Below are 57671 nucleotides of genomic sequence, written 5' to 3'. Positions count from 1 at the left end.
CTATCAAGCGAATAGATATTCAAAAAAAACAGAGTGGCAATGTCGATAGAGCAATCGAAGACGTTAGAAGGAAGGTGGTTTCTTCGGCGAGCCAACCGAGCCAAATGGGTGATGCGGAATCGAACGCGAAGATGAACACGTATTACACCTTAATCTGGTCTCGGATCAAAGGGAAATGGGCACTTCCGCAGGGCATATTACCGAGGGAAAACATTGATGCGATTATCCATGTGAGAATCTTGAGGAATGGAACTGTGGTAGACATGAGTTTTGAAAAAAAATCAGGTAATCGATATTTTGATGAGTCCGCAATCAAGGCTATCAAAAAGGCAAGCCCTTTTTCTCCTCTGCCTGAATGGATTAAAGATAACAGTATCGAGTTGGGTATCAGGTTCCATTCATCGGAATTAAGATAAAAAGTGGAAGAATTGTGAATGCAGGGTTTGTTATGACGATGATTAGTGATGAAACAATGAGAAGGAGATGCTTATTAAAATTATTTGTGTGCTTGGCGGGTATGTTACTTATTTTATGCGAGGCCCATAGTGCCGTAGGCAAAGTGTATATAGACATCGACTCACCCGCATTTCAAAAATTTCCCATTGCAATTACGGATTTTAAAAAAATGAGCGTGGAAAATTATCAGGGAGACCTCTCAAGCTGGTTTTCCGATACGCTGGCAAAATATCTTGGGATGACAGGGTTCTTTACCATAATCAGTAAAAAGGCTTTTCTCGAAGATCAAGCGCAGACAGGTTTGACGGCTGAAAGTATCAGGTTTGCCGACTGGACTGCCATCGGTGCAGAATATTTGGTAAAGGGGACTTTCCTTTACAACGGCAACGGCAGGGATCTGGTTACAGAATGTTATCTTTTCGACGTTATAAAGGGAGAAGTTATTACCGCCAAGCGATACACGGGAAAAATTGAGGATAGGAACGAGATGGTGCGGACGTTTGCCGGTGAAATTCTCTCTGCCCTGACAGGGGATGAAGGTGTATTTAGTACAAAGATCGCGTTTGTACTGAAAAAGGGTCAAAATTCAGATATCTATACAATAAACTTCGATGGAACCGATCTTACCAGAATTACCAACTACAAGTCCTTAGCTCTTTCGCCCCGCTGGTCACCTGACAGAAAATATATTTCATTTACATCTTATAAAGATGGGAATCCCGATCTCTATATAAAAGCCATAAACGGTACCGCAACGGCTGAAAAAATCTCAAATTACGAAGGGATCAATCTGGCTGGCTCCTGGTCGCGGGATGGCAAGAAACTGTTGCTAACCCTGAGCAAGGACGGCTATGAAAATCTTTATATGATGGATCTCGATTACAGACATCTTAAACGTCTAACGAATAATTTTGCTATTGACGTTTCCCCTGCCTGGTCACCTGATAATCGAAAAATTGCCTTCGTTTCAAATCGTTCAGGTTCGCCACAAATATATTTAATGGATACCGACGGAAACAATATGAGAAGAATTACTTATAACGGAAATTATAATACATCTCCATCATGGTCGCCGAAGGGAAATAGAATCGCGTATGAAGGGTTGGTAAACGGCCGTTTCCAGATATTTTCTATCGATGAGGACGGCAGCAATCCCTTGCAGCTTACCTTTGATAATGTAGATCATGAATCCCCTTCCTGGTCTCCAGAGGGTAGATATTTAGTTTTTAGTTCAAAGGGAAACGGCAAGAGTAGAATTTGCATAATGAATACGAATGGCTTAAATATAAGAATATTGTATGAAAATGTCAACGGTTGTATCAGTCCCTCTTGGTCTCCTCGAATAAAATGACCCTTACTGTAAAAAATGTCGCCGGAAATGCGTTAAGGGGCTATCATCCTGAAAATTATTAACTTTTTATTGGAGATATCCTTTCTTTAATTACGAGAGTTTCTAATATGACTGATATACAGCAATGTAACCAATCGTTCTGAAGTTATAATCGTGAATTTTAGAATTTTTATGGTTGACCTTTAAAGTGGATTGTGCTTTAGAAGGTCTCGGATTATATAAATAACCCAATTTAACCCAATAAAAAGAGGAGGGAACATAATGAGGAAGAATTTCGCAATAATAGGGATGGTCGGGTTGGTCCTGTGTTTTTCGATTATGGTTATGACTGGGTGCGCAAAAAAGTCGGTAGTAAAGGGGCAGGCGGTTACGACTGAAGAAAAAGCTGCAGTGAAGACAGCCGGCAAAGATGTTGTGAAAAAGGAAGAAACTGCTTCAAAGGAGGTTAAGGCAGTTACTGTAAAAGAAGCAGAAGAAAAGGCAGCTTTTGAGGGAGAGGCCACAAGAGAAAAGGCCACTGTAGCAAAAGAAGAAGGTGCATTTAAAGATATTACATTTGATTTTGATAAATTCAATCTCATACCCGAAGCCAGGGAAACTCTTAAACAGCATGCGGATAAACTCACCCAAAATAAAAATTATAATGTGCTCATTGAAGGGCACTGTGATGAAAGGGGGACAACCGAATATAACCTTGCCCTCGGGGAAAGACGTGCTAAGGAGGCCATGAAATATTTTGTTGAACTCGGGATTGATGGGAAAAGGATAAAAACGATAAGTTATGGTAAGGAGAGGCCCTTGGATCCAGGACACGGGAGGTGCAGCGATTGAAAAAAAGTATACCCTTGCTTTTACTTGTCTGTTTCACATTCACACTAGGGTGTGCGACGACAAAGGACCTGCATCGGGTTCAGGGAGACCTTGATCGGAAGATTCTGACTTTAAAAGAGGATGATGCCGGTATCCGGAAGGATATTGACAAGCTCAACGAAGCGATAAAGGCTTTACGAAAAAGTCAGGCAGAAGTTAATGCAGACATCACTGAAATGAGAGACAGTATCCAGAATCTGAAAGGGGTTAATGAAGGATTACGAAAAGACATCTCAGCACTGAAGGAAATAAAAGAAAAGCTCGACAGTGTATCGTTCAAGATAAATTTTATAGAAAATTTCCTTGGCATTGGAAAGAGGGAAAACCACTCGGAGGGTGAAAAAACAGGGAGAGTCGCCGCGAAAAATGCCATAAAAGGGAAAGGGGACAAGGAATCGGTATATGCTTCAGCGTATGAAACTTTTAAGGAAGGAAAGTATGAAAATGCTAGGGGGGAGTTTCAAAATTTCCTGAAGCAGTATCCTAACTCAGAATATTCCGATAATGCCCAATTCTGGACCGGGGAAACGTATTATTTTGAGAATAAATATGAAAAGGCTATCCTTGAATATGAAAAAGTGGTCAAAAACTATCCCAATGGGAACAAGGTTCCATACGCTTTGCTGAAACAGGGTCTTTCCTTTTTGAATCTCGGTGACAAATCAAGTGCAAGACTGATTCTTCAGCAAATAATAAAAGATTATCCCAACACCAATCAAGCAAGAATAGCAAGGGCAAAATTAGTCGAAATTAAGTAATAGAGTAAACTGAGATTTAATTCCCCATTACCCACCAATTTATTGTATCAGTCCATAGAAATAGGCCTGATGCCGGGAGGGGGTTGAAGATCGAATTGCGCCGTATCAATTCCTGTTGCCGTCTGAACATCAGAATACCGGATAATGATGTTTTGTTTATCATCACCTCCGGATGCAATTATAACCCTCTGCGGCATAGTCACGTTTCCTACACTGTAGTGTCCTGTGAACTTGGCACTGTACAGTCGAGAGTTATTACCATCAAATAGATCGACCCTGACGAGGTAGTATTTCTCCGTATCTATCCAGAGAGACTGAATTCTTCTGTTTTCAGACACAATGTCAATGCGGTAGATGTCCCCTTCGAAAGAACCATTCAAGGTAACCGATTTTTCTTTTATTTTAGGATGTGTGCCGAGTAGGATCGATGTTATGTCTTCTACTTTAAGTCCCGTGGTAAAAAAAGGAAAAAAATGTATTAAATTTTTTGTCGTTGCCTGCCCGATGTAGAATTCTCCCTTGTGTGGCAAAAAAACTTTCAGGATATTTTCATGAACGGACAAGAGGAGATCCGGTGGACCAAAAACCGGGATTGACTCTACTCTGAATGAAGACGGCTGTTTTAACATTACGGCAACTTTCAGGGGGTACCTCTTCTCAGAAACATTCAGTTCAATATGTGCAATAGCATTCAATGTTTCTTTGAAATGATCATCCCGGTCAAGTTTTTCCAGAACATCCTGGGGAGAGGGAAAATTATTTTTTAATACGCGGTCTGAGAGCGGCGGTTTTTTAACGCTGCATCCCGGAAAAATAAAAAAAAGTGACAGGATGAAAAGCAGTGGCGGTAAAATTCTTTTGATCATCAGGGCATTTTTGCTTTAATGAGTTCATCGATCTTTTTTTGCAGGTCATTATTGCCGGGATTCAATCTCAATGCCTGTCTGTACATTTCGATGGCCTCGCTGACCTTGCCGGCCTTTGTGTAGGCATCACCCAAGTGTTCGGCAATAGTTGCATCATTAGGCACGGCATTCAATGCCTCTTTCAGGTATTTTATTGCCAGATCCAGCCTGCTTTGTTTGAAATATACCCATCCGAGACTGTCAATCATATAGCCATTTCCAGGTTTTAAGGTAAGAGCTTTATTGATCATTTTCTCTGCTTCGGCAAGACGTATACCCCTGTCGGCGAATGTATAACCCATGAAATTAAGAGCCTCCGCGTTATCCGGATCAAGTTTCAAAACTGACTCCATTTCATGAATACTCTCCTGAAAGCGGTTTGTCTTTTCATAAAGGACACCGAGACTATAATGAAGGTCTACACTCTGTGGCAATACTAAAAGACCTTCTTTTAAGGTTTCCTCAGCAGGTAATAGTTTTTTATTGTCCTCATAAAGGGTGGCAAGATAAGCATAAAGTCCAGATATTTGTCTGTTGCTATTTATTGCTCTTTTCATTACGGCTATAGCCTCATCAATCTTGCCACCCTTTTTCAGGATCATTCCGATTTGAATCTGTGCGTTTCCGTAAAGTTCTGAATCTACCGGGATCATTTTAAATTCTTCGATGGCCTGATTATGAACCTTCTTTTCTTCATACGTTGAGGCCAGTAAATATCTCGCCCTGTGGTCATGAGGATTTCCTTTTAGTAAAAGTAAAAACGCATCAATAGCCTGTTCATACTGGTTTTTTTCAAGGTAAACATAACCGAGATTCAATCTCGCCTCTCTGTTGTTGTTATCAATAGTCAATATTTCTTTAAATTCTCTTTCTGCTTCGCTTAATTTGTGCTCTCTGAGAAAAATTTCTCCCAGTTTTATCCTCACATTTATCCCGGTTGGATGGATATCAATATAACTTTTATAAATTTCAATTGCCCGGTCGGTCTTTTTTTGCTTTTCATAAAGAAGTCCCAAATCTATCAATGCAGGTTCAAAGAGTGGTTTTATGGCCAGAGTCTTTTTGAAACTTTCTTCTGCTTCTTCGTAGCGTTTCATTTCGGTTAATATCTTTGCAAGATAATAGTTACCTGTCAGATGGTCTGGATGGATGTTGATGAGATTCTTGAAAATCTCGAAGGCCTTTTCGTAGTTCTTATTTTCTGCGTAGATAGTTCCAAGGTATAGATAGGGAACTGAGTTTGAAGGATCCAGCTCAATTACTTTTTCATATTCTCCAATTGCATTCTTATAATCTTTCATGTTCAGGTACAGCCCACCGAGAAGGAGACGGGCATTTATATTACCCGGGTTGTCAATCAGAGTATTTTTACAAAGGAGAATGGCTTTTGGAATTTCTCCTTTTTCAATATAAAGGGAGATAAGTTCATTTGTGAGGAATGGGGATTGAGGATCAAAACTCAGGGCTTCCTCATATTCCTTTATGGCTTCGTTAAGATTTTCATCAAGGATATGCAGCACGCCAAGAGAGTAATGATAGGTCGAGTTGAATGATGGTCTCTCTTTCCCCGTGGCAATGGCCGCATCTTTCCCTTTAAACGAAGAAAATGCGCACCCTGTCACACACCATAAAATAATGATAAGTAAACATTTCTTGTTAAATGTATTTCGCATATTAATCTGTTTGGTTCTTTTCCCAATTAGATGCAAAAAGGACTTGAGGATTCAAGGATTTAAGGATTCAAGTGTCTGTTTTCCGACGATTTTATAAGTGCCTTGAGTATCCTTTCCACGTCTCCTTTATCTTCGTGTACATTCTTCAATTACGCGGATTTAGTATAACCAAGATGTCCCGTAAATAATGTTTGGTTCTCTAACTAATAGTTTAAACATTCACTTGAATCCTAAAGATGGCGACAATTTTTTCGGAGATTAACCTGAAATTATTATGAATCCCGCCCCCACCTCATTTTTGCCCCATACCGGTTTCGAGCTTCCACCGGGCTATGCTGCAACTCAGTTTTTCAAGTTTTTTTTCATAATATCCAAGCCTTTGATGATATCTATGGCACTTTTTAACTGATTATCCTGTATTGAAATGTCCTGTTCTTTTTTTATAGATTCGTCAATATTTGCACCATTTTCCCTTTTTGGCTTTATATGGTTCTTGAGATCCCGTTCCCTGATGAAATCGTCTGTTGATTCCCTGTCCTCAGAGGGCCTGGAGTATTTTACAATGACATCTGGTTTTATTCCCTCTGCCTGGATTGATTTGCCATTTGGTGTGTAATATTTTGCCGTGGTAAGTTTCAATGCGGATCCGTCTTCGAGCGGGATTACGGTTTGTACGGACCCCTTTCCGAAAGTTTGGGTACCGATTACCAAAGCTCTCCCGTTATCTTGAAGCGCTCCTGCTACAATCTCAGCAGCGCTGGCAGTACCTTCATTTACCAGGGCAACGATGAAACACGTAGGCTCATCACCATCGTCTTTCGCTAACGACTTCGTTTCCATGCTTTTTGTCCTGCCCATGGTTGAAACAATGATTCCCGACTTGAGAAAGACATCGGCTACTCCTACTGCCTGATTTAATAGGCCTCCGGGATTATTTCTAAAATCCAAGATAAGTCCTTTAAGCACGCCCGCTTTCGCATTGATATCCTTTATTTCTTTCCTTAAATCATCAGCTGTTCTTTCCTGGAACGAAGAAACACGGACATACCCGATATGGTCATCGTAGATCTTTGATTTAATGCTTTTTATCTTGATAATGTTCCGGGTTATCACGAAATCTTTTGGCTTGGGCATGTTTTCCCGCATAATGGTTATCGTAACCTTTGAATCTTTTGGCCCTCGCAGTTTTTTGACTGCTTCCATTATCGTAATATCTTTTGTGGATTTCCCGTCAATCTGTATAATTTGATCGCCTGCTTTAACCCCGGCATTGAATGCCGGAGTATCCTCAATAGGTGAAACAACAGTTAGTACATCTTTCTTCATAGTGATTTCAATACCGATACCGCCAAAGATCCCTCGTGTTTCCACCTCGAGTTCTTTGTACATTTCTTTAGTCATATAAGTACTGTGGGGATCCAGAGATTTCATCATTCCGTTAATGGCGCCCTCTATAAGTTTTTTTGATGCTATTTCCTCAACATAGTTTTTCTGCACCATATCGAGTACTTCATTGAAGGTCTTTAGATTCTTGTAGATACTTTTGTCCAGCGCAGCCGATACTTGAGAATCTCCCTGAAGGCCAAGCAGTATTAAACAGGTTAGTAAGCACAGAATTGAAAACACTTTCTCATGCATAATTTTTTTCATTCAAACCTCCATTACGACCCTTTGTGAAAGGTTTCTCTTTAAAGGGGTTTCTCTTCTAACTCCCCCTTGATTTTCTTTGAAAAGTGCGTTATCGTATGCTGTTGGCGGGAGAAAACAGAAAATAATTAATCAAAATAATATCGTATTCTCTGCCGAACGCAGGAGACTCATTCATCATTGATGGATGAGTCTCGGTTATTATCAATAAGTACTGTTGATCATGATAGCACTATTTACGATCAAATTTCCATAAATTTTTAAACTGCAGGAATGAAAATGGCGATTTGGCGAACCTGTTGAAGATTACTGATTGAGAAGGCGTTTGACTAAGAAAAACATAAAATTATGAAGATGTCGTTACTAAACTGTGGCCTAAGAAAAACAGATTATGCAATTATGTTGGGTTGTTGTGTGGACTTTCTGCCGATATGAATGTAACACTTCCATTTATTATTCCCCCTTCATCAATGACTAATTTATAGCATCTGATCTGACCTCTTACGTCGGCTGACTTTAAAAGTGCAAGTGTATCTGTGACGATAATGTCTCCTTCAAAAAATCCGGCAATGGTTAGAGAAGTTACATTCACCTTTGCGGTTACACGGCTTTCTTTTTCTGTGAAAACAGTTTCAGCCAGTAGTGTACCTTCTATAATTCCTTCAACGATAAGATGTCCTTTAAAATGCAGAACTCCTTCAATTTTACTATTTTTGTTTATTATGGAAATATTGTCTTCAGTGCCTTTCACCAATTATTGTTCCTTTTTTCGTTAACCCTTCACGTTGAAAGTTTCTTTTAATACAAGCTTGCCGTCATTGGAAAATACAAAGATCGCAGCAGAATCATAAAAATAGTGTGTGGATATGTCTCTTGTGATGACTTTTTGTTTAGAGATGGAAAAGGGTTCTCCATCTCTAAAATTTTGTGGAGCTCCATTTACAAGAACAGTTTGAGGATAAGCAAGCCAATGTTCAGATCCCAAACTTTCTGATTTCAGAATAATAAATATATATCCCGATACCGTTGAATATGTTGAGGTTCTGTTTTTCAATAAAAAGGAATAGCGGAATATTTTTTTTGAAAGGTCAAAGCGTGCCGTAAAATTTTCTATAGACAAGGTGTAGGATTGTATGACGGAATTGCCTGTCGTAGTAGTAACTTGTGTTTCATTGTTTCTTGTATCGGGGGGGGGATTTCGAGATTCAATCTTGGCCGTAAGTTCCTCTTTATTTAAACTTTCGTTTCGATTGTGAAGCAGAACTGCAATGAGGGTAATAACGCTTATTCCAATAATTGTTAAGAGACAGATTGTTAAAAAGCTCATTGGAAACTTAAAGGAACACAATCGCCTCTCGTCCTCTATTATAATAATGGTGAATTTTTTTTGTTTTTTGTTTATGAGCATTGAAAAACGGTTTCACGAAGAAATTATTCTGAATGTGCCTGTTTACATTACAACTTTCTGTTTAGGATATCTTACTTCTTGTGGTAAAAATAAAAGGTCTCTACCACTGAAGAATATAACAGTAATATAAATCTCATCATATTATTTGATATATTCATGATATATCTTTATAATCACTTATATATGTTGTCAAGGTTAAAGAGAGAAACTTTTGGGGAATCGAATATTTCATCATCAGACATTTTCACTGAAGCAATCTTATCATTATGTCACACTGCCGAACAAGAAAAGGCATTGATAACAACGGGGATATTCTGTATGAACGTATTGTTGATACCGCAGTTACGATCAAGAATCGGTTGAAAAGCATACAACGAAGGAAAAACTCCAGAGGCGAGGAACGCAGATTCGAAGAATAAGCCTTCGCTCCGAAAAGCGAATGCCGAGGAATGAGGTATGCATTGATTTACGCTGCAATAGTGAGAGATGATGTATAACGCAGCAGCGGCATGTCTTTGCGCAGAAAGGGGAACTATTTTTTACAATGTCGTTAATAGTGAGAAATTTCTTTTAGGATGCAATCATGGATATAAGATCACGGATAAAAAAAACAATTATTTTCTGTGGCAGAATGATACCTATGTCTCTTACTGTTTATGCAGTTTTTTCCATGAGTGATGTAGTGCACAATATTGGTAGTTATGAAACCGTTTCATTGTCTGTCAATAATGTGTTTGCGCAGCAACAGGCAACTGAAGCAGTACCTCTAAAAGATGAAACGAAAAGTCCTTCGACTCACGATAGTAGTCTCATGAATAACTTGTTGGAAAAACAGAAACAGCTTGATAATCGAGAGAAGATACTAAAGGAAGAAGAGAGGAAAATCGAGGCGCTGAGAAAGGATCTTGTGGAAAAAATGGAGGCGCTTAGGGCTATGGAGGAAAAAATGACGCCTTCACTCGAAGTTCAAAAGGCGGAGAAGGATAAAAAATACCAGGCCCTGGCAAAGATGTATGAAGCAACTCCTGCCGAGAAGGCATCAACAATATTCGAAAAGATGGACAGAAAAATGGCGGCTGAAATTATGCTGCGCATGAATAGCAAAAAGGCCGGTGCTGTTTGGGCGAATATCAATCGTGACATAGGGGTGGAGATTGTCAGGGAAATAACCGCAACACACAGTATTGACGCCGCCAGTGCCAAAAGAATTGCTCAAGAAATAACCGGGACGGGAGTGATTAAACCGGAAACTAAACAGAGTGTGGTTGCAGAGAGCACCCCGAAAGCAGTACCGAAAATTGCCGCATCGAAGAGGGACAAACCTAAAAATATCCGGTCTGAGGCATTCAAACCATACGCTATACAGATCAAGGCGGTTCGGGATATTCAGGTAGCAAAGGAGTATACGAAAATACTCAAGGAAGAAGGCAATGATGCTTATTGGTCTCGGATGAATGTGAAAGATGGCGGAACGTTATATAGAATTTTCGTCGGTCATTTTGCCAGCCGCGAGGAGGCACTTACGTACATGAAAAAAAAGGATATCGTAAGCAACTACCCTGGCAGTTACATTCAGAAGAACGAACAGGTACTGCCTGAAAAAAAGAAAAAGCGAAAATAACTGTTTTATGAAAGTCCAAAAGCTTAAGGTACGTTTCATCTCTCGTTATGTTAGCGTGTATGAATCTACGCCTCACCGGGAAGTCACCGCCCATGGGCGGGGAGCTAGCTTTAAAATTTTCTGATTGGGTTATGGTATGCTTAAATTTATGCAGATTCGCCTGCTGATGCGAATGAGAGAAAGGTGGGTTGAGTTGGTGCTTGGTGAGGAATGCAACTGTTCAAATTCAATTTTAGACCGCTCAATTTCTCTGTAGAAAGAGAATATTTTGAAGTCATATAGGTACGATATTATATAATTTTTATAAAGTAATTTACAATCTCTTCGTCGAACTGACGGTTGATGTTTCTTCTTAACTCACAAACAGCTTCTTCTCTCTCCATTGCCTTTCGGTATGGGCGGTTATTCGTCATAGCATCGAAAGAATCGGCAACGGTTAAAATCCTGGATAGAAAGGGAATATCAGAACCCTGGAGTCCGTCTGGATAGCCTTTGCCATCCCAACGCTCGTGATGATGGCGGATTATTAACCTTTCAGTATCTAAAATTGGAAGCGGCTTCAGAATGCTTTCTCCAATCACGGAGTGATTCTTGATAACATCAAATTCTTCATCGGTAAGCCTGGCGGGTTTAAGCAGTATATTATCCGGTATCGCGATTTTTCCCACATCGTGTAGAGTTGCCGCTATTCTCAGTGATTCTAATTCGTTGGGGGAGCAGTTCATGGCTTCTGCGGTTTTAACGGCAAGATACTTTGCCCTCATTGAGTGCTCTTCTGTATAATAATCACGGGCCTGAATTGACGTGACAAGAGATTCAAAGGTACTCAAGAGATTCGTATACAGGCTTTCGTACAAAAGCCTGTTTTCAATATTAAGAGACGCCCTGTTAGCAATGCTCTGGATATAATAAAGGTCTCTTTCTGTATAGACATGCTCATTTCTCTTTCCTGAAAGAACAATGACGCCAAAGACCTGGTTCCTCATTTTTAAAGGAGCGCAGATGACAGATGAATATGCAGTATTCTCGATAAGATTTTGAAGTAAAGGGTCTTTTCTGCGGACGGTTTCTTTGAGGATAGGATTCAGCGATGGGATGGTTATGCTTTTGAAAAATGCTTTTGATACCCCCTCTACAACAATGGCATCAAATTCCTGATAATCTTTATCATATAAGAGGATGGAACAAGCCTCCCCACCGATGACCTTCAGGGCCAGATTAACCATTTCTTGAAATATTTCGTCATTGTTTCTCGCGTGTTCAATCTTGTCATATATATAACTTCGTGTAGATAAGTCGCTTATTTTATTGTTTAACGTTGTGGATGATGTTTGGTCGCCGTATTCGCCCAACATGGTTTTTGCCCTTAAATAGACATCAACTTTATAGAGGAGGTCATCAATATCGAAGGGTTTTGCGAGGAAATCTACTGCACCGGTCTTCATTGCTGAGACGGTAAGGTCGATAGTCGGGTATGCCGTAATAAGAATCACATGCGTGGTCGGATTAATTTCCCTGATCCTGTCCAGGAGCTCCATACCATTCATGCCAGGCATCATGACGTCGCATATTACCAGGTCAAAACGTTTTTTCTCCAGCTCTTCCAAGCCTTCAACGCCATCACACGCTTCAATTATTGTATAATTTCCGGATTGACTAATCGCATCGACGACAAGCGATCTGGTGGCGATATCGTCATCGACGACCAGTATAGATTGCTTTTCCACACTGATACCATTCAACCTGAACAGACATAATTGATCGTGCGTGTTTTCTGCGGAAATGGGCACAGGATTTGGCTCTCAGAATTTATTGTTTGTTAGATTTCAGAAGAATATCCATCAAGCTGTATGAGATTTTATCATAAACAGCTGTTTTATCTGCGGAGTCTAGGGTAACCACATCGACATACTTGTCTCCCTTGCTATTATCTGCCGGCAGCATTGAACCAGCTTTGACCTTGTTCTGTTTACTGTATGCCTTAAGAATATTATCAATCTGGTATGATGAAATTGTCATCGTTCAACTCTACTCCGTATATTGAAATCCTTCGTCTATTTTATCGGAAAATAATCTTAAAAACTTTAACTATTTTTTCAAATAAAGTATTAGTGTCATAAAAACTCAATTATAAATGGTTATTGTATTAATATTCTGTTTGACTATTAGCGTGTTTTTTGTTCATATTCATTTCGTTTGACCGTGGTTGATGAACGTGGAATAAATCAAAATTTTAGCGGAAAATGGGCGGCTTGGTAAAAGCTCTATGGGCAAAGTGAGTGAGTCTCGAGCAATGAGGCATAAAAAGACTTACGCTGTATATAGCTTTTCTCGTGCCAGGTATGGGGCAAGGATAGGGAACAACGTAGCATAAGCTTGCTCCTACACAGAAAGGGGACCTTTTTACAATGCCGCCAAGTTGTTTTTCATATCGTCATAAGTTAGAATTATCTTGAAGAATATTTTATGAAAAAAGGTAAGATATTAATAGCTGAGGACCACGAACTCAGCAGGGAGAATCTTTCTGAATTACTGAGAAATTGCGGTTATGAGGTAACGGCCGTCGAAGATGGCCGACTGGCCAGGGATGCCTTTATTGAAGATAAGTATGACCTTGTCATTACCGATTTAAAGATGCCAAATGTGGATGGTCTTCGGCTTTTAGAATTTATCCAAGAAATTAATCCTGAAAATATCGTCATTATCATTACCGGTCATGGCACCATTAGTACAGCCGTAGAAGCAATGAAACTCGGCGCGTTTGACTACATCACAAAACCGCTGAAGGATGATCTCGTGACATTGACGATTGAAAGAGCGTTATCCTACGCGAAACTCAGGGAAGAAAATATTACGCTCAAGAAAAATTTAAAAAAAAGATATGATTTCGACAAGATGATCGGATACAGCGATGAGATGAAAAAGGTCTTTGATACAATTGAAAAGGTAGCTTCTTCGGACAGCACGATCATGATATACGGTGAAAGTGGCACAGGTAAAGAATTGGTTGCCAGGGCTATACATTTCAACAGTGAGAGAATCAACTCCCCCCTTGTTGCCGTGAATTGTGGGGCTATTCCTGAAGAACTTCTTGAAAGCGAGTTGTTCGGTCATGAGAAGGGTGCTTTTACAGGAGCCATACGAACGAGAATCGGTAGATTTGAATTGGCGAATGGAGGGACAATATTTCTTGATGAGATCGGGGATATGAGTCCTGCCCTGCAAGTGAAGGTTTTAAGGGTACTTCAGGAGAAACAATTTGAGCGCATCGGGGGTGTTAAGACGCTGCAGGTTGATGTAAGAATTATTGCCGCGACGAACCAGGATTTGGAAAAGGCGATAGCAGAAAAGAGATTTCGAGAAGATCTGTTTTACCGTATTAATGTCATACCGCTTATTCTCCCTCCACTGAGGGAGAGAAAAGTTGATATACCGATTTTAGCTAACCATTTCTTGAGAAAGTTTAACAAGTTAAAGAGAAAAGCAGTGGTAAGAATCGTTCCTGAAGCGATGGAATATCTGCTGAGGTATTCATGGCCTGGAAATGTGAGGGAACTGGAGAATTTGATTGAGATGATCGTTGTTTTAAAGGAGGAAGGTGATATAGAGGTTGCTGATCTTCCCGGAAAAATAATGACGTTACCCCCTGTGGGCAGCTATATCAATGGTATAGAAATAACAGATCAGGGGATTAACTATAACCTTCTTATTGATCAGCTTGAAAAGGACTTACTTTCCAGGGCCTTGGAAAAAGCGGGGGGAGCAAAAAACAAAGCTGCAAAGTTACTAAACTTAAATAGAACAACTTTTGTTGAGAAAGTAAAGAGATTTAAAATTGGTCAGTAGGTCTTGATGTCTTCATAAAAAAATCCGGTACTTTGTTGCTCATTATCCCTTGCTCCTGAAGCGTACATCTAAGTACACTCCATTCCTCATGATGAGCGCCTCTGCATCGGGGTTTTTTGCGGAGCTGTATACTATAGCCCCGTCTGCAACTTTTCCCCTCGATACAATTTTTTTCTTTCTGCTCATCTCGTCTGCTTTAGAGAAATCCTTCCTATATTGGCACAAGCAGACGTTACTGCGAGAAAAATACGACTAAAAGGCGAGAAGCCCCCGGCAAAAAATATTCATTGCAGAAGACCGAGCTTGCAGGAGGCATCTCGGTCAAAAAATTGGCTTGAATGATGACTATTTGACATTAAATGCGTGCAATAAAGCGGTTTGATGGAGAGACAATACTCTTTTAAGGTCATGTTTATTAAAAGAAATTCGTGGCTATAGATAGATGGTATATAAATTGCTAAAGCCTCTAACTGGCATATTGGGGAAAGGTTTATCACCATGACAAAAATACCCACTTCGAAAAGGGTGCGTGAAAGATATCTCGATAAAAATAGTGTGTGTCCTCACATTGGTTATATTTGGAGATATCGAACATTGAAGAATTAAAGGCAATAGAGGTAAAAATCGCCAAGGTATTGTATAGTTGGAAATATGAAGAAGTTCATAAGTGTATCCATATTAATAGTGCTTCTTGTTTGCCAGTTAAGCGGGATAACTGCAGGTGGTGCTGATAATAAGCAGAGTCAAAATAGAGAGCAACCGGAGCGGCTGGCAACGGTCAGTCGTGGTACAGTATCGAACGATCCTTTATATGATCAGGCAATGAGTGACTTTCAATCAGGCAGATATTCGGACGCTTTGGAAAAGTTGAAAATGGTTTTGCAACAGGAACCCGGTGAATCTCCCAAGAACGAAAAGGTAATGAGAAATATAGCGGATTGTTACTTTTTCTTAGGTTTTCAAGGAAATACGAATAACCTCTTGGGCGCGGCTGATCTTTATAAAAATATTATACTGAAGTATCCGGCTTCTCGTGATGAAAATGCAGTTGCTCACTACAGAGTGGCAAAAAGCTATGCGGCGTTAAATTTTAATTATGAGGCGAAACGGGAGTTTGAAAATTTCTCCACAATGTATCCCGAATCACCCTATATCCCGGAAGTTGTATTCAGGATGGGAGAAATGCTCTACAAAACAAAGAAATTTAGTGAGGCCGCTGATAAGTTTGAAGAATATGTGCGTAAATTTCCTGGTGGAGAATATATTAAAACGGCTTATTTTAACCTGGGCGACTGTTACTCGCAGATTCATAATGAGGAGGCAGCCGGCAAATGGTATAAGGACGCCCTGGATAGGTGGCCTGATTTGCAGAACATTCCCGAAGCTGTCCTTTTAAATATAGGGTTTCATTACTTCAGGAGCATGAAATATCATGATGCCCTGAAGATTTTTTTCCTTTATATTAATGCATTCCCGGATAGCGAGAGTTACAAAGAAGTGCTCTTTGCTATTGCCCGCTCGTTCGCAGAACTTGATCAACTTCCCCTTTCCCTCAAGATGTTCAGCCTCTTAATAGAAAGATTCCCCAATAGCCGTGAAGCATTGGAAAGTGCTGTTATCATGGCAAATATGGGTGTAAAGAAGCCGGGATTGAAAGTGCCCTCATATTTCCACGGGATGCAAAATTACCGGGATCCGCTCCAGGCGTATACCGATCTGCTCGCCAAATTCCCACCCGGCGACATAGCTGAGGAGTTACTGTTTCAAAAGGGTTATGTCCTCTATAAAAGCGGTCGGTATAAGGAGAGTTTTGATACCTACAATCTTCTGCTGAGGCAGTTTCCCCAGGGAAAATACAAGGGAGAAGCTGTAAAGTATTTCCTGACGACTACCGATCGGCTGGTAGACGAGAGCTTTATAAAGGGAGATTATGCGGCAGTTACAGATACATACTTTAGGTCTCGAGAACACGGTCTGATTACGGGAGACAATTTCACGATGGCTTACAGTATGGGTGAAAGTCTCAGGCGGATAGGTCTTTATGATGAAGCGATGGAAGTCTTTGAGAAACTTTTGAAAACATGTGGGAGTGTTGCCGATAGGAATAAGATTGTACTGGCATTAGCTGATGTTGAGAGTGAAAGGGGAAATTATGAAAATGTCGAGAAGATATTGCAACAGTTGACGGTGTCGCCATTGGCAACTGAAAGAAGAATGACTGTCCATAACCGCAAAAGCAAACATCCGGGGAAGGTAACGGTGAAACATTCAGCGCCGGAAGGTCATATACAGAGACACATCAATAGAATTCTTGGGAATGTCTATTTTAAAAAGGGCCTGTATGATAAGGCCGCTCAAGCCTATGCCAAGGCTTTGGCTTCTGGCGAAGGTACTGAAGGTATGGCTGTGGTATATCGGAACTATGCTGAGTGCCTGAAGGCGACGAATTCGCTGTCATTGGCGATGGCAAATTATCAAAAGGCTATAGAAATCTATAACAGGGAGAGTCAAAAATACCCCGTTGCTGTCATTATTGATTCATATAGAGGTCTTGGAGATTGTCTGTACGAGATGAAAGAATACACGGAAGCGATATCTATGTACAAGAAATCGCTGGCAAAACTTGATGGTCATACCGAAGGCTTATGGTCAATCTATAATATGGGGCGTGGGTACGTAGAATTGAGAAACTCTGCGATGGCGGATAAGACATTTTCTGAGTTGAAAAGTAGGGGCGGTGAAGGCTTTTGGTCAAATCTTGCCGATTATGCGCTAAAAGATTACGGCTGGAATGAAAGATATGCATCGTCTCGGCATTAAAAACAAATGTTCAGGGAAACACGACGGTATCATGAATAATTCAGAAATGTCAGAAGATCATTACCTCTTCTTACAACGATCTTTTGATGAATTTAATCAGGCGACTGCCAGGCTTCAGAAGGCTTTTGACAATCTGGAGCAGAAGTTTGAAGAGATAAACAGAGAACTGGAAATTAAAAATGAGGAACTAAAGCAAACGATAGCGGAAAAGGATGAGGTAAAAAATTATCTGCAAAACATACTTGAAAGTCTTACCACCGGTGTAGTTGTCACAGATCTCGCCGGAAGAATAACAACACTGAACAGGTGCGCTGAGACATTTTTCGGTATCTCTCAGGATCAGGTTGTAGGGAAAAATCTAAAGGTTTTGCTTGATGATTTGAATATTTTAGAGATGAACGTCTTTGACTGCACCGACTATCCTGCGGACAGGGGGAGAAAAGTAACCCTTAGGGAAAGGATCGTAGAGATTTTCGGGTCTCCCATGAAGGCAGAGCAAGGAGAAATCATAGGGAATGTCTTTATCTTGCGTGATATTACCAAAATTGAGAAGCTGGAAGAAATGGCGAAGCGTACGGAGAAGCTTGCGGCAATGGGCGAGATGGCGGCAAATATCGCCCATGAAATAAGGAATCCTCTCGGTAGCATAGAGTTATTTGCCTCTTTGCTGATGAAAGATATTAAAGACGAGAAGCGTCAAGGGAGATTGTCGCACATCATCACCTCGGTAAAAAATATGGACAACAAGATATCGAACCTCCTGTTGTTCACGACGCAGAACAATCCCGTGATGAGGGAAGTTAACCTTCATCAAGTACTAAAGGAAGTACTTCGCTTTTCCGATCCGATTATCAGACAGGAAGACATATCGCTATCTGTGAAATATTCACATTTTGAGCCCTTTATCAGAGGGGATATAGAGATGCTCAAACAGGTTTTTCTCAATATTTTGTTAAATGCCATACAGGCAATGATGGATGGTGGATGGCTTGATATTGAAACAATTGTGTCCCATGGGCGGGAAGTCGGCAGTACAGGCGATAGAACCGTTGAAATCAGAATCTCCGACACCGGGGTCGGGATTCCAGGAGAGAATTTGAAAAAGATATTCGATCCTTTTTTCAGCACAAGGGAGAGGGGTTCGGGTCTGGGCCTGGCCATCGTCCATAACATCGTCCATATTCATGGGGGGGCTATCGATGTTGAAAGAAGGGAAAACGGCGGCACGGTTTTCAGTATACTCTTCCCCCTGGTTCAGGTGAGCACGATCTCTGAAGTAGCTAATCATTTTAGTATCTTAGGTGATAGACATGAATAAGAGGGTGGTTTTAATAGTTGATGATGATCCATCCATGCGGATGGCCTTATCCGAATCTCTATTGAGCTGCGGATATCAAGTAGAAGCCGCAATAGATGGTGCAGATGCCCTGGCAAAATTTAGTAAAGGAAGATTTGATATTGTTATTACCGATATGCGAATGCCGAAAGTAGGTGGGATGGAGGTGCTTCGAGGTGTCAAAAAGATTTCGCCGGAAACACATGTCATTGTAATAACTGCTTATGGAACAGTTAATACTGCTGTTGAGGCGATGAAGGAAGGGGCGTCTGATTTTATCATGAAGCCGTTTTCCCTTGATGACCTCGAGTCGGTTGTAAAAAATGTATTTTTGAATAACTCAAAAAAAGAAAATGAATTAATAAATGAGCAAGAAACTCAATCATCCATAAGAGAGATTATCACCTGCGATAAAAAGATTGTTTCGCTGCTGGAATTACTAAAGTGTGTATCAAAGAGCAAATCCAGTGTTTTGATTCAAGGTGAAAGCGGTACAGGTAAGGAGTTATTTGCCCGTTATATTTATCGCCATAGTAACAGATCCCATAAGCCCTTTGTTGCAGTTAATTGTGCTGCCGTTCCCCATAATCTTCTTGAAAGTGAAATGTTCGGGTATGAAAAGGGTGCGTTTACCGGTGCATTGCAGAGAAGATTGGGAAAATTCGAACTGGCCGACGGAGGAACCTTGTTGCTGGACGAGATTAGCGAGATGGACATGCAGCTCCAGGCGAAGCTTCTCAGAGCCATTCAGGAGGGAGAAATTGATAGACTGGGAGGCAGAGAAACCGTTCCTGTAGATGTGAGGATCATTGCAACAACAAACTCCGACTTGAAAAGAGACATTTCAGAAAAAAAGTTCAGAGAGGATTTATATTATCGGCTGAATGTCATACCGGTCAGCATACCGCCGTTCAGAAACAGAATGGGTGATATCCCTTTGCTCAATGATTATTTTCTGAAGAAATACAGTGAGCTTACGGGAAGAAAAAAGCCTGTCCTGTCTGATGAGGCGGTAGCCGTGTTGAAGAGCTATTCGTGGCCCGGAAATGTCAGGGAACTCGAAAATGTTATCGAGAGGGCCGTATTAATAGCTGATAATGGGATAATACGTCCAGAACATCTGTGCCTTGAGGGAGATGAAGAGAAGATTGGGGAAGCTGATTCAGCTACCGTTTCTCCCACGGGCTCTACTTTATGGGAGATGGAAAAGAGCCTCATTTTTGAAACACTCAAAGAGGTCAATGGGAATAAGACGAAGGCATCTAAAATTCTGGGCATCAGCGTTCGTACCATGCGAAACAAGCTGCATGAGTATAAAATGGCGGATTTATGAACAGGACAGTCAAAAAAATGCCTCTTTGTGAGGCCGGAAAAATTTTCCCGGTTATCGTAACATTGCTGATCATGTGAATTTTCCGCCCCTTTATGCGGGATCTTTGCAACGACCGGTGCATGATTGTTCATAAGGTTGAAGATAAGAGATAGTCTGAGGTTCTGTTTAAATAATGTGCGCAACATCGACATGCAGACCTTTTAGAGTTCTTTTGGTATATCCTTTGCAAAGATAATTCTGAAAAAGATATTTGTCGATTTTTCATGGCGCATAATAACCAGGGGGGATATGGATTTTCTGTTTGGGAAAACAATCAAGCTTTTGTCTTCCATGATGGATTTCCGGTCACAGAGGCATCAGGTAATTACCTCAAACATCGCAAACATCGATACGCCTGAATACACACCCAAAGATTTGATTTTCAAAGGTATTATAGGAGAAGAGATGCAAAAACAGTTGATGAAGACAGACAAAAGGCACTATAGAGGGCAGTTTGCAAATGCCGGTATAATAGAAGGTGAGATCACTGATACCGGTGATAGAGTGAGCATTGATGCTGAAATGGTCAATCTTGCGGAAAATCACCTTATGTATAATCTATCTGTTGAACTTTTAAGTCGGAAATTGAAAAGTATTAAAACTGTTTTAAATGAGGTGAAGTGATATGGAATTCTATACACCCTTTAAGATTTGTGGAGAGGGGCTTGCGGTTCAGCGGGCGAAAATGGATGTTATTGTAAGCAATATTGCTAATGTCCATACAACAAGAACCCCGGAAGGTGGACCGTACAAGAGGAAGGTAGTGGTTTTTTCCTCTGAAAAGGTCGACGGTAATTTTGAATCTAAGTTGAGAGATGCAGTAAGGACGGTAAAAGTCGATGGTGTTGAAGAAGCCGGAACAAATGAAAGCACCAAAATGATGCATATGCCCGGTCATCCGGATGCTGATGAAAGGGGTTTTGTTTCCATGCCGAATATTAATGTAGTAACGGAGATGGTGGATATGATGCTTGCCAACAGGGCGTATGAAGCATGTGTAACGGCCTTTGACGCCTCAAAGAACATGGCGCTCAAGACATTGGAAATAGGAAAGTAGGACGCAAGTAAAAAAAGGGATAAGTGTCTCCAGTCGAAAAAGTGTGGGAGGTAATTTCGGGATGAGTAATATATCGATTAAGGGGGATGTATACCAGCCTTCAACAGCGGCCGGCAAATTAAAAGATGCCGGTCAGGGGGGCAAAACAGAATTCGGCACGATCCTAACAAATAAAATAAATGAAATCAACCAGCTTCAATTAGATGCCGATCAGTCCATCACAAAGGTTGAACTGGGAAATTCCGGAAGCATTCAAGATGCAGTAATTGCACTGGAAAAGGCTGATATCTCATTCAGGACAATGATGCAGGTGCGGAACAAGATTATAGAGGCCTACCAGGAAATTATGAGAATGCAAGTTTGATATATATTTTAAACTGTTACGGTATTTAGTATGGAATCTCTTATTCATTTTTTTTCCCAGATATGGAAAGGCTTTAATTCTTTAGAGCCATCAAGAAAATTAACCCTCCTTATTATAGCCGCGGTCACTTTTATCGGTATTGGGACAATGGTCTATTGGACCAATAGCCCAGAGTATCGCGTGCTGTTTTCAAATCTCAGCACAGAGGATGCGGGAAATATCGTCGGGAGACTTCAGGAAAAAAAGGTCCCCTACAAGCTATCCGCGACAGGTGATTCTATCCTTGTTCCCTCTGAGAAGATTTCAGAACTGAGATTGGAACTGGCATCTTCAGGGCTACCACAGGGTGGTGGGGTTGGTTTTGAAATATTTGATAATAAATCTCTCGGCGCCACGGAGTTTGTGCAGCAGTTGAATTACCAAAGGGCTCTTCAGGGTGAACTCTCCCGAACCATAAACGGATTGGACGAAATACAGCACAGTAGAGTCCATTTGGTTATACCTAAAAAATCTCTTTTTATAGAGGATCAAAAAAAACCGACCGCTTCCGTTATTGTTAAATTAAAATCAGGCAGAACCTTACGTACGGGACAGATAGACGGAATTGTACACTTAGTTGCAAGCTCTGTGGAAGGAATGAATCCCACCAATGTTATGGTGGTTGATAGTAGTGGAAAGGTGTTGTCTCAGATACAAGATGAATTAAAGCTTGCGGGGATGTCGAATTCCCAGGTTGAGTATCAGAGAAATGTCGAGAAAGATCTGACGAACAGAGTCCAGTCAATGCTGGAAAAGGTGGTGGGTGAAGGCAAGGCGGTGGTGAGAGTATCCGCAGATCTTGATTTCCGGATTACGGAAAAAACGGAGGAAAAATATGATCCCGAAGAGCCTGTGGTAAGAAGCATGCAGCGTCAGTCTCAGAAATCAACTTCCACCGGGCAGACCGCGGGAGGCCAGTCAACAATCGCACCTGTTGGAGGCAAACAGGCCGGTACGACGACGGGGAAACAGGGACCGGGGAATGAACGATTGGATGAAGTTATAAATTATGAAATAAACAAGGTCGTTAGTAAAACGGTCATGCCGGTAGGGGAGATCAAAAAACTGTCAGTAGCTGTGTTGGTAGATGGGATTTATGTTAAAAATGATAAAGGAGTCGAGGAGTTCCAGCAGAGATCAAAGAAGGAACTCACGGACATGGAAGAACTTGTAAAAAAGGCATCAGGTTTTGATGCAAAAAGAGGCGATCAGGTTGTCATTACCAATGTTCCTTTCAATAAGGGTGAATTCGATACAGGTACGGGGAAAGAATCATGGCAGGAGAAAGTAACCACGTTTTATCCTGTAATAAAGTATCTGGTTATTTTGGCAGTGCTCATATTATTGGTTATTTTTGTTCTGCAGCCGCTGATTAAGATGTTGCTGGTAAGAGCGAAGACGCCGGAATATGCCATACGGGAAGCTCCTTCACTGTCTCCGGGTGAACTGGAAGGGATTTCGAGGCCATTGTCTATTGGAGACAAATCAATGACGGCTTTGACCGAAACTGATTTAGTCAGGCAGATGGCCAACGCGGATACGAGACGATTTGCTGAATTGTTGAGACTTTGGTTGCGGTAGAGTAAATGGATCGTAATAAAAATCATGAATGAAGAGAAAGTAGCTATATTGCTGTTATCCTTGGATGAGGAACTGGCTGGAAAAGTGATGAAAAATTTCAGCCCCTCAGAGATCGAACGGATCGGAAAGCAGATGAGCCAGCTCAACAGTGTGTCCCTGGAAGATGTCAATAATGTAGCCAAGGAATTTTGTACCCTGGCGAGGCAGAAGGGCGGGGTTCTGCCGGTTCATGGCGACACCCTGAGAAAACTCATTATTAAAGCTGCAGGAGAAGAAAAAGCTCATGATATTTTAGCCAGTATTGCAAGGACAGTGGGAAACGAAACACCTTACGATAATCCTTTAATCCAAAAATTGCAGGAAATAGATCCCCAGATATTGATAGATTTCACAAGGACTGAACATCCGCAGACCATTGCCCTGATCCTCTCATATGTGGGAACTGAACAGGCGGTGGGCATTCTGGAAGGTCTATCTCCTGAGATGCAGTCTGATATTGTGAAAAGGATGTCGACCTTGAAAAGTGTTCCTCATGAATTTGTAGAGGATATTGCAAACACACTTGAAAAAGAGATTATTGTGGGAGGTGTCAGTGACCTGCAACCCGGTGGGGTTGCCATGGTGGCTGAAATTCTGAACAGGATGAACCGAAACACCGAGAACACTATTATGAAATCGCTTGATGATACTATTCCGGAAATTGCAGCCGAGATACGCAAAAAGATGTTTACATTTGAAGATATCCTCAAACTGGATGATAAGAGCATCCGGGAATTATTGAGGGAAGTTACTACTGAAGATTTAGCGCGCGCCTTGAAGATAGTTGATGATGAAATGAGGGGTGTTATCTTCAGGAATATGTCAAAACGCGGCGCTGAAATGCTGAAGGAGGATATAGAAATGATGCCTCCCATAAGGTTATCGGAAATAGAAAAGAGCCAGAGAATTATCCTTGACGCAACAAGAAAATTAGAAGCGGAGGGAAAAATTGTTCTTATGCGCGGTGAGGGGGGTGACCAATTTGTCTGATAAGGTCATCAAATCTGAAAACATTACGTTCATAAAATCGGCTGAAGTTAAGACACCGGAATTTGTAAGATTTTATTCTAAAGAGAAAGGAGATGGGGAAACTAACGGCAGGAAAAAGGGGAAAACGGAGAATAATTCAGTAAAAGTCGAGATTCCCTCGATTATTGAAAGGGCTAAAACGGAGGCATATGCTCAAGGATATTCAGAAGGAATAAAAGAAGGTACTGAAGAAGAGAGAAAAAGGTTATTTCAGGCCACAGAAACCCTCGCAAATTCAATGAGGGAACTTAATAGGTTAAGGAAAGAAATCCTCGAAGGCAATGAAGAGAAAATATTAAATCTGGTTTTTTCCATATCTGAAAAGGTCATCAGCCAAGAAGTTTCCACAAACAGAGACATCGTTTATAGTGTTCTGAAAAGCGCTATAAAACAAGTACTTGATAAGGAAGGGATAAGGGTTAGACTGAATCCAGAGGATTATCGAAATATGATGGAGATAAATCCAGGGATTATTGATAGTTTCGACGATATCAGGAATATGACGGTTGTAGAAGACAACAGCATCAGGCGGGGCGGGGTTGTTATAGAAACATCGTTTGGTGAGGTGGACGCAAGATTGGATCAGCAACTTCATGAAGTGAGGAAGGCCATAACCGGTAAAAAGTGAAGGTTCTCTAATGAGGTGTAAAGAGTGAAAGAAGCAACGGCCGGAGCAATGTTCGATTTTGACAAATGTTTCAGGCTAATTGAACAAGTAAATCCTATCAAGGTTTTCGGTAAAGTAAGCCAGGTCATTGGTCTGGTGGTGGAGGGGCATGGCCCTTGTACTTCTATTGGAGAAATGTGTGAAATTTATACAAACGGCCATGAAGAGCCGCTCAGTGCCGAGGTAGTAGGTTTTAAGACGGGCAAGGTTCTCATGATGCCTCTCGAAACTATCCGCGGAGTGGGTCCCGGCTGCAAGATTATATCACTTGGGAAGAAGGCGGATGTCAGAGTCGGGAGAGGTCTCCTTGGGCGCGTGATTGACGGCATGGGGAACCCCATTGACGGCAAAGGACCAATAGGGTACCAAACGGAATACCCCATATATTTCAGTCCGATCAATCCTCTGAAGAGGAAAAGAGTTACGGAGGTGATGGACCTCGGAATAAGGGTTATAAATGCGTTGCTCACCTGCGGTAAGGGGCAGAAAATGGGGGTATTTTCCGGGTCCGGTATTGGCAAGAGCATTCTTTTAGGGATGATGGCAAAAAACACCAGGGCCGATGTAAACGTAATCGGGCTCATCGGCGAGAGAGGACGGGAAGTGCGGGAGTTCATCGAGAAGAATCTCGGCAAAGAAGGCTTGGAGAGATCCGTAGTTGTTGTCGCTACCTCGGATACGCACCCCATCATAAGGATGAGAGCGGCATATGTTGCAACATCTATCGCCGAGTATTTCAGGGACCAGGGGAAGGATGTGCTCCTTATGGTTGATTCTCTGACGAGGTTTGCCATGGCCCAGCGAGAAGTTGGTCTATCCATCGGTGAGCCACCGACGACAAAAGGATATACGCCCTCGGTGTTCAGCCTTATGCCGAAGCTTCTTGAGAGGGTTGGCGCCGTGGAAGGCAAGGGAAGTATAACAGGCCTGTACACAATCCTGGTTGAGGGGAATGACTTTGATGAGCCGATTGCAGACGCGGCAAGATCGATTTTGGATGGTCATATTGTACTTTCTCGCATTCTGGCGGCAAAGAATCATTATCCGGCGATAGACGTCCTGAGCAGTATCAGCAGGGTTATGATTGATGTGGTTGATGATGAGCACAAGGGGAAAGCAGGCAGTATCTTAAACATCCTTGCAACATACAAGAAGGCTGAAGATCTCATAAATATTGGCGCTTATGTAAAGGGCAGCAGCCATGAAGTTGATTTTGCAATAGAGATGATCGGCAGGGTGAATGCCTTTTCTATGCAGGCCATCAATGAATCAGTAGGTTTTAAAGAAAGCAGAAGGGGAATGTTCGCCCTTTTTGAATAGGAAAGATGAGTATGTTTCGGTTTGATCTGGAGGCGGTGTTAAACTTCAGGGTGCAGATAGAGGAGCAGTGTCAGCTTGAATTTTCCGATGCTCTGAACCGTCTGCAGGCGGCCAGGGTCGTTTTAGAAGATTTGAAAAAAGAAAAAAAAGATAGGATTGTACAATTGACAAAAATTCAGGAAAATGCCGTAAACTCCGATGTGATCCAGCGGCACTTTGCCTTCATTGAATACCTGAAATGCAAAGAAGAAAAGCAGAGGGCTGTTATTTGCAAAATGGAGGAGGAAGCCGAAGCAAAAAGGCATGCTCTCCTGGAGGCGGTTAAAAAACGGAAAGTTATGGAAACCTTAAGGGAGAAAAAAAAGGCTGAATATCTCCTGGAGATGGCTACTAAAGCTCGCAAAGAACTTGACGATTTTACAATAATCAAATTTGCTCATGGTCTGAGAAAATGAAAAAAATAATTGTTGCTTTCGAAATCCTCATTTTATTCCTGTTTATGACGAAAATTCTTGCCATAGCGGAAATTGTGAAAAGGTCAGATATTTTTGATTATTCGTTATGGACAGCCAAACCTGCCCTGGCTGATGTATCCTCGCAAACAGCCGCTCGCGCACCGGTAAGAGATGTTTTTGAAGATACGCTGATGAATGAAAGGAACCTGATCATCTCCCTGGAAGATAGACGAAGGCAACTTGAAAACAGAGAAAATTTCGTTAAATTTGAGGAAAAGAGGATTCATTTATTAAAGAATGAGGTTGTGGCGAAAATAGAAATGCTCCGAAACCGGGAAGAAAAAATAACAGTTCCTCAAGAATCTGATAAAATGGAAAATATTAAAAAAATTAAAGAATTGGCTAAGGTGTATGAAGCAACCCCCCCCGATAAGGTGGGCGCCCTATTCAGTAAAATGGACAATAAAACTGCTGCCGGGATTATCATGCAGATGAATACTAAAAAGGCCGGTGCCGTATGGGGGCACCTCGACCCTGAGAAAGCAGTGGAAATCGCCAAGACTATCAGCGGTATGTAAAATACCTACACTACATTATCCCACCTTTTTATTTTTCTCCCTAGGTATTTTTTTCAAATTCACTGTGACAGAATGGGCAATATTTACCCCCCCCTGAAAATCCCGTCAGTTCCTACATCTAAATAACATCATGAAATAGCTGGTTATTTTATTTGAGTTCGACATGGCATGTCTCTTGCCTTTACAACTTATCAAATAATACTGGAGTGAAAAATGGATACTTCAATGCAACAGTTGACATTAAGTGGCGGAAGTCAAGATCAACCAACGTCTCAGGGTGTGTCCAATAGAATTAAGGAGCTATCGAAAGGAAAGCAAAATGGTGCAGACCTCTTTGACATCATTGGAGGTGTGGGTTCATTTGCCAGCATAATGAAGCAAAAAGGCACGGTTTTTTCGATTGAGAAAGGCGATACCGAAAAGGAAGGTTCTGTAAGTTGCCAGGCAGAATTGACAACCGGGAAAGATGAGATAAAGGGGCGATTGGCTGGTGTTAAGGTTGGCCGCGGGTACTGGTCCCGAAAGGGAACAAAAGAAATGAATGGAGATGCGATTGCGTTTCAACATCAGGTACCTTTTGAGAAAAATATGAAACTCAATCCAGAAGAATTAGCATCGGGGGGAGTTGCGGAAGCTAAAAAAACGGGCAAAGAACTCCTTGGTAAATCAGGAAAAACTCAATCCCCCATGGGTGAAGGAAGTATCGACAAAGGCGATGCATTGAATCTGCCGGATGAATCTCCTGGACATGGTAGTGAGAGTTCGCAAATTAGATCCGCGATAGAAAAGGAAAGTACATTATCGTTAAAGAAGGGAGTCAGTGGATTTGGAAAAGTGGAGAAGTCACCTTCAGTCGATACGATGCTCTCAGATGACCTCGCCCGTGATTTAGGGGCACTATCAGCCGACGGTTTGAAGAGTAATAAACTCGCCAAGAAGAATGTATCTGAAGAAATGAGAATTTCCCGCTCCGGTGATGAAAAGGAAGATCAAAAGTATGATGGTGAAAGAGACATTTCGAAGGAGCTCGATATCAAGGGAGTAAGTAGTAAGAAAGTATCATCTGATCCGAAAGGGCAGGAGATACTGTTAAAGAGTGAGCAACAGAAGCTAGAGAGCGTAAAAGAAAATTCAATTTCAACGGGGCGGCTGAATGAAGCAAGTGAAGAGATGCAAAATAATAAAAATCTTTTCTCAGAAGTGTTCAAATCAGAAAAGTCTGTTGAAGGAATAGATAATGAACCCCTTGCCGGGAAAAGTGATACCACGCTCTGGACGGCTAATGCTGATTACTCCGGGGTAAAAGGTGTTTGGAATAGTTCGGGGACAAATATGAATGGTGATATTGCGCCTCTTCAGTTTCAGGACATTATGGAGCAGATTGAGGACGGCGCCGCGAATATGATGAAGAATCGATCCGGCAGGATTGTCATCACGCTGGAGCCGCCTAATCTCGGAACACTGAATATGGATGTCAGGGTTCATAACGACATGGTCAGGATGGTACTGATTGCAGACAATCATGATGTGAAGCAGGTATTGCACACCAATCTCGACCAATTAAAAACCGCCCTTCAAGGTCAGGGGTTAAACATCGATCGTTTTGAAGTTCTTGTCCAGGAAAGATCTTATGACGGTAATCCGGGATTCCAGCCCGGGGGCGGCGCCTTCTTTGAGGAAGGGCGGGGAAAAAGAGATAACACAAAAGAGGATAATTCTCCCATTCAAATATTGCCGTCAGGCGGGAATGAGTTAAATGATCCCTCTTTGGGTGTTATCAGTTTATTTGCATAATTAATTAATCATATATGTGAGGTGAAGAGAGATGGCTACGGTATCGAGTATAAATAGTGGGACTACCAGTTCCACTCAGACGAAGAACACCATAATGGGGAAGGATGATTTTCTGAAGATGCTGATCGCACAACTCAAGAATCAGGATCCCCTTAACCCCCTCGATGGGTCGAATTTCGCTGCCCAGCTTGCCCAGTTTTCGAGTCTTGAACAATTGCAGAACATGAATACACAACTGCAAACGTTGGGGACATCCTTCTCGTCCCTGAATAATGTCCAGGTAGCGAATCTCATCGGCAATGAGGTCTCTGCGAAAGGAAATACGACTACTGTGGAAGGATCAACAAATACACTGTACTATAATCTGCCCAGTGATGTGAAGCAGGGAACCGTGAAAATCTACAATGCCCAGGGGACGTTAATGAAAACCTTTAGCTTCGGATCTCAAAAAGCCGGTATTAATTCGTTGACGTGGAACAGCTCGAACGTTTCAGCAGGGACTTATACTTTTGAGGTGTCTGCAACCGACAGCAGCGGGAAAGATGTATCTGTTACGTCAATGGTAACGGGTAAGGTAACAGGTGCTACGTTTAAAAACAATGTTCCTTACCTTACCGTGAACGGACAGGATATCGCTTTTGCAGATATTCTATCCGTCAGGAAGCCGGCGAATTGAAGCCGCAAATGGTTAACTAAAAAAGAAATTATGAATTTAATTGCAAGGAGGCAAAAAAATGGGAAGTGCATTATGGGCAGGAATTTCGGGCTTAAATGCCAGTTCAAAGCAGATGGACGTCATCGCGAATAATATCGCTAACGTTAATACTATCGGTTATAAGGCGGGAAAGACATTCTTTTCTGACGTCTTGAGCCAGAGTCTTTCAGGCGGTTCGTCGGGTTCTATGCAGATAGGACGCGGTGTTGAGGTATCAGAGGTCGGTACGCTGTTTGGGCCAGGCTCTTTTGAGACGACAGGAAACGCCACGGACGTCGCCATCGACGGGGACGGATTTTTCATGGTGAATGATCAAGACGGCGCCTCGTATTACACGAGGGCGGGCGCCTTTCACCTTAACAGCGACGGTTATCTTGTCGATACAAACACTTACAAACTTCAAGGCTACAATTTCTTTGGCACCAACAATAATAATATTACCGATATAAACCTGAGAAACGTCCAGTCTTCTCCTTCGGTGACAAACATCTTTTCTGTTGGTTCAAATTTGAACTCCGCTACAGAGGCAGGTGAAACCTTTAACACGACACAGACGGTATATGATTCTCTTGGACAGAAACACAGCCTCGGCGTCGTATATAGGAAGACAGAGGAGAATGGGATGTGGAGTTTCCAGGCCAACATGGACGGAACGGATGCGCAAGCTCAAACCGCTCAAGGGCTCAAGTTTGATTCCAATGGTGATCTCAGTGCAATCTATACGGGGGCCGTCGGTGCTGTTACCTCTAGCGGAGCCGGAACTGCCACGGCCGCCCTCAATCAACCAGGACAGGTGTATCAGATGGGTTCTATAACGCTGACGATGGGCGCCACAGCAGCCGACTGGACAGTAACCACCCCCGGCGGCTATACGAATGCCACAATACTTTCCGCTAACGCCACGACCGTTACACTCGATCTTGATGGTAATGGCGGCACAGATGTGACTCTTACCCTGGCTGGCGGCTGGGCAAGCAATGATACGGCAACATTTACCCTCACGCATACCGAGACGGCGCCGTTGGATATGAACGTCACCTTCGGAACGCTACCCAACGGGGGGACCATTGGCAGCGGCAATGTCGTTAACTGGGATCTGGTCGGAAACAGCGCTCTGAGCATTACGGGTTACGCCAGTACGTCCGTCATTAAATCACTCTCCAATGACGGCTATGCCTCCGGTCTCTTGAAGAGCCTTTCCGTAAGAGATGATGGGAATATAAGCGGTTTCTTCACGAACGGACAAACGGCGGACGTGGCTCAGATTGTCCTTGCCAATTTCTCCAACCCATGGGGACTGAAAAAGATGGGTTCCAATCTGTTTGGCGAAACGCTAACATCGGGACCGGCCATCAGAAACGTTCCGGGCGCTTCCGGAATGGGTAACGTATCGTCAAACAGTCTCGAGATGTCGAATACCGATATCGCGACGGAATTCATTAACATGATCACTGCTCAGAAATCCTACTCGGCAAACGCCAGGGTCATAACCACACAGGATGCGATGCTAACTGAACTGATGAATATTAAGAGGTAATTAACCCTAAAGAAGGGCTGAGGATTTCCTCAGCCCTTTCTGTAACAACCTTGCAAAAAGTCCAATAGATCAAAGGACGTTTCAGATTGCCCATTGCGAGTTCAGGGTGAACTGAGAAGTACGTCTGCGTATGCTTCACTCCTTATGACTGGCTTTACGCCGTTGTACTGATTTTTCGCATTCGCACGCCTGCTCCCGGAGCTTTTCCAAAGCCCTTCGTGGTTATCTTGTTGCGCCTTCTTTTCGAGATCACCTACCTTAATATTTTGTCAAATTTCTGACCGTCTGTCAAAAAGATCACTTTTTGTAGTCTTTAGTAACCAAACCTAATCTGCTGATATACCGATCATTGCAACCTTTCCCGTGCCGTCATCACCCTGGTATGTTATTTGCAAATTTGTTCTGCGAGCACCGTTCAGTAATGCCTTCAGGATGCTTAAGGTTAAATTAAAATAACTTTCAACATTTCATGATGACCGAGAGGATGCAATGGCAAGAGAAGAAAAAGATGAAAAGGCAGTGGAAGAGGTTCCGAAAAAAAAGAAATTGCCTCTTAAAAAGCTTATCATTATAGGCGTTGCCGCATTAATCGTGGTGACGGCCGGAGCTGTTGGGACTGTTTACTATAAAAAATTTTTCAATAAGAAAGATCAAGTAGAGCAGCAGGCGCCGCAAGGAGCTATATGGCCTATGGATCCTTTTATCGTGAATATACAGGATCAAGGTGGTGTTGACAGATACCTGAAAATTATTATCGAGCTCGACGTATCAGATAAAAATTGTATTGACGAGCTGAACCAATTAAAGCCGAAACTGAGGGATAACGTTTTGGATCTTCTTTCATCAAAAACGTATAAAGATATCATGGACATTTCTGGAAAACAGCGTTTGAGGGAAGAGATAATGCTTCGACTGAACAGCTTTTTGACCAAAGGAAAAATCGTTAAGGTCTACTTTACAGAATTTGTCGTTCAGTAGTTGTTATCCATAATGACGGAAATGGCAGAGAAATTAAGGACCGGCCATTTCAGAGTTTAAATAGTTAAAGGGGTGCTTATGTCCCAAATATTAACGCAGGAAGAAGTAGATGCTCTTCTCAAAGGAATATCGGATGGTGAAGTTGAGACCGAGCCGGAGAAAGAACATGATCCCTCGGTTGTTCTACGCTATGACCTTACCAGCCAGGATCGGATCATCAGGGGGAGAATGCCCGCCCTCGAGATGACCAATGAAAAGTTCGCGAGAATGTTCAGGGGCACGCTTTCATCACTGCTGAGAAAAGTTGTCAATATAAGCGCCTTATCTATTGATACGATAAAGTATGGAGACTTTCTTAAGACTTTGCCCGTTCCCACAAGCCTGCATCTTTTCCGGATAGATCCGTTAAGGGGAAATGCGATCATCGTTGTTGAGTCAAAAGTTATATTTACTCTGGTAGATATCGTCTTTGGAGGTTCGGGAAGGGATGGATTTAAGGTGGAAGGGCGAGAGTTTACACCTATTGAAAATAATCTGATCAAAAAGGTTGTTGTAAGTGCCCTCCTTGATCTCGAAAAAGCGTGGAAGGCATTGTTAGATGTAAAAATGACCTATCAGCGGTCGGAAGTTAATCCCCAGTTCGCACAAATTGTTCCTTTAACCGACGTCGTCATCGTTGTTAATTTTGAAGTTGAGATGGAGTATTCTTCCGGGATCATTTCTTTATGTGTTCCGTACTCAACATTGGAACCGATCAGAGAGAAATTAATGGAGGGTTTTCAGGGCGATCATCCTGAGATAGACAGGGCGTGGGAGAAAAGTATGAAGGATGAGCTGATGAACGCCGGGCTTGAGTTAGTAGTACTGTTGGGGCGGACACATCTTTTGACTCGTGATGTAAGAGATCTCAAAATAGGAGATGTAATTCTCTTGGATCAATATGCTTCGGAACCCATTGATATATATATGGAAGGTATGCTCAAATTTAGAGGATATCCGGGCGTGTGCAGGGGAAACCAGGCCGTACAGATTAAACATTTAATCAGTAGAAAAGAGGTTATTCAGTATGGAACAGAGTGAAATAGACAACCTGATGAAGGGAGCAGATTCTGACAATAAAGGGGATGATACTATCACCTGGGATGATGTTCAGGAAGAGATGTCGGCATCGAAGAAACAACCAAAAACCGCCGCAAGTACAGCAAATTTTGAGGAGCTTCAGAAAACGGAGCCAAAAAGCTCTGCTGCCATAGATATTGAATTTATTCTGGATATTCCTCTTACGGTAACCGTTGAGCTCGGCAGATGCAAGATGTTGATTGGAGATCTTTTGCAATTGGGACAGGGATCAGTCGTTGAACTGGCAAAGTTTGCGGGTGAACCGATGGATTTTTTTATTAACCAGAAATTGATCGCTAAGGGTGAAGTAGTGGTAGTCAATGAAAAGTTCGGCATTCGTTTAACCGATATCGTTTCACCTGCGGAAAGAATCAGCAAACTCAGATAGGAGGGCTCAATGGGTGCAGTGGACTTCTTTTCGTCACTGGTAAAAATGATATCGGCGCTCGCCGTAGTCTTGGGGATTATGATTGCAGCAATGTATTTTGTGAAAAAGTTTATGAAGGGAACAGCGTCAGGCATTGATGATGGAAAGTTTATAAAAATCATATCAACCAGATATATCGGACCGAAATGCAGCATTATGCTTATAGATGTCCTCAGCAGCATCATCGTAATTAGTATGGCAAATAACCAGATTACTATGCTTACAACGATTTCGGACCCCAAATCCTTAGAGCGTCTGAAGGATTTTGACAGAGACAAAAAGAACCCCGTCTCCCTTTTTGATAATCTGTCGTCGTACAGAAGTAAGTTGCTGGCCCCGAGACAGACGAGGAGAGGGTCGAGAGAGAATGAATAAGCGAGCCTATAAAAATCTAATTAAGTATACGATATGTCTACTGATATTTGCTGGTGTTTTATTCTTAGTCATTCCATCGGCGTGGTCTGAACCCCTTCCTATTCCGACCATCAATCTGAATATCGGTGGTTCCGGGGAATCAGGTCAGGTATCGACGGTACTAAAGCTCCTCATGTTACTTACCGTATTGGCTCTTGCTCCCTCCATTCTTATTATGTTGACCTCATTTACGAGAATCGTTGTCGTATTTTCTCTGTTACGGCATGCCCTGGGGACGCAACAGTTGCCTCCTAATCAAATTATCGTTGGGCTATCACTCTTTCTAACTTTTTTTATTATGACGCCCGTCTGGGAAAAGGTCAATACGCAGGCCCTCCAACCGTATTTCAACAATCAAATATCGGGAGAAAAGGCATTTGAACTGAGCACCCCGCCGATAAAAGACTTTATGCTTAAACAGACAAGGGAAAAAGATCTTGCCCTCTTTGTAAAAATATCAAAAGCGAAAAGACCGGACACTCCTGCGGACATATCCCTTTCAGTCTTGATTCCCTCCTTTGTAATCAGCGAATTAAGAACGGCTTTTCAGATTGGATTCTTAATATATATGCCCTTTCTGGTACTGGATATGGTTATTGCCAGTGTACTTCTTTCAATGGGAATGATGATGCTTCCCCCTGTAATGGTGAGTATGCCCTTTAAATTGCTCCTTTTTGTCCTTGTTGACGGCTGGTATTTGATCGTCGGGTCGTTGGTTCAAAGCTTTGGACCTATGTAATTAAATTGTAGAGGATATTCGGAATGTCCAGTGATTTCGTAATAGGTATAGCAGTTGAAACGATAAAAGTGACCCTTTTGATATCGGCGCCGATGCTGCTTGTCGGTCTTGTTGTCGGACTCGTAATCAGTATCTTCCAGGCCGTTACGCAAATTCAAGAGATGACGTTAGTTTTTGTTCCCAAGATTGTGGCTGTCTTGGTTGCTCTGATTATAACATTACCGTGGATGATTAATATAATGATAACCTATACTCATAATATTTTTGCAAACTTTCCAATGTATATCAGGTAGAAGGTATCTCAGGGGTTCAAGGGGCCGAGATGCAAGGTTCAAGGTTAGAGTTTCCTTGTACCTTGAACCTCGAATTTTTGAACCCTCGAATCCTTTTTGCAATTAAATGGGAGAAAAACCATAGTTTGGGATTTTCGATTTGAAATATGCCTTACATTACAGCCGAACAGGCAGAAATATTAATCTTAACTCTTCTTCGAGTCAGTGCAATGATTATAACCATCCCGATACTGGGAGACAGGACAATTCCTGTCAGGGTTAAGGCGGGATTATCTCTTTTAATTACATTTCTTATCATTCCATCTCTTCAGACGACGGCTTGGACCCTCAGTGCTGACATCTTTACTTTCGTCTTCCGGATGGCGGGGGAGATTATGATCGGTGTTATGGTAGGGTTTACCGCCCAGTTGATTTTCGCAGGGATCCAGCTTGCCGGACAGCTCATCGGGTTTCAAATGGGCTTTTCCATTGTGAATGTGCTTGATCCCTCCAATAATGACGAGGTGTCCATTATATCTCAGTTTCAGTATCTCATTGCTATGCTGATATTTCTGATTATGAACGGCCATCATATTTTTTTATATGCCATAGCAGAAAGTTTCACAATACTTCCTCCCCTTGGTTTTCATTTTTCGGGAGGATTGATGCAGTTGGTACTCGTTTTTGTGAAAGATATGCTAGAAGTTTCAATCAAAACGGGAGCGCCCATAATTGCCGCTTTGCTATTTTTGAGTGTTGGGATGGGTTTGGTGGCAAGGACGGTACCCCAAATAAACATATTTATCGTTGGTTTTCCTCTACAAATAGCGATCGGCTTGATCGGCATTGGATTAACGCTCCCGGTCTTTGTGCGGATATTGGAGGGTCGTTTCTCGAATCTTGAGGGAGAAATTATTTCACTTCTCCGTCTCATGCAATAAAAAGACGGTTTTTTGACTGAAGTGTCATCATCTCGGCCCTATGGTTGGAGTTGATGGAAGTAATTATGATAAAAATTCCTTGAACCCCGCCCGAAGGGCGGTGTTATGTTAAGGATCAGTTCATGGCGGAAAACGATAAAGATCAGGAACGAACAGAGCAAGCGACGCCGAAGCGACGGGAAGAGGCAAGAAAAAAGGGTCAGGTCGCAAAAAGCCAGGAAGTAGCCTCGGCCGCTATATTGTTAGCTTGTTTGACGTATTTTTATTTTGACTCCACCCGTCTGGTTAAGAAGCTGATGGGTCTCATAAGCGGTTTTCTAAAGGAATCAGGCACATTACTCATTAACACCAATAATATTCAAGCGCTTGCCGTAGATTGGCTCTATGAATTTTTTATCCTCATTGCGCCGCTTCTTTTGACCGTCCTGATTGCGGGTTTTTTAGCCAATTTCGTCCAGGTAGGTTTTGTAGTTTCTACAGAGGCACTAACGCCTCAGTTTTCTAAAATTGATCCAATCAATGGATTTCAGAGGTTATTCTCCCTTAAATCATTTGCTGAATTGGCAAAGAGTATCCTGAAACTATGCATCGTGGGGTATGTTGCCTATATAACGGTAAGCGGAGAAATTGAAAACCTTCCGTCCCTGATGGATGAGAGTATTGGGGATATAATGGTTTATATGGGGCGGATTTCATTTAAAATTATCTTACGGACCTCGTGGGTGTTGATAGTTCTGGCAATCCTGGATTACGTGTATCAGCGTTGGGAACACGAAAGGGGCCTCAAAATGTCACGGCAGGAGGTAAAGGATGAGTACAAGCAGGTAGATGGGGATCCACTTATAAAGGCAAGGGTGAGGCGTATCCAGAGGGAAATGGCGCGTAAGCGGATGATGGCGCGTGTTCCCAAGGCGGACGTCGTGATCACGAACCCCGACCATATAGCTGTCGCTCTGGAGTATGATCAGTTAAAGATGTTTGCTCCCGTTGTTGTTGCCAAGGGAGTAGGACTCATAGCTGAAAAAATAAGGGAAATTGCCAGAAGGAACAATGTGCCTGTTGTCGAGAACAAGCCATTGGCACGCGTATTGTATAAGGTGGCAAATATGAATGAGGTAATACCGGAAAATTTATACAAAGCCGTTGCGGAAGTATTGGCGTATGTTTATGGCTTAAAGAAAAAAAGGGTAGCGGTGTAAAAGAAACATGACAACTTACGCAAATGCTGATTCTCTTCGCGGATGGGATAAAAGCGGGACGGCCGTCCTGGCTGTTGGTGTTATCGGTATTCTTATCATAATGATCGTACCGCTGCCGACTTTCTTACTCGATTTACTCCTTTCATTCAACCTTACCGTATCCATTATCATTTTATTGATGTCCATGTATGTTCTGAGACCCCTCGATCTATCAGTGTTTCCTTCTCTCCTGCTTACGGTAACCCTTCTCAGGTTATCTTTGAATGTGGCTTCAACGCGACTGATTCTTCTTCACGGAAATGAGGGGACCGCCGCTGCCGGCCAGGTCATAAAAGCATTTGGAACATTTGTTGTCGGTGGGAATTATGTTGTCGGTTTAATTGTGTTCTTTGTTCTTACCCTGATCAACTTCGTCGTTATTACCAAGGGCGCCACAAGGATAGCAGAAGTTGCAGCACGGTTTACACTGGATGCCATGCCTGGTAAACAGATGAGTATTGATGCGGATCTCAATGCAGGCCTTATTTCGGAAGCGGATGCCCGAAGGAGAAGATCTGAAATTGAAAGAGAGGCAGACTTCTACGGGGCAATGGATGGGGCAAGCAAGTTTGTCAGGGGTGACGCAGTTGCAGGCATTGTCATAATATTAATAAATATTGTGGGAGGATTGATTATCGGCGTACTGCAGCAGGGTATGGAGGTTGCGGATGCGGCACGCAACTACACTCTCCTTACCGTTGGTGATGGCCTTGTTACCCAGGTACCCGCCCTTATTGTATCAACAGCCTCCGGCATGCTGGTAACGAGGTCTACGTCATCCTCCAATCTTGGTGCGGATCTGGCAGGCCAGCTTTTTGTGCAGCCTAAAGCCATAGCCACGGCATCGGTTATGCTCTTTATATTCGGTTTGATCCCCGGTATGCCGAAAGTCTCTTTCATGATTATTTCCCTGATCACCGGTGTGTTAGCATACAATCTTTTTAAGGGTATGAAGAAAACTGAAGAGGTCAGAGAAGACGCGCCGACAGTTGCACCGAAAGAGTCCGTGGAAAAACTTCTTGCGCTTGATCTGATGGAACTTGAGGTTGGTTATGGTCTGATATCCCTCGTTGATGCAGGGCAGGGTGGAGAACTTCTTCAGAGAATCAAGTCGCTGAGGAAGCAGCTGGCTATGGAAATGGGATTTATTATACCCGCCATTCATATCAGGGATAATCTTCAGTTGAAGCCTAACGAGTATGCGTTTCTCTTAAAGGGGGTTGAAATAACAAGGGGTGAGTTAATGCCAGGCTATTATCTTGCTATAACTCCCGAGGATCGGGGAGTTACCATAAAGGGGGTGCAGACAAAAGAACCTGCCTTTGGCCTGCCTGCCGTCTGGTTAAATGAAAAGGAAAAGGAAAATATACAGGCAAAGGGTGTTATCGTTGTTGACTGTGCTACGGTAATTACAACCCATTTGACAGAACTAATCAAATCACACGCCGACGAGTTATTGGGCAGGGAGGAAGTTCGATCGTTGCTGGATAATTTGGCCATCAGCCATCCAAAGGTCGTAGAAGAACTCGTCCCCAATGTCATCCCGCTGGGAACTGTCCAGAAGGTATTACAACGACTCCTTAAAGAGCGGATTTCTATTCGCGATCTTCTGACAATACTGGAAACCCTGGCGGATTATTTGCCAATTACTAAAAATGTCGATCTATTAACCAGTTATGTTCGTCAGTCATTGGCACGAACAATATCAAAGCAGTACAAGGATGAAAAAGGGAATATCTCCGTCGTTATGCTTTCACCGGAGATTGAAGAGCATATAAACAATTCCATTCAGCATACGGAGCATGAGTCGTACCTCATTGCAGATCCTAATTTGATACAGAGAATTGTCAGCAATCTTCAGAAATTTATGAATACTTTTACGACAAGAGGTCTTCAGCCGATCATCGTCTGTTCTCCAAAAACGAGGATTCATTTAAAGAAGGTATTGGAAAGGTTCTTCCCAGGCATTATTGTTCTTTCCCACAATGAGATCACACACGATGTGAACATTAATTCACTTGGTATGGTGGAGTTGTAAGATGCAGATTAAAAGGTATGAAGTAAAGAGTATTCAGGAGGCTTTAACGAGGATTAAAAACGATCTGGGCGATAATGCCGTTATCCTGTCGACAAAGAGGATGAAGGGGGGGAAAGTACCACTTCTTGAGATAACAGCTGCCAGGGATGAAAGTGATACCAGGCTTAGTTTCCGTGAATCCAGCGAAAAGGAGGAAAGCGCCGGTTACCGGTTGAGCGGGTCGGCTGACTTGGATATAATCAGGAATGATCTCGATGAAATGAAATCCTTAATAAGGGATTTGAGGAGAGAAGACCCGATCCGCAGGGAAATGAACCAGTTGAAAGGGTATCTGAATAACCTCATGGATGTCCTCTGCGCGTGGGAGAAAAATTTGTTTCCCGGCCCTCCATCGAAGATCTATTATCACTTAGTTGCAAACGGTGTATCTCGGGAAAGGGCTTATAAGCTGGTTACTACAATAGATAAAATAGATAGTTTTGATAATACCTTTAAATTTGTTGAGGAAACAATAATAAAGTCTATCCCCGTTTCAAGTAAAAAAAAGAAGAGGGGAGTCATTGCCTTTATCGGTCCCACAGGCGTGGGTAAAACAACAACCTTGGCTAAACTGGCGGCGCATTATGCAATGAGTGAGAAATTAGGTATCGGCCTTATATCCGCAGATACGTATAGAATTGCCGCGGCCGAACAATTAAAGACCTATGCAAAGATTATGGGGCTTCCGATAAAGGTGGTCTCTGAAAAAGAAGAGTTTAAACAGGCCCTCAGTCGATTTTCCGATAAAGATCTGGTTTTGGTGGATACACCGGGGAAAAGTCGCAATGATGAAGGCTACATGGAAAAGCTTCGTGATTTTCTTAATGTTGGTGTTCCTGTAGAGACCAATCTTCTTTTAAGTTTGACATCAAGTCGGGAAAACATGCTGGATGCCTCGGCAAGATTTGGGATGATTAACTACGATAACATCATATTTACAAAAGTGGATGAGGCCATGGGCTTCGGTTCCATGTATGATGTGATAGATCACGTCGGTAAACCGATTTCATATCTGACCAACGGGCAGAATGTACCGAACGATATAGAAGATGCGAATCCTGGCAGAATTGCCAGACTCATCATGCACCAGTCATAGATTATGGAGGATGAAAGTGGATCAAGCTGCGGTTCTCAGAGAAATGAAGGAAACAGACAAAGGGGTTCATAAGATGGCGTCAGAAGTCGAGCATAGAGACGACGTTGCCGGTGACAAGGAAAAGGCGAATATCAGGGTGATTGCAATTACCAGTGGAAAGGGGGGCGTCGGAAAAACATGCATAACGGCCAATCTTGCATACATTCTGTCAAGACTGAAGAGGAAGACTTTAATATTTGATGCAGATATGGGACTGGCAAATATTGATGTAATCCTCGGCATATCCCCACAATACAATATACATCATGTTCTCCTCGGTAAGAAGACGCTTCCGGAAATAATGGTTCCTGGTCCCGGCGGTATCAAGATTTTACCGGCTGCTTCCGGGATTCAGGAAATGGCTGAATTGTCCAAAGGTCAAAAGCTTACTCTCATGGACGAACTGAATGATTTAAACGAAGATTTTGATTTTATGTTTATCGATACGGCCGCCGGCATAACCAGCAATGTTCTCTATTTTAACATGGCTGCCAAGGAGATAATTGTTATCGTTACACCGGAACCGACCTCCCTGACAGACGCGTATGCCCTGATTAAGATACTCTATCAAGGTCATGCCGAAAAAAGGGTTATGCTGATTGTAAATATGGTGAAAAGTTCCCATGAAGCCCGCGAAGTTTTTACGAAATTGAGTAAGGCGACGGAACACTTCCTTGATCTTTCAATTGAATATCTGGGTTACGTAATTTACGATGAAAAAGTGACAGAAGCCATAAAGCAGCAGAAAATGTTCGCAGAAATCTATCCTTATTCACAGGCAAGCAAATGTCTATCGTCAATAGCCAGAAAGATATGTCTTGAGAAACCTGAGAAGTATAATTTGGGCAGTATGAAATTTTTTTCACGAGCCATTGTTGGTGAGGATCATGGATAAAAAGAAACATGATGCACTCGTCATGGAGAGAAAGAAACGTGATGAATTCATCATGAAATATGCCCCTCTTGTGAAAAATATTGTAGAGAGGGTTTCTGTGAAATTGCCGTCCCATTTGAATGTCAAAGAAGAGTTGATAAATGTGGGTATTATCGGTTTGATTTCGGCAATCGAAAAATTTGATAAAAAAAGGAATGTAAAGTTTGAAACATACGCAAGCTTCAGAATCAGGGGCGCTGTGCTGGACGAACTCAGAGCAAGAGACTGGATGCCCCGTTCGACAAGAAATAAGTATTCAAAGTTAGAGGAATCTTTTTCTTCCCTTCAGAAGATATTGGGCAGACCGCCGGAAGAGGAAGAAATGTGCCGATATCTTAATGTTCCTCTTCATAAATACTATGAGATTCTTGATGAGGCAAAGGGGGTAACACTTCTGAGCAGTGAGGATCTTCCTCCCGATTATCAAGAAACTTACGCAAATTATGATTTGCTTGACAGGATGGATCAAGAAACCCCTTTTTCATTTCTCGTCACAAATGAATTAAGGGTTGTGCTGAAGAAGGCCATAGATGCTCTTCCTGAAAAAGAGAGATTGATTTTATCGCTTTATTATTATGAGGAGCTGACCATGAAGGAGATAGGCAAGGTAGTGAATCTGACGGAGTCAAGGGTCTGCCAGCTTCATACCCAGGCTATCCTGAGATTGGGAGGCAACCTGAAGGAAATCCGGGGAGTGTATTACTGAAGTTCCATTGACATAAGAAAAGGTTTTGTAATATGGTACGCAAAGTAGAACTTGATCTATTGGAAGAAGGGGATCTCCCTGACCTCGATGCCCCACTTAAAGAAGAGGAACCGGTAAAAAACGGGAAGGGTTGGAGATCGTTAAAATGGCTGACGAAAAAAAAGGTTATCCTTGCAGCCATCCTTTTTTTCTTTTCAGGTATTGTCGGAGTTTCACTGTTGATGTTTTCTGTAAAGAAAGATGCGCGTGTCAACCATAGTACAGAATTTACGGAAGTCAGATCAATACATGAAAATATAGAGAATCTGGATAGTTTTGTGATTGGCCTCAGAGATGAGCATGGAAATTACAGAGTACTTGTCTGTGAGATTGCTATTGTCGTGAATCAAGACAAAAAAATTTCAGCAAACAAAGCGGAGATGAGAAATATGGCCTATAATGCCTTGAAAAACAAGGGTAAGTATGTGCTGACGTCTTCAAAAGCATACAGTGCAATAAAAAAGGAATTACGGGATGAATTGGATGGGCTTCTGGGCGGAGGAGTAAAAGAGGTATATTTCACAAAATTTATATTACTCTAAAGTGTCGGTTTCCATAAATGAACATACTTCAGGTAACTTAACTATCGGGAAGGAATGGAATGATACGCAAATATATATATATCGCTGTTATTTTAGTTTTATTAAGCAATTTTCTGAATTACAGTTATGCCTTGACTCCTGATCAGATCATTCAGTTGAGAAAAGCGGGTGTTAGTGACGAGACAATTCAAATGATGCTGCAGCAGGAAAGGGATGCAAAAGAGGCGAATCCTTATGATCAGATTGGTGTAAGGGAAATCAAAGACAAGGAAGGCAATAGTATTACGATATACTCTACCGGCCGTTCAACAAAAGCAGGTACCGGTGATCCTGAAGAAGAGAATGTGGATAAAGCGTGGAAAATGTTGCAGAACATGATCATCGACAAGAGGAAGTGAGACAGTAATCTGCGATAATAAAGTTCGCAATACGAGAGAGACAGCACGGGAAGGGAAAGAAGGTATGGATCATCAGGATATATACAGCATTGTGGAAAAAGAGTTTCAGGATACATTTATTAAGGAACTCCTTCCCGGCATCGTTCACAATTTTGCCAATCCTTTAAATGGGATTATGGGCCGTTCCAGACTGTTACAGAGGAAATTAGCTGAAATCATGAAAAAAACTGATGTCGAAAGAGATGCCTCTTATTGGGAAGATAACAAAAAACTGGTCTATGATGTTGAATCCATAGCGAGGGAGGCTGATAGACTTTCCAGTATGCTTCAGCATGTGGCAGGAAAATTTTGTGCAATCAGTGATACAACAATACAGAGAATAAACTTATCTGAGCTTATCGAACTCGAAATGAAGTTTTTCGATTTTTATCTGGATTTCAAGCATAGTATTAAAAAGACGATGCAGCTCGATAGGGAACTTCCGGAGGTAAAAGGAGCCCCCGCTGATTATTCCCTGGCACTTTCAGCATTGATCAGGCATTCGATGGATGCAATGAAGGAAAGCGCCTCAAAGGAATTTACTATCTCAACACAATGTGACAATGGTCATGTATGCATGAAGATCCAGAATCAAGGAACTCCAATATCTGAAGATCAAAAGAGGCTGTTACTTGAAGAATCACAGGCAGATTATTCTTCTCTGGAGATGACCAGAGGCGGGGGATTGCTCTGTGCTTTCCTGCTGTTGAAGAAATGGGGCGCCCTCTTTGAAATACAGAGTGATTCCGGTTTGAATACGATTGCCATATCAATACCTTCTCAGTAGGAGAAGAAATGTTTCAACAACTAAAGTTTATAACATATTTTGACGATGAATGATTCAGAGACCTTTATCTCACATTATTGTTGCGAGCGAAAAAGAGGGCACATAAATACCTTTTTATTAAATGCAGAGTATTGCCTCGAGGCTAAAAATTCCTCGTAATAGCGCGAAATGCAATTTTTCAAAGGTCTCTCAGGGTGAAAAGAGAGGAGCTCAGAAACAATGCTTAGGGCTGTTGATTTACAACAGATACTGACACAGTCCAATTCAATGGAACGTGTTCAACAGGCACAGCAGCAGCATTCGGACATGCAGCAGAGATACTTCAGTGTTCAGTTGTGTGAGGAGAGAAGGCATCTAAAGGAGACGGTAAAGAGTTCTGAAGAGGCGGAAAAATCTAAAATAAAAAATGAACAGGAAAAAGAGAGACATCAGAAAAAGGCAAAAGCTGAGGAAGAGGTCATAGGAGAGAGCGAAGTGAAGCAAGCAAGTAGTGATCCGGCGGTTGACGTTGAACATGGCGGGTTAATTGATATAAAGGTTTGAGATGAGCACACAATTACTCCTTACCTGCCTATTGATTGCTGACGTTATATTGTGTTTTGCGGTCATTGCTCTGATTGTTATTGTCAACAGGGAAGTAAAGAAAAGACGCAGTGGACTGGATGAAAATACCCTCACGGAATTCAGAAAATTACTTGATGATTCGAACGCTTCTACGAATTACCTTATAGAAGCTATGAATGAAAGCAGAAAATCACTGAAAGAGATTGCCTATGCCTTGGATGAGAAAGAAGGCAAGTTAAGGGCATTAGTTGAAGAATCAAAAAATGAATATGAAAAGCTTAAAGCAAGTATCCCTCATACTGATAGCGATACATTGGATAAGAGATATGAGGAAGTTATCACTATGGTCAAACAGGGTCTAACGAAAAAGGAGATATCTCAGAGATTGGAATTGACGGAAGGAGAGATAGATCTGATCATCGACCTAGACAGAACAAAACATAGGGTCTAAGCTGAGAATGTCTGATGTCTCTTATTTATATTCCAACAATTTCCAGCTATCAATTAAATCAAGCGCAATTCCATAATATAAGTTCTGCAGCTTCCGCAGGTTTTTCAATCGGTGAAATACTTGAAGCCGGCGTTGTTGAGAAATTGAGTGATCGGAGGATACTGATAACACTTAAGGGGGTCAATCTATCTGCAGATTCCGAAGTAACTCTCAATGCAGGCGACAAGATTCGGATAAAGGTGGAAAGTCTCCATCCTCAGGTTATTTTACGTATTCTGGAGAGGGGTAACCTGGAGGAATTCAGGGTCGCAGATTATCTGCGATGGCATAGGTCAAATCCTGATGCCATATCGCAGATGATAACAGAGGCCGTCACGCAATTCAATACGGGGAATCTCGTAAAAATTATACGCTATCTACCTGAGGAAGATTTTCAGAAAATATTCAAAATTTTGAAATCGCTGTTTCTTTCCCCGGACACAAAGGGTAACGAATACATTAAAGATTATTTCGGCAAACTTGGTATGCTGACGGAAAGTCAATTGAGGCAGGTTCTTGAGGGAAAATCAGGTATAGGTGAAAGCTGGTTTGACCCTCATAACCTTAAGAGCCTTTTGATGAAAATATCTGAAGATCTTCATAATCTGTTAGTGGGTAAGGAGTCCTTTGCTCATGAAGACGGCATATTGCTGAACAACCTCTCCAAGTATTTAGATTCATCCATTAAGACGATTGAAGCCCATCAGATTATCAATGTCATTTTACAGGAGTCTGAGAGCAAGTATTTATTCCAGATCCCCATTCTCTTCCAGGACGGTATCAGAAAAGGTGATATTTTCGTGGAATATGACCGGAATCCCAGGGGAGAGCGAGACAAAAGACAATATCGCATAATGTTCTTTTTGAGTATGGATATCCTCGGCGACATGATAATCGAGGCCCAGTTGAAAGGAGATAAGATCGACTGTCTTATCAAATGTTTGGATCAGGAGGTATGTGACTTTATATCGTCCTTTCTGGAAGAACTTAGGAACAGTCTTTCCACCATGGGCTGCCAAATCTATACGGTGAAATGTGTCGCAGGGGGTGATTTAGCCAAAGAGAAGATAGATTATTACCAGGATCGGGTTTTGTATGCCAGGGACGTAATCGACCTCTTTGTATAAATATGCAAGAGGCCTTTTGGGAAGTTATCGGGAAATGAGTAACCAGAGGAAATTATAATGGCGAAGAAAGATGAAAAGATACGTCTTGCGGCTGCTTTGAAGTATGATCCCCAGGAAGATGCAGCCCCCGTAATGACTGCTAAAGGGCGGGGCGCCATAGCGGAAAAAATAATCAGTATAGCGAAGAAAAACGGAATACCGATAAAAGAAGATCCGAATCTCGTTCAAATATTAAGTAAACTTGAAATTGATGAACAGATTTCCCCTGTGCTGTATAAGGCTGTTGCTGAAATACTCGCCTTTGTCTATTCTCTCAATGAAAAGCGGAGAGGGGAAAATTTTTCCCGACGATAAAGATTTTACCCACCCCAATAGAAAGTTTCAAACTCTAATAGTATCCGAACATATTTGAAATTTTGGTGACATATTTCAAATTCGAAATCCAAATATCTAAATCCTGAACAAATTCATAATATTAAATTCAACCCTTTTAATTTTGATAATTTGTATTTTGAACGTTTGTGCCTGTTTCTGATTTCGTGCTTCGAATTTAGAGCTTCATCCTACTGGCATGTGAATTGCAGTTATGAAGCATAAAAACGCAGAGGAAGAAAAAGAATGATTTACAGTATTGGTGAGATGGCAAATGGTTATATAGACAGGGTTGACCAGCTTGATTACATTGCAAATAATATCGCCAACGTTAATACACACGGTTTCAAATCAATGAGAGCGTTTTATAGCGCAATGGATCCTGCAACAGTCACGTTTATACCTGAGGTGGTTGTTGACTATTCACCCGGGTCAATTCATAAGACGGAAAATAGCATGGATGTTGCTATCAACGGCGAAGGATTTTTTGCCGTTCAGTCCGGTATCGAAACCACTTATACAAGGCAGGGCAATTTCACACTCGATAAAGACAGCAACCTGGTTACGGCGGATGGTTCGTTTGTTCTTGGTAAATCCGGACAAAAAATCAAACTCCCCGATGGTACGATAAATATAAGCGAAAAAGGCGATGTTGCAGTGGACGGCAACCGGATCGATACTTTGAAAATAGTGAATTTCAAAAATCCCCAGGCCCTCGATAAAGTAGATGGGTGTCTTTTTAGAGATACGGGTAAAGCAGGTTTAGTGGAGAAAGAAGACCCCGTTGTCAGGCAGGGGCATATTGAAATGTCAAATGTACAGGTCGTAAAAGAGATGGTTGAAATGATCGGTATTCATCGTTCCGTGGAGGTCTATCAGAAGATTATACAGACAATAGCGGAACAGGATAGATTGGCGACATCTCAAATAGGGAGGGTATGACAGGTCCATGGGATCTGCATTTAAAGGAGGTTTCAAATGTTAAGGGCTTTATGGACGGCAGCAACCGGAATGGAATCACAGCAGATTAATCTGGATGTGGTTGCGAATAACTTGGCCAATGTGAATACGGTGGGCTTTAAAAAAGCGAGGGCTGAATTTCAGGATTTGCTGTATCAGGCAACCAAGAAAGCCGGTACGGAGACCGCGGGAGGGAACCAGGTGCCGGTCGGTGTTGAGGTCGGTATGGGTTCGAGAATATCGGCAACGAAAAAGATGTTTACACAGGGCGATTTCAAGCAGACCGACAGTGCCTATGACTGGGTCATTGAGGGTGATGGTTTCTTCCAGCTCGATGATAACGGGCGCACGGTTTATTCAAAGGCGGGGAGTTTCATGACCAACAAGGACGGTGTTCTGGTCAATCCTGAAGGTCTAAAGCTGAATCCTCAGGTGACCATCCCGCAGGATGCTGTCAAGTTTCAGATACTTCCTGATGGGACGTGGGATGCAAGGGATAAAGTAGAAAACAAACTGTCAAGCGGCAGAATTGAACTCGTCCGCTTTATCAATCCTGCCGGACTGAGAAGTATCGGCAGGAACCTTTACGATATAACGGATAGTTCCGGATCCCCTGTAAAGGGAAATCCGGGGGAAACAGGATTCGGCACCATTACGCAGAATGCGGTCGAGATGTCGAATGTTAATGTTGTTGATGAGATGGTTCAAATGATTGCAGGCCAGAGGGCTTATGAAATCAACACGAAGGCAATACAGACGGCAGACCAGATTCTTCAAATGGTGAGTAACTTGAAGCGGTAAGGGATGAGGAGTATACAGTGAGAATTCGCACTTTAATCAGAATCAGTATAACGATTTCTTTAACGGTGATTTTCCTGGCCGCAGCGGTTTCATTATCGCTCGCGGAGAACGCTACAGTCGTTAAAGAAAGCAGGATAAAAAAAATAGTGAAGGAATACATAGAGGCAAATATATCCTGGCCGCGCGAGAATGTACGGATTGAATTTCTGGGCCGGATAGCGGATGTAAGCGTCATAGGGGAAAAAGTAAACTTTGAGATTCGGAGCGGCCGAGAGGAGTCTTTTATAGGAGACACCACCGTTACTGTCGCGGTTTATGATGACGGGACTCTGCTGCGGGAGATACCGGTGCGTGTAAGGATGGAAGCGGCCATTGACGTTGTGATAAGTACAAAATATCTCCAGAGGGATTCTGAAATAAGCTACGGTGATGTAAAACTCGTCCGGAAGTGGTTTAACCGGATGCCGGCACAGGTGGTGACACAAATAGAGGATGCAGTGGGAAAACAACTCTATAGCGATGTTAAGCAGAATACGGAAATCAAGAGGAATATGCTTAAGTCTGTAAAAACCATAAGACGGGGGAAGATGGTAAAGATCCTCCTCGAAAACGGCCCCATGACGATCATGACGTTCGGCCTCTGTGAGGAGGACGGAAGCCGTGGCGATTTCATAAAAGTAAGGAATACATCATCAAATAAGACGGTTTATGCACGGGTGGTTGATGATTCTTCCGTCAGAATAGAATTTTAAGGGGGAAAGAATGGTTGACTCCAGAGTAGTTATAAAAATGTATCTATTGTGTTTACTTTTCATCATGGGGGGGTGTTCGAGCAACCTCTATGTAAAAGCTGACCGGCCCGTAATAAAACCGTCACAAGAGATTGCCGGGAAGCCTCTACCGGGAACCATCTGGCCGGGTGAGAATGCGAAGAATTCTCTCTTTATCGACAGGAAGGCACGGCGCATAAACGATATCGTCACAATTGTAGTGGATGAGAGCGCCGTAGGGGGGAATAACGCGAGTACGGATACGAGCAGGAATACGAGTACGACTGCAGGGGTAACGGGCATGCTGGGTCTTGAGCAAAAGATATTGGAGCAGAATCAGAGAATGGGTTCCTCGATCACAGCCGGCGGCACCTCAGCCAATTCCCTGAAAGGAACAGGCAAGACTACCCGGGATGGCAATTTAACAGCGAAAATTTCGGCGAGGGTTGTTGATATCCAGGATAATGGGAATTTCATTGTAGAGGGGAGAAGACAACTTACCATCAATGCCGAAGACCAGTATCTGATTATCACCGGTATTGTCAGACCTGAGGATATAACTTCCGATAACTCCATCTTGTCCCAGTATATTGCCGATGCGAAGATTGTTTATACGGGGAAGGGTGTCGTAGACGATAAAATGAGACCGGGATGGTTCACACGGATTGTTGACTGGGTGTGGCCGTTCTAATCTTCTTGAAAGGTGGCAGAAGGTATGGCAGAGCGTTCTACAAATATCATGAAAATATGCGGAATAATCGCATGTATCTTGTTCTGTATAAATTTCGCGGATAATGTGCATGCCGCGAGGATAAAAGACATCGCGAGCATCGGCGGGGTCAGGGATAACCAACTGATCGGTTACGGACTGGTTGTCGGCCTGAATGCTACGGGTGACGATGTTAAAAACGGATTTACGAAGGAAACACTCGTCAATATGTTGAACCGTCAGGGACTTGCCATAATGAAGGACAAGGACATAAAGGCAAACAATATTGCTGCGGTAATGGTGACTGCCAAGTTGCCGCCTTTCGTCAAATACGGAACGAGGATCGATGTCGACATCTCCTCTATCGGTGATGCGAAAAGCCTTCAAGGCGGCATGCTGCTCATGACTCCCCTTAAAGGCGCGGACGGTGAGATTTACGCTATTGCTCAAGGAGCGGTTACCATTGGCGGATTTTCGGCGAGCGGCGCCGCCGGCGGTGGTGTTACAAAGAACCACACCACTGTTGGGCGGATAACAAACGGCGCCACTGTTGAAAAAGAGTTGCCATTTGAATTTGAAAAGAACAGGGTGCTCTCCATAAACCTCTATCAGCCTGATTTTACAACATCCACACACCTGGCTGAGGTGATCAACGCTGCAATGCAGAGTGTCGATGCAAAACTTATTGATTCAAGTTCTGTTACAGTAAAGATCAAAGATAATGTGGTAATGAATATGGTACAGCTTGTTTCGCTTGTCGAAAATCTCGATGTTCCTGTTGATTCTGTTGCCGTTGTGGTTATGAACGAAAAAACGGGCACCGTTGTCATGGGCGAAAATGTGAGGATATCCACTGTAGCAATAGCCCATGGAAATCTCAGTATTCAAATCAAGGAAGAAAAAAAGGTCTCCCAGCCGCTTCCGTTTGCTCCGGGACCGACTGCCGGCGGTACACCAACCGCACAAGGCGGCGTGATAATGGCTCCCGGAGGGCAGACGGTAGTGACGCCCCAGAGTCAGGTAACTGTGACGGAAGAAAAGAAGCAACTGCTGGTCGTGCCCAAAGGAGTTACCATTCAGGAAGTGGTGAGGGCGCTTAATGCAATTGGCGTTTCTCCGAGAGATCTCATCACCATTATGCAGGCCATAAAAGCCGCAGGGGCGCTTCAGGCGGATTTGAGGATTATATAAGGTTTTACACAAAGTTCTCACAAAAAGTGAGATGAATCATAAGAAGGTTAAGTATCATGGGTGATGTGGCAGTAGTAAAAGCACAGATTGCGGATCGGAAGATGCCCCAGAAAAGAACCGGCGAAGTGGAGGGTAAAGCAGCCATCGAGGAGGAAAATAAGCTGAGAAAGAGTTGTGCAGATTTTGAGGCTGTTTTTACTTTTTACATGTTTAAGTCCATGCGGCAAGCAATTCCGCAGAGCGGTTTTTTAAAACAGAGTCCCGGTAAAGATACTTACAATATGATGCTTGACCAAAAAGTTGCCGAAGAATTGGCAAATAAGGGGAGAGGATCAGGATTACAGCAAATCCTTTTTGAGCAGTTGAACAATCGTCGCTAAAAGCGACACGGGAGTTTTTACTAAAGTTTTTTTGTCTTCTTGCCGATAATTGTGATAAAAGAAGAATCACAAGGAGATTTAAGATGAAGATTTCTAAAGTCGATGATGCCGCAGTCCAAGCGCTTCAGCAGTATCAGAAAGCTGAGAAGGTGCAGGATGAATCGAATCCGAAGGTCAGCGGAAATGCGGCGCCAGAGGAGAAAGTAAATCTTTCCACCAAGGCAAGAGACATTCAGCAATTGAAGAATGCGGTAAATCAGCTTCCTGCTGTTCGTGAAGATAAGGTTCATGAATTGAAGGATCAGGTTGATAAGGGCGCTTACAGTGTAAACGGACAAAAAATTGCTGAGAAAATGGTGACAGAGTCTCTCTTGGATATATTCGCCTGAAATATTTCTTTCCCCATTTTCCTCAGATGTTTCATCCTCAAGAGCCCACCGCATCATTTATGTAGATGAGGGTTATATGACCCCAATCTACATGAATGGCAAATAGTGTACGGAATTTTACAATACAGACCGGCAGTGCATCCCTGAACTCTGCTATGGAGAAAAGGTATATGTGGCACGATGGAAGATACACATTTCCCTTGCCGGGGAGCACCGCCAGGTGGGCTAAGGGACTTTAATCAAAAAGCAAAATAAAAGTAATTATGTATTAGGATATGGATATGATACAGCAGAACACGAGCCTTCATCCGGATTTGCATCCCCTTCTTGATTCGTTAATAAATCTCCTGAAAAGAGAAATTGCGGTTTACCGAGAGCTTCAGGCTGCAATTACCCATGAAAGAATAATATTGATGAAACCTTCCCTTGAAAAACTCTTGGAGAGTAACGGCAAAAAAGAAACAGCGATAGTAAAGGCAAGGATGCTGGAGGAGGGGAGATTCAAAATCATCAAGAAAATTGCAAGAGTTCTTGATATTGACGAAAACGAGATCAATCTGTCAACGGTGAGTTCCTATGCAGATCCTGATCAGGAAAAAGAATTAAAAGAATGCCGGTCCATACTGAATGAACTCCTCGCAAGTAACCGGGAAATGAATCAAAATAATAAGGAATTGCTTGATTATTCACTCCATTTTTTGCAGGGAACTGTCGATTTTATTCATAGCCTCCTCTCTTCCGGTTCGACCTGCTACATGCCTACAGGAAGAATGAGGCCCATATCCAGGAATGGAAAAATCCTGCGGACAGAAGGATAGGTTACTATGGGTGATATCGGTCGTGTATTGAATACAACAAAGGAAGCAATTTTAAGCCATCTTACGGCACTCAATGTTACAGGCTCTAATGTGGCCAATGTGAATACACCAGGATATTCGAGATTACGGCCTGCTTTCGGTTCCATCGGTGTTATTGGCTCCAGCACGAATGACGTACAGCTTGGGGTAAAAATTGTTGAGATTGAGAGACTCTATGACAAATACCTTGAGGTGCAGCTCGTCCAGCAGGAACAAGATACCGGCAACAACCAAGCCCGTATGGACCTCCTCAATAATGTAGAAGGTATTTTCAATGAGAGCACCGGTGGTGGTATCAATGATCTGTTGTCGCAATTTTGGGGCGCCTGGTCGCAGTTGTCGTCAAATCCCAGCGGGACTGCTGAAAGGGATAATCTTGTATCCATTTCCCAGAGCCTTGCTTCTATGTTCAGTCAGAAGGCGAATGATCTCATTAATATCCAGAGTGATACGAATGCCGCTATTTCCGATTCTGTAACGGAACTGAATAAATATCTCGATGAAATGGTGGATTTGAACAACAAGGTTGTCCAGACGGAGATCAGCGGTGGAAGCGCGGCCAGTTCAAGGGATCAAAGAGCCGAATTGCTGCGGAAGATCAGCCAGATCATCGACGTTAATTACTATGAGGAATCGAACGGTTCACTGAACATTTTCATTTCCAATGGGAAATCCCTTGTAGAAGGAACGAATGTCTGGAAACTTGATGTTAAGACCAATCCGGAGAATTCAAATTATTATGACATCGTTTTTGAAGACACCCCCGATGAAGCGATCAACGAGCGCCTGACCAGTGGAAAGTTGGCAGGAATGCTTGATGTAAGAGATACGAAAATTTCTGGATACCTGAATGATCTCGATCAGATGGCCTCAACGATTGTTACTAATGTCAACACACAGCACCGATCGGGCTATGATTTAAACAAAAATATTGGCGGGGACTTCTTTTCTCCGGCAAGAATCGAATCTCCTGTGGTGGCAAGTGGCAACACCTATGCCGCTACAGTGGCTGCCGACGGTACATACACAGGGACTACCAACAAAACCTACACGGTGAAAATTGTAACGGGAGGAGCACTTGGAGCTGCAACCTACAAGGTTTCGTCGGATGGCGGTACAACATGGGGGGCTGTGCAAACAATTCCTGTTGGGGGGACCATAACCCCGGGTGATGGAATAAATTTAACATTCCCTCCGGATACTTTTGCCACGAATGATGTTTTTAGTGTTAAAGCAGGTTGTTTTGCGAAAGATATGCAGGTCAACTCAACGATTGTAGATGATGCCGGAAAGATTGCCGCCTCCGCGACGGTCAACAATGGTGACGGAGACAATGCCGGTTCGATCAATGCGATCAAGGACAGCCTGCTCATGGGAGGCGGGATATCAAGCATTGACAATTTTTATCAATCGCTTGTAGCGAGTGTGGGTAATGACGTTGCGGATGCAAAGCGCATATTGGATCATCAAACAGCCGTCATGAATCAGTTGGAAAGTCAGAAAGAAGCAGTTTCAGGAGTTTCCATAGATGAGGAAATGCTGAACCTGATCAAATATCAAGCGGGGTATAACGCTGCGGCCAGAATGTGCGGAGTGGTTAATCAAATGATGGACGTATTGATTAATTTAGGTAAGGAATAGGGATTAGATCATGATCACACGTGTCACGGATAATATGAAATTTGATATGTTGAACAACAGTATTTCCAACACGCAAACTCAATATAGCGAGCTCATGGAAAAGCTGGCTACAGAGAAACAGGTCAACAAGCCTTCTGATGATCCACTCGGAATGGGAAAAATTCTGGATTACAGGGCCGTGAAGTCATATACCAGCCATTATGAAAAAAGAGTTGAAGAGAGTAAGTCGTGGATTGACCTTACAGAATCAAAACTATCAAGTGTGAATGATATTCTAAATCAGATAAGAGAAACGGCAATTTCTCAGTCCAGTGCAACAGCATCCGAGTCAACGAGGCAGATTGCGGCTGATTCTCTTCAACCACTCATTGACCAGCTCCGCTCCCTGGCGAATTCAAAGTTCGGAGACAGGTATCTTTTTTCCGGTACGAAGACGGATACGGAACCATTTTCTGCGACAGAATCGGCTGCACGAATAGATGCTCCCGTCAATGCAAGCGGGAATACCTATACCGGTACAGTATCAGAGGCAGGAACGTATACAGGGGCGACCAATAAAACCTATGTTGTTAAAATCGTGGCGGGGGGGACGCTTGGAAGTGCGACCTATCAGGTTTCATCCGATAGTGGTAAAACGTGGGTGGGTGTGCCAACAGTACTTGCTTCCGGAAGTAATACCTTGGGGGATGGTATATCCTTAACATTTCCTCCCGGTACTTTTGCGGCTAACGATAGTTTTTCTGTCAATGCCTATGCACCCGGTTATTACAATGGAAACGGGGAGGAACTCTCCGTAGAGGTGGGGAAAGACGTTGCAATTAATTACAGCATTACGGGAGAGGCGGCATTTACTGCTCGAGGCAGCGGCACTGTTGATATATTTAAAACACTGAACGATTTAAAAACAGCGCTGCAAAACAACGATGCAGAGGGTATCCGGAATCAACTCGATCCTCTCCAGGAGGCAGGTGACCAGATTACTCGCTATACGGCCAAATGCGGAACCAGGGTGAACAGTCTGGACATCTCAGACACCGTGCTTAAAGACCTGGACACAAGGTTAACAGGCCTTACTTCCAATATTGAAGACGCTGATGTGGTGGCTCTGATGACTGCATTCAAGATGAAAGAGATTGCCCTGCAGGCGTGCTATGAAATGGCGGGAAATTTGGGCAATATTTCCATCATTAATTTTATTAAATAGACTTCTGAAGTAAGAGCCTTTTCAAAAGTATTATAGGGAGGAAAGATGTTAATCCTGACACGGAAGTTGGGTGAGTCTATCACGATCGGTGATGATATTAAAATTACTTTTCTGGAGACAAAGGGGAAACAGATCAGGATTGGGATTGAGGCGCCAACGCATATTGCCATTCATCGGGAGGAAATATACAATCTGATTAAAGAACAGAATATCGAGGCGGTAAAGGTGGCGAGTATGGAGAAAGAGACCTTGCCTGATATCTGGGATGGTTTGAAAAATTTGCTGAGGGAAGATAAAAAAGAAGATTGACTATAAGGGAGGTTTTTTAACGTGAATATAGTTACCACTCGCTTCGGAGAGATCGATGTGGATGAAACCAAAATTATTGAAATGCGGGGTGGGATCATTGGATTCGAACACCTGAAGAAATATATATTGCATATCAAGGATGAAGAGAACCCCTTCTGGTGGTTTCAATCCCTTGATGACGGCGCGATTTCCTTTGTTGTTATTAATCCATTTGTCGCAAAAGCAGACTATGGACCAGTGATAGACGATAATGATACGAAACTTCTCAAAATAGAAAATGCAGAGGATGTGGTTCTGCTGACCATTGTAACCATCCGTCAAACACCCTTTTCCGCTTCTGTAAACCTCAGGGCGCCAATTGTGGTGAATGCAAAGAAGAAGATTGCCAAACAGGTCATCCTTGAAGATCCGGCATATCCGGTTCGGTATTACTTAACGGCGGTGGATTCTGGTGACGGGGCTTCTGGAGCCGGAGATAGTGAAAAACAGAATGATGGCGAGGCAGCTTCCCTGTGAAAAACAGGGGGATTGGTATAGGGAGGCGATTCTCTTTTAAGCAGTGTGATTAAAGATGATACCGATCAGCTCACCCAACTTTGTATACAGATTTTGAATTTCCTTGGCCGGGATTTCTCTTATAACCTTTCCTGTATCTTTCTCTGTGACGGTAACAGCGATATTTCCTCCGTTTTTCCCATATGTTGAAAAGGATAAACTGATATTCATGGATTGCAGTTGACTCTGGATATCCTCAAGTAATTGTTTTGCTGCTTCAGAGTTCAAATGTCTGGATTCTTCCGGTGCCTTCTCAGAAGGTTCCTTTTGGGGAGGGTTATTTGCAGCAGGCAACTTTGCACAACCTCTGGCGGTTTTTATATTTGATGCAACAGGTTTCCATCAAAAAACATCATTATTCAAAGATAAGATATTAATATTACTTGACATTTATCCATTTTTATGCCATATTTCCGTCAAATTCATCACTCTGGAGGACCTATGGGCTTCAAGAAAATGGAAACCAATCTGAGCTTTACGGATATTTCTCTTTTTAATTCCATGGAACACAACCGGGCCATCGCAAGAATGGAACAGATCAACGCCATCGTGGATTGGTCCCGCATCGAGAATCTGCTTCTGAGAAGTTATCCCGTCGGCAAAAGCAATCCCGTTTCAGGAGCAGGCTCTCTCAAGATACCATGCGTTTGATCAATCATGAACTTCTTTCCCAATTCGCCGCCAAAGGCTTAACCATCAACGAGGGCATAGCCGTTGACGCCCGTTTGGTCCAGTCGGCCAGTCATCCCATAAGTAAAGAGAAACTGGAGAAAGAGAAAAAGAAAAGAGAGACTCCCGAAGGACAGCTGGATAAGAAGGGGAATCCTCTTAAATTCTCCCGCGATCTCGAATCGGACTGGACGGTCCGTAACAACATTCCTCATTATGGGCTCAAAGAACATGCTTCCGTCGATACCCGCTATGGGTTTCTCCTCGCCACGGAGATAACCCCCGCTTCTTTTCATGATAGCCCATTTCTCCCTCTTTGCGTCGCCGGCAGTTGTCATACCAAAAATCCCATCAAGAAGGTGTATGCCGATAAAGGGTACTTTGGAGAAAACAACAGAGAATTCCTCAATCTGAACAACATCTCAGACGGCATCATGAGGAAGGCCGTTAAAGGAACCGAATTAACAGAATATGAAAAAGAACGGAATAAAGCCATTTCAAAAGTCCGTTATATTGTTGAGCAATATTTTGGAATCAGCCATCTCCACAACAATGCCTTTCGGGCCAGGTTCACGAGATTGATGAAAAATGCCATAGACGCCCTGTGTCGGCAGATGGCCTTTAATCTCCTTCGAGGAACCAGGGTGGTAAAACCTGCAT

63 protein-coding genes (1 of these 63 running past the window's edge) are annotated in these 57671 nt (G+C 42.6%); 54 read left to right on the top strand and 9 right to left on the bottom strand.

Annotated features, from left to right (window positions below; translation table 11 throughout):
* The 4 genes from NTW12_01675 to ybgF form a co-directional block, all read left to right on the top strand.
* A protein-coding gene (locus NTW12_01675; GenBank protein MCX5845061.1) for an energy transducer TonB crosses the window boundary here: on the top strand, positions 1–416 show its 3' portion. Its footprint begins 280 nt before the window's first position; 416 of the gene's 696 nt are visible here — the last part of the coding sequence; its start codon lies beyond the left edge, outside the window; the stop codon is at positions 414–416.
* A 101-nt stretch (positions 417–517) separates the two neighbouring features.
* On the top strand, positions 518–1807 hold the full coding sequence (gene tolB / locus NTW12_01670; GenBank protein MCX5845060.1) for a Tol-Pal system beta propeller repeat protein TolB: 1290 nt from the start codon (positions 518–520) through the stop codon (positions 1805–1807).
* 261 nt (positions 1808–2068) lie between these two features.
* Positions 2069–2638, top strand: a complete 570-nt coding sequence (locus NTW12_01665; GenBank protein ID MCX5845059.1) for an OmpA family protein — start codon at positions 2069–2071, stop codon at positions 2636–2638.
* On the top strand, positions 2635–3435 hold the full coding sequence (ybgF, locus tag NTW12_01660; protein ID MCX5845058.1) for a tol-pal system protein YbgF: 801 nt from the start codon (positions 2635–2637) through the stop codon (positions 3433–3435). The genes NTW12_01665 and ybgF overlap by 4 nt, the downstream gene beginning before the upstream one ends.
* A 47-nt stretch (positions 3436–3482) precedes the next feature.
* Here ybgF and NTW12_01655 read toward each other — a convergent pair whose 3' ends face one another.
* The 5 genes from NTW12_01655 to NTW12_01635 form a co-directional block, all read right to left on the bottom strand.
* A complete protein-coding gene (locus NTW12_01655) occupies positions 3483–4301 on the bottom strand; it encodes a DUF4292 domain-containing protein (GenBank protein MCX5845057.1) in 819 nt (272 codons plus the stop codon).
* A complete protein-coding gene (locus tag NTW12_01650; GenBank protein MCX5845056.1) occupies positions 4301–6013 on the bottom strand; it encodes a tetratricopeptide repeat protein in 1713 nt (570 codons plus the stop codon). Before NTW12_01650 ends, NTW12_01655 begins: the two co-directional genes overlap by 1 nt.
* Before the next feature lie 342 nt (positions 6014–6355).
* Positions 6356–7663, bottom strand: coding sequence for a S41 family peptidase (locus tag NTW12_01645; GenBank protein MCX5845055.1), 1308 nt, complete (start codon positions 7661–7663; stop codon positions 6356–6358).
* Positions 7664–8057: 394 nt separating this feature from the next.
* A complete protein-coding gene (locus NTW12_01640; GenBank protein MCX5845054.1) occupies positions 8058–8411 on the bottom strand; it encodes a polymer-forming cytoskeletal protein in 354 nt (117 codons plus the stop codon).
* A gap of 21 nt (positions 8412–8432) precedes the next feature.
* Positions 8433–9068: a hypothetical protein gene (locus tag NTW12_01635; GenBank protein MCX5845053.1), complete on the bottom strand. Its 636-nt coding sequence runs from the start codon at positions 9066–9068 to the stop codon at positions 8433–8435.
* 583 nt (positions 9069–9651) lie between these two features.
* Here NTW12_01635 and NTW12_01630 point away from each other — a divergent pair.
* Entirely contained in the window at positions 9652–10689 is a 1038-nt protein-coding gene (locus NTW12_01630) for an SPOR domain-containing protein (GenBank protein ID MCX5845052.1), read from the top strand.
* Positions 10690–10979: 290 nt separating this feature from the next.
* Here the strand turns inward: NTW12_01630 and NTW12_01625 are convergent, their stop codons facing one another.
* Positions 10980–12479, bottom strand: coding sequence for a response regulator (locus NTW12_01625; protein ID MCX5845051.1), 1500 nt, complete (start codon positions 12477–12479; stop codon positions 10980–10982).
* Between the two features lie 19 nt (positions 12480–12498).
* Positions 12499–12708 (bottom strand): hypothetical protein, encoded by a 210-nt coding sequence (locus tag NTW12_01620; GenBank protein MCX5845050.1) that lies wholly within the window; start codon positions 12706–12708, stop codon positions 12499–12501.
* A 447-nt stretch (positions 12709–13155) separates the two neighbouring features.
* Here NTW12_01620 and NTW12_01615 point away from each other — a divergent pair, with 447 nt between their 5' ends.
* Complete coding sequence (locus NTW12_01615) at positions 13156–14535, top strand: sigma-54 dependent transcriptional regulator (protein ID MCX5845049.1); 1380 nt, start codon at positions 13156–13158, stop codon at positions 14533–14535.
* A gap of 42 nt (positions 14536–14577) precedes the next feature.
* Here the strand turns inward: NTW12_01615 and NTW12_01610 are convergent, their stop codons facing one another.
* Complete coding sequence (locus NTW12_01610; GenBank protein MCX5845048.1) at positions 14578–14721, bottom strand: hypothetical protein; 144 nt, start codon at positions 14719–14721, stop codon at positions 14578–14580.
* 465 nt (positions 14722–15186) lie between these two features.
* Between NTW12_01610 and NTW12_01605 the strand changes: the two genes are divergently transcribed.
* The 46 genes from NTW12_01605 (at position 15187) to fliW (ending at position 56303) form a co-directional block, all read left to right on the top strand.
* The gene (locus NTW12_01605; protein MCX5845047.1) at positions 15187–17355 is read left to right on the top strand and encodes a tetratricopeptide repeat protein; all 2169 of its coding nucleotides are present in this window, start codon (positions 15187–15189) and stop codon (positions 17353–17355) included.
* Positions 17327–18673, top strand: a complete 1347-nt coding sequence (locus NTW12_01600) for an ATP-binding protein (GenBank protein ID MCX5845046.1) — start codon at positions 17327–17329, stop codon at positions 18671–18673. Before NTW12_01605 ends, NTW12_01600 begins: the two co-directional genes overlap by 29 nt.
* A complete protein-coding gene (locus tag NTW12_01595; protein ID MCX5845045.1) occupies positions 18666–20024 on the top strand; it encodes a sigma-54 dependent transcriptional regulator in 1359 nt (452 codons plus the stop codon). Before NTW12_01600 ends, NTW12_01595 begins: the two co-directional genes overlap by 8 nt.
* 288 nt (positions 20025–20312) lie before the next feature.
* Positions 20313–20687: a flagellar basal body rod protein FlgB gene (gene flgB, locus NTW12_01590; protein ID MCX5845044.1), complete on the top strand. Its 375-nt coding sequence runs from the start codon at positions 20313–20315 to the stop codon at positions 20685–20687.
* A 1-nt stretch (position 20688) separates the two neighbouring features.
* A complete protein-coding gene (flgC, locus tag NTW12_01585) occupies positions 20689–21120 on the top strand; it encodes a flagellar basal body rod protein FlgC (GenBank protein MCX5845043.1) in 432 nt (143 codons plus the stop codon).
* Positions 21121–21181: 61 nt separating this feature from the next.
* Positions 21182–21484 carry a flagellar hook-basal body complex protein FliE gene (gene fliE, locus NTW12_01580; GenBank protein MCX5845042.1) on the top strand — a complete coding sequence of 101 codons (303 nt, stop codon included), beginning with the start codon at positions 21182–21184 and terminating at the stop codon, positions 21482–21484.
* 30 nt (positions 21485–21514) lie between these two features.
* Entirely contained in the window at positions 21515–23104 is a 1590-nt protein-coding gene (gene fliF / locus NTW12_01575) for a flagellar basal-body MS-ring/collar protein FliF (GenBank protein MCX5845041.1), read from the top strand.
* 24 nt (positions 23105–23128) lie between these two features.
* A complete protein-coding gene (gene fliG, locus NTW12_01570) occupies positions 23129–24133 on the top strand; it encodes a flagellar motor switch protein FliG (protein ID MCX5845040.1) in 1005 nt (334 codons plus the stop codon).
* Positions 24126–24800: a FliH/SctL family protein gene (locus NTW12_01565; protein ID MCX5845039.1), complete on the top strand. Its 675-nt coding sequence runs from the start codon at positions 24126–24128 to the stop codon at positions 24798–24800. Before fliG ends, NTW12_01565 begins: the two co-directional genes overlap by 8 nt.
* Before the next feature lie 48 nt (positions 24801–24848).
* Positions 24849–26159 (top strand): flagellar protein export ATPase FliI, encoded by a 1311-nt coding sequence (fliI, locus tag NTW12_01560; protein ID MCX5845038.1) that lies wholly within the window; start codon positions 24849–24851, stop codon positions 26157–26159.
* 11 nt (positions 26160–26170) lie between these two features.
* A complete protein-coding gene (fliJ, locus tag NTW12_01555; protein MCX5845037.1) occupies positions 26171–26614 on the top strand; it encodes a flagellar export protein FliJ in 444 nt (147 codons plus the stop codon).
* The gene (locus NTW12_01550) at positions 26611–27192 is read left to right on the top strand and encodes a hypothetical protein (protein MCX5845036.1); all 582 of its coding nucleotides are present in this window, start codon (positions 26611–26613) and stop codon (positions 27190–27192) included. Before fliJ ends, NTW12_01550 begins: the two co-directional genes overlap by 4 nt.
* Positions 27193–27405: 213 nt before the next feature.
* Positions 27406–28986 (top strand): flagellar hook-length control protein FliK, encoded by a 1581-nt coding sequence (locus NTW12_01545; GenBank protein MCX5845035.1) that lies wholly within the window; start codon positions 27406–27408, stop codon positions 28984–28986.
* A 31-nt stretch (positions 28987–29017) separates the two neighbouring features.
* Entirely contained in the window at positions 29018–29662 is a 645-nt protein-coding gene (locus NTW12_01540) for a flagellar hook capping protein (protein MCX5845034.1), read from the top strand.
* A gap of 58 nt (positions 29663–29720) precedes the next feature.
* Complete coding sequence (locus NTW12_01535; protein ID MCX5845033.1) at positions 29721–31238, top strand: flagellar hook-basal body complex protein; 1518 nt, start codon at positions 29721–29723, stop codon at positions 31236–31238.
* Positions 31239–31727: 489 nt separating this feature from the next.
* A complete protein-coding gene (locus tag NTW12_01530) occupies positions 31728–32216 on the top strand; it encodes a flagellar basal body-associated FliL family protein (GenBank protein MCX5845032.1) in 489 nt (162 codons plus the stop codon).
* A gap of 78 nt (positions 32217–32294) precedes the next feature.
* The gene (fliM, locus tag NTW12_01525; protein ID MCX5845031.1) at positions 32295–33296 is read left to right on the top strand and encodes a flagellar motor switch protein FliM; all 1002 of its coding nucleotides are present in this window, start codon (positions 32295–32297) and stop codon (positions 33294–33296) included.
* Entirely contained in the window at positions 33283–33723 is a 441-nt protein-coding gene (gene fliN / locus NTW12_01520) for a flagellar motor switch protein FliN (protein ID MCX5845030.1), read from the top strand. Before fliM ends, fliN begins: the two co-directional genes overlap by 14 nt.
* Positions 33724–33732: 9 nt before the next feature.
* Positions 33733–34137: a flagellar biosynthetic protein FliO gene (fliO, locus tag NTW12_01515; GenBank protein MCX5845029.1), complete on the top strand. Its 405-nt coding sequence runs from the start codon at positions 33733–33735 to the stop codon at positions 34135–34137.
* Positions 34130–34915, top strand: a complete 786-nt coding sequence (fliP, locus tag NTW12_01510) for a flagellar type III secretion system pore protein FliP (GenBank protein ID MCX5845028.1) — start codon at positions 34130–34132, stop codon at positions 34913–34915. Before fliO ends, fliP begins: the two co-directional genes overlap by 8 nt.
* A 23-nt stretch (positions 34916–34938) precedes the next feature.
* Positions 34939–35208, top strand: a complete 270-nt coding sequence (gene fliQ, locus NTW12_01505) for a flagellar biosynthesis protein FliQ (protein ID MCX5845027.1) — start codon at positions 34939–34941, stop codon at positions 35206–35208.
* Between the two features lie 146 nt (positions 35209–35354).
* Positions 35355–36128 carry a flagellar biosynthetic protein FliR gene (gene fliR, locus NTW12_01500; protein ID MCX5845026.1) on the top strand — a complete coding sequence of 258 codons (774 nt, stop codon included), beginning with the start codon at positions 35355–35357 and terminating at the stop codon, positions 36126–36128.
* Positions 36129–36250: 122 nt separating this feature from the next.
* The gene (gene flhB / locus NTW12_01495) at positions 36251–37327 is read left to right on the top strand and encodes a flagellar biosynthesis protein FlhB (GenBank protein ID MCX5845025.1); all 1077 of its coding nucleotides are present in this window, start codon (positions 36251–36253) and stop codon (positions 37325–37327) included.
* Positions 37328–37334: 7 nt separating this feature from the next.
* Positions 37335–39404 carry a flagellar biosynthesis protein FlhA gene (flhA, locus tag NTW12_01490; GenBank protein ID MCX5845024.1) on the top strand — a complete coding sequence of 690 codons (2070 nt, stop codon included), beginning with the start codon at positions 37335–37337 and terminating at the stop codon, positions 39402–39404.
* A 1-nt stretch (position 39405) separates the two neighbouring features.
* The gene (gene flhF, locus NTW12_01485; GenBank protein ID MCX5845023.1) at positions 39406–40539 is read left to right on the top strand and encodes a flagellar biosynthesis protein FlhF; all 1134 of its coding nucleotides are present in this window, start codon (positions 39406–39408) and stop codon (positions 40537–40539) included.
* Between the two features lie 10 nt (positions 40540–40549).
* A complete protein-coding gene (locus tag NTW12_01480) occupies positions 40550–41473 on the top strand; it encodes a MinD/ParA family protein (GenBank protein ID MCX5845022.1) in 924 nt (307 codons plus the stop codon).
* On the top strand, positions 41466–42218 hold the full coding sequence (locus NTW12_01475; protein MCX5845021.1) for a FliA/WhiG family RNA polymerase sigma factor: 753 nt from the start codon (positions 41466–41468) through the stop codon (positions 42216–42218). The genes NTW12_01480 and NTW12_01475 overlap by 8 nt, the downstream gene beginning before the upstream one ends.
* 32 nt (positions 42219–42250) lie before the next feature.
* On the top strand, positions 42251–42799 hold the full coding sequence (locus NTW12_01470; GenBank protein ID MCX5845020.1) for a flagellar basal body-associated FliL family protein: 549 nt from the start codon (positions 42251–42253) through the stop codon (positions 42797–42799).
* Positions 42800–42858: 59 nt separating this feature from the next.
* Positions 42859–43197 (top strand): hypothetical protein, encoded by a 339-nt coding sequence (locus NTW12_01465; protein ID MCX5845019.1) that lies wholly within the window; start codon positions 42859–42861, stop codon positions 43195–43197.
* A 64-nt stretch (positions 43198–43261) separates the two neighbouring features.
* A complete protein-coding gene (locus NTW12_01460; protein ID MCX5845018.1) occupies positions 43262–44023 on the top strand; it encodes a hypothetical protein in 762 nt (253 codons plus the stop codon).
* Between the two features lie 219 nt (positions 44024–44242).
* On the top strand, positions 44243–44566 hold the full coding sequence (locus NTW12_01455; GenBank protein MCX5845017.1) for a hypothetical protein: 324 nt from the start codon (positions 44243–44245) through the stop codon (positions 44564–44566).
* Between the two features lies 1 nt (position 44567).
* Positions 44568–45038, top strand: a complete 471-nt coding sequence (locus NTW12_01450) for a hypothetical protein (protein MCX5845016.1) — start codon at positions 44568–44570, stop codon at positions 45036–45038.
* Positions 45039–45052: 14 nt separating this feature from the next.
* Positions 45053–46204, top strand: a complete 1152-nt coding sequence (locus tag NTW12_01445; protein ID MCX5845015.1) for a hypothetical protein — start codon at positions 45053–45055, stop codon at positions 46202–46204.
* A gap of 57 nt (positions 46205–46261) precedes the next feature.
* On the top strand, positions 46262–46558 hold the full coding sequence (locus NTW12_01440; GenBank protein MCX5845014.1) for an EscU/YscU/HrcU family type III secretion system export apparatus switch protein: 297 nt from the start codon (positions 46262–46264) through the stop codon (positions 46556–46558).
* Between the two features lie 264 nt (positions 46559–46822).
* Complete coding sequence (gene flgF / locus NTW12_01435) at positions 46823–47518, top strand: flagellar basal-body rod protein FlgF (GenBank protein ID MCX5845013.1); 696 nt, start codon at positions 46823–46825, stop codon at positions 47516–47518.
* Positions 47519–47554: 36 nt separating this feature from the next.
* On the top strand, positions 47555–48337 hold the full coding sequence (gene flgG / locus NTW12_01430; protein ID MCX5845012.1) for a flagellar basal-body rod protein FlgG: 783 nt from the start codon (positions 47555–47557) through the stop codon (positions 48335–48337).
* Positions 48338–48354: 17 nt separating this feature from the next.
* Entirely contained in the window at positions 48355–49089 is a 735-nt protein-coding gene (flgA, locus tag NTW12_01425; protein ID MCX5845011.1) for a flagellar basal body P-ring formation chaperone FlgA, read from the top strand.
* Between the two features lie 10 nt (positions 49090–49099).
* Positions 49100–49798: a flagellar basal body L-ring protein FlgH gene (locus NTW12_01420; GenBank protein MCX5845010.1), complete on the top strand. Its 699-nt coding sequence runs from the start codon at positions 49100–49102 to the stop codon at positions 49796–49798.
* A 24-nt stretch (positions 49799–49822) separates the two neighbouring features.
* Positions 49823–51007, top strand: a complete 1185-nt coding sequence (locus NTW12_01415) for a flagellar basal body P-ring protein FlgI (protein ID MCX5845009.1) — start codon at positions 49823–49825, stop codon at positions 51005–51007.
* Positions 51008–51063: 56 nt separating this feature from the next.
* The gene (locus tag NTW12_01410) at positions 51064–51387 is read left to right on the top strand and encodes a rod-binding protein (protein MCX5845008.1); all 324 of its coding nucleotides are present in this window, start codon (positions 51064–51066) and stop codon (positions 51385–51387) included.
* A gap of 83 nt (positions 51388–51470) precedes the next feature.
* The gene (flgM, locus tag NTW12_01405) at positions 51471–51776 is read left to right on the top strand and encodes a flagellar biosynthesis anti-sigma factor FlgM (protein ID MCX5845007.1); all 306 of its coding nucleotides are present in this window, start codon (positions 51471–51473) and stop codon (positions 51774–51776) included.
* Between the two features lie 281 nt (positions 51777–52057).
* Complete coding sequence (locus NTW12_01400; GenBank protein ID MCX5845006.1) at positions 52058–52594, top strand: flagellar protein FlgN; 537 nt, start codon at positions 52058–52060, stop codon at positions 52592–52594.
* A gap of 6 nt (positions 52595–52600) precedes the next feature.
* The gene (gene flgK, locus NTW12_01395; GenBank protein ID MCX5845005.1) at positions 52601–54274 is read left to right on the top strand and encodes a flagellar hook-associated protein FlgK; all 1674 of its coding nucleotides are present in this window, start codon (positions 52601–52603) and stop codon (positions 54272–54274) included.
* A 10-nt stretch (positions 54275–54284) separates the two neighbouring features.
* Entirely contained in the window at positions 54285–55478 is a 1194-nt protein-coding gene (flgL, locus tag NTW12_01390) for a flagellar hook-associated protein FlgL (GenBank protein ID MCX5845004.1), read from the top strand.
* 45 nt (positions 55479–55523) lie between these two features.
* A complete protein-coding gene (csrA, locus tag NTW12_01385; protein MCX5845003.1) occupies positions 55524–55787 on the top strand; it encodes a carbon storage regulator CsrA in 264 nt (87 codons plus the stop codon).
* Between the two features lie 21 nt (positions 55788–55808).
* A complete protein-coding gene (gene fliW / locus NTW12_01380) occupies positions 55809–56303 on the top strand; it encodes a flagellar assembly protein FliW (protein ID MCX5845002.1) in 495 nt (164 codons plus the stop codon).
* A 36-nt stretch (positions 56304–56339) separates the two neighbouring features.
* Here the strand turns inward: fliW and NTW12_01375 are convergent, their stop codons facing one another.
* Positions 56340–56636, bottom strand: coding sequence for a flagellar protein FlaG (locus tag NTW12_01375; protein MCX5845001.1), 297 nt, complete (start codon positions 56634–56636; stop codon positions 56340–56342).
* 147 nt (positions 56637–56783) lie between these two features.
* Between NTW12_01375 and NTW12_01370 the strand changes: the two genes are divergently transcribed.
* Together NTW12_01370 and NTW12_01365 are read left to right on the top strand one after the other, a co-directional pair.
* Positions 56784–56993, top strand: coding sequence for a hypothetical protein (locus NTW12_01370; protein ID MCX5845000.1), 210 nt, complete (start codon positions 56784–56786; stop codon positions 56991–56993).
* Positions 56990–57671, top strand: a 682-nt coding sequence (locus NTW12_01365; protein ID MCX5844999.1) for a transposase, incomplete at its 3' end; no start/stop codon positions are given. The genes NTW12_01370 and NTW12_01365, both read left to right, overlap by 4 nt.

Source organism: Deltaproteobacteria bacterium (genome assembly GCA_026388545.1).
In the GTDB taxonomy this organism is placed as follows: domain Bacteria; phylum Desulfobacterota; class Syntrophia; order Syntrophales; family UBA2185; genus JAPLJS01.
Note: the sequence above shows the minus strand (reverse complement) of the source record. Positions and strands in the feature narration are given on the sequence as shown.

Bases quoted from the DNA above. Each gene is read 5' to 3' on its own strand.
- fliG (MCX5845040.1), top strand. From the start codon at position 23,129: ATGAATGAAGAGAAAGTAGCTATATTGCTGTTATCCTTGGATGAGGAA.
- NTW12_01450 (MCX5845016.1), top strand. From the start codon at position 44,568: ATGAGCACACAATTACTCCTTACCTGCCTATTGATTGCTGACGTTATA.
- fliO (MCX5845029.1), top strand. From the start codon at position 33,733: ATGGGTGCAGTGGACTTCTTTTCGTCACTGGTAAAAATGATATCGGCG.
- NTW12_01595 (MCX5845045.1), top strand. From the start codon at position 18,666: ATGAATAAGAGGGTGGTTTTAATAGTTGATGATGATCCATCCATGCGG.
- tolB (MCX5845060.1), top strand. From the start codon at position 518: ATGTTACTTATTTTATGCGAGGCCCATAGTGCCGTAGGCAAAGTGTAT.
- fliP (MCX5845028.1), top strand. From the start codon at position 34,130: ATGAATAAGCGAGCCTATAAAAATCTAATTAAGTATACGATATGTCTA.
- NTW12_01480 (MCX5845022.1), top strand. From the start codon at position 40,550: ATGAAAGTGGATCAAGCTGCGGTTCTCAGAGAAATGAAGGAAACAGAC.
- fliF (MCX5845041.1), top strand. From the start codon at position 21,515: ATGGAATCTCTTATTCATTTTTTTTCCCAGATATGGAAAGGCTTTAAT.
- NTW12_01635 (MCX5845053.1), bottom strand. From the start codon at position 9,068: ATGCTCATAAACAAAAAACAAAAAAAATTCACCATTATTATAATAGAG.
- flgB (MCX5845044.1), top strand. From the start codon at position 20,313: ATGGATTTTCTGTTTGGGAAAACAATCAAGCTTTTGTCTTCCATGATG.
- flgM (MCX5845007.1), top strand. From the start codon at position 51,471: ATGAAGATTTCTAAAGTCGATGATGCCGCAGTCCAAGCGCTTCAGCAG.
- fliN (MCX5845030.1), top strand. From the start codon at position 33,283: ATGGAACAGAGTGAAATAGACAACCTGATGAAGGGAGCAGATTCTGAC.
- flgK (MCX5845005.1), top strand. From the start codon at position 52,601: ATGGGTGATATCGGTCGTGTATTGAATACAACAAAGGAAGCAATTTTA.
- NTW12_01630 (MCX5845052.1), top strand. From the start codon at position 9,652: ATGGATATAAGATCACGGATAAAAAAAACAATTATTTTCTGTGGCAGA.
- csrA (MCX5845003.1), top strand. From the start codon at position 55,524: ATGTTAATCCTGACACGGAAGTTGGGTGAGTCTATCACGATCGGTGAT.
- NTW12_01400 (MCX5845006.1), top strand. From the start codon at position 52,058: ATGATACAGCAGAACACGAGCCTTCATCCGGATTTGCATCCCCTTCTT.
- NTW12_01535 (MCX5845033.1), top strand. From the start codon at position 29,721: ATGGGAAGTGCATTATGGGCAGGAATTTCGGGCTTAAATGCCAGTTCA.
- NTW12_01645 (MCX5845055.1), bottom strand. From the start codon at position 7,663: ATGAAAAAAATTATGCATGAGAAAGTGTTTTCAATTCTGTGCTTACTA.
- fliI (MCX5845038.1), top strand. From the start codon at position 24,849: ATGTTCGATTTTGACAAATGTTTCAGGCTAATTGAACAAGTAAATCCT.
- NTW12_01605 (MCX5845047.1), top strand. From the start codon at position 15,187: ATGAAGAAGTTCATAAGTGTATCCATATTAATAGTGCTTCTTGTTTGC.
- NTW12_01470 (MCX5845020.1), top strand. From the start codon at position 42,251: ATGGTACGCAAAGTAGAACTTGATCTATTGGAAGAAGGGGATCTCCCT.
- NTW12_01610 (MCX5845048.1), bottom strand. From the start codon at position 14,721: ATGAGCAGAAAGAAAAAAATTGTATCGAGGGGAAAAGTTGCAGACGGG.
- NTW12_01545 (MCX5845035.1), top strand. From the start codon at position 27,406: ATGGATACTTCAATGCAACAGTTGACATTAAGTGGCGGAAGTCAAGAT.
- NTW12_01615 (MCX5845049.1), top strand. From the start codon at position 13,156: ATGAAAAAAGGTAAGATATTAATAGCTGAGGACCACGAACTCAGCAGG.
- flhB (MCX5845025.1), top strand. From the start codon at position 36,251: ATGGCGGAAAACGATAAAGATCAGGAACGAACAGAGCAAGCGACGCCG.
- NTW12_01415 (MCX5845009.1), top strand. From the start codon at position 49,823: ATGGCAGAGCGTTCTACAAATATCATGAAAATATGCGGAATAATCGCA.
- NTW12_01410 (MCX5845008.1), top strand. From the start codon at position 51,064: ATGGGTGATGTGGCAGTAGTAAAAGCACAGATTGCGGATCGGAAGATG.
- flhF (MCX5845023.1), top strand. From the start codon at position 39,406: ATGCAGATTAAAAGGTATGAAGTAAAGAGTATTCAGGAGGCTTTAACG.
- NTW12_01460 (MCX5845018.1), top strand. From the start codon at position 43,262: ATGGATCATCAGGATATATACAGCATTGTGGAAAAAGAGTTTCAGGAT.
- NTW12_01620 (MCX5845050.1), bottom strand. From the start codon at position 12,708: ATGACAATTTCATCATACCAGATTGATAATATTCTTAAGGCATACAGT.
- NTW12_01445 (MCX5845015.1), top strand. From the start codon at position 45,053: ATGTCTCTTATTTATATTCCAACAATTTCCAGCTATCAATTAAATCAA.
- NTW12_01475 (MCX5845021.1), top strand. From the start codon at position 41,466: ATGGATAAAAAGAAACATGATGCACTCGTCATGGAGAGAAAGAAACGT.
- NTW12_01440 (MCX5845014.1), top strand. From the start codon at position 46,262: ATGGCGAAGAAAGATGAAAAGATACGTCTTGCGGCTGCTTTGAAGTAT.
- NTW12_01655 (MCX5845057.1), bottom strand. From the start codon at position 4,301: ATGATCAAAAGAATTTTACCGCCACTGCTTTTCATCCTGTCACTTTTT.
- flhA (MCX5845024.1), top strand. From the start codon at position 37,335: ATGACAACTTACGCAAATGCTGATTCTCTTCGCGGATGGGATAAAAGC.
- NTW12_01420 (MCX5845010.1), top strand. From the start codon at position 49,100: ATGGTTGACTCCAGAGTAGTTATAAAAATGTATCTATTGTGTTTACTT.
- fliE (MCX5845042.1), top strand. From the start codon at position 21,182: ATGAGTAATATATCGATTAAGGGGGATGTATACCAGCCTTCAACAGCG.
- NTW12_01665 (MCX5845059.1), top strand. From the start codon at position 2,069: ATGAGGAAGAATTTCGCAATAATAGGGATGGTCGGGTTGGTCCTGTGT.
- flgF (MCX5845013.1), top strand. From the start codon at position 46,823: ATGATTTACAGTATTGGTGAGATGGCAAATGGTTATATAGACAGGGTT.
- NTW12_01465 (MCX5845019.1), top strand. From the start codon at position 42,859: ATGATACGCAAATATATATATATCGCTGTTATTTTAGTTTTATTAAGC.
- NTW12_01540 (MCX5845034.1), top strand. From the start codon at position 29,018: ATGGCTACGGTATCGAGTATAAATAGTGGGACTACCAGTTCCACTCAG.
- fliQ (MCX5845027.1), top strand. From the start codon at position 34,939: ATGTCCAGTGATTTCGTAATAGGTATAGCAGTTGAAACGATAAAAGTG.
- NTW12_01530 (MCX5845032.1), top strand. From the start codon at position 31,728: ATGGCAAGAGAAGAAAAAGATGAAAAGGCAGTGGAAGAGGTTCCGAAA.
- fliR (MCX5845026.1), top strand. From the start codon at position 35,355: ATGCCTTACATTACAGCCGAACAGGCAGAAATATTAATCTTAACTCTT.
- flgC (MCX5845043.1), top strand. From the start codon at position 20,689: ATGGAATTCTATACACCCTTTAAGATTTGTGGAGAGGGGCTTGCGGTT.
- NTW12_01600 (MCX5845046.1), top strand. From the start codon at position 17,327: ATGAAAGATATGCATCGTCTCGGCATTAAAAACAAATGTTCAGGGAAA.
- flgL (MCX5845004.1), top strand. From the start codon at position 54,285: ATGATCACACGTGTCACGGATAATATGAAATTTGATATGTTGAACAAC.
- fliJ (MCX5845037.1), top strand. From the start codon at position 26,171: ATGTTTCGGTTTGATCTGGAGGCGGTGTTAAACTTCAGGGTGCAGATA.
- NTW12_01455 (MCX5845017.1), top strand. From the start codon at position 44,243: ATGCTTAGGGCTGTTGATTTACAACAGATACTGACACAGTCCAATTCA.
- fliM (MCX5845031.1), top strand. From the start codon at position 32,295: ATGTCCCAAATATTAACGCAGGAAGAAGTAGATGCTCTTCTCAAAGGA.
- flgG (MCX5845012.1), top strand. From the start codon at position 47,555: ATGTTAAGGGCTTTATGGACGGCAGCAACCGGAATGGAATCACAGCAG.
- NTW12_01550 (MCX5845036.1), top strand. From the start codon at position 26,611: ATGAAAAAAATAATTGTTGCTTTCGAAATCCTCATTTTATTCCTGTTT.
- NTW12_01370 (MCX5845000.1), top strand. From the start codon at position 56,784: ATGGGCTTCAAGAAAATGGAAACCAATCTGAGCTTTACGGATATTTCT.
- NTW12_01650 (MCX5845056.1), bottom strand. From the start codon at position 6,013: ATGCGAAATACATTTAACAAGAAATGTTTACTTATCATTATTTTATGG.